The organism is Sphingomonas rustica (genome assembly GCF_039652585.1).
Taxonomy (GTDB): Bacteria; Pseudomonadota; Alphaproteobacteria; order Sphingomonadales; family Sphingomonadaceae; genus Sphingomonas; species Sphingomonas rustica.
The window spans coordinates 57446-112886 of sequence record NZ_JBDIZK010000012.1 but is presented as its reverse complement, the minus strand read 5'-3'; the positions used below and the strand labels follow the sequence as shown (position 1 = coordinate 112886).

Annotated in this window: 53 protein-coding genes (2 of these 53 cut by a window edge); 17 read left to right on the top strand and 36 right to left on the bottom strand. The window is 66.9% G+C overall.

Annotated features, from left to right (window positions below; genetic code table 11):
• The 6 genes from rplC to rpsL form a co-directional block, all read right to left on the bottom strand.
• Positions 1-673, bottom strand: the 5' portion of a protein-coding gene (gene rplC / locus TPR58_RS18485) for a 50S ribosomal protein L3 (RefSeq protein WP_346248219.1). It extends 86 nt beyond the left edge of the window; only the first 673 of its 759 coding nucleotides appear in the window; it begins with the start codon at positions 671-673; the stop codon falls past the left edge of the window.
• A 277-nt stretch (positions 674-950) separates the two neighbouring features.
• A complete protein-coding gene (gene rpsJ, locus TPR58_RS18480; RefSeq protein ID WP_010545719.1) occupies positions 951-1262 on the bottom strand; it encodes a 30S ribosomal protein S10 in 312 nt (103 codons plus the stop codon).
• A gap of 151 nt (positions 1263-1413) precedes the next feature.
• Positions 1414-2607, bottom strand: a complete 1194-nt coding sequence (gene tuf, locus TPR58_RS18475; protein ID WP_346248218.1) for an elongation factor Tu — start codon at positions 2605-2607, stop codon at positions 1414-1416.
• A 79-nt stretch (positions 2608-2686) separates the two neighbouring features.
• The gene (gene fusA, locus TPR58_RS18470) at positions 2687-4780 is read right to left on the bottom strand and encodes an elongation factor G (protein WP_346248217.1); all 2094 of its coding nucleotides are present in this window, start codon (positions 4778-4780) and stop codon (positions 2687-2689) included.
• 65 nt (positions 4781-4845) lie between these two features.
• A complete protein-coding gene (rpsG, locus tag TPR58_RS18465) occupies positions 4846-5316 on the bottom strand; it encodes a 30S ribosomal protein S7 (protein WP_346248216.1) in 471 nt (156 codons plus the stop codon).
• A gap of 31 nt (positions 5317-5347) precedes the next feature.
• Positions 5348-5719, bottom strand: coding sequence for a 30S ribosomal protein S12 (gene rpsL / locus TPR58_RS18460; protein WP_346248215.1), 372 nt, complete (start codon positions 5717-5719; stop codon positions 5348-5350).
• A 377-nt stretch (positions 5720-6096) separates the two neighbouring features.
• Here rpsL and TPR58_RS18455 point away from each other — a divergent pair, with 377 nt between their 5' ends.
• Positions 6097-6561, top strand: coding sequence for a bactofilin family protein (locus TPR58_RS18455; protein ID WP_346248214.1), 465 nt, complete (start codon positions 6097-6099; stop codon positions 6559-6561).
• A 54-nt stretch (positions 6562-6615) separates the two neighbouring features.
• Here the strand turns inward: TPR58_RS18455 and TPR58_RS18450 are convergent, their stop codons facing one another.
• Entirely contained in the window at positions 6616-7206 is a 591-nt protein-coding gene (locus TPR58_RS18450; RefSeq protein WP_346248213.1) for a DUF4142 domain-containing protein, read from the bottom strand.
• A gap of 141 nt (positions 7207-7347) precedes the next feature.
• Here TPR58_RS18450 and TPR58_RS18445 point away from each other — a divergent pair, with 141 nt between their 5' ends.
• Entirely contained in the window at positions 7348-7815 is a 468-nt protein-coding gene (locus TPR58_RS18445; protein WP_346248212.1) for a GFA family protein, read from the top strand.
• A gap of 65 nt (positions 7816-7880) precedes the next feature.
• Here TPR58_RS18445 and lpdA read toward each other — a convergent pair whose 3' ends face one another.
• The 5 genes from lpdA to TPR58_RS18420 are packed head-to-tail and all read right to left on the bottom strand — an operon-like array spanning position 7881 to position 11690.
• Positions 7881-9278 carry a dihydrolipoyl dehydrogenase gene (lpdA, locus tag TPR58_RS18440; RefSeq protein WP_346248211.1) on the bottom strand — a complete coding sequence of 466 codons (1398 nt, stop codon included), beginning with the start codon at positions 9276-9278 and terminating at the stop codon, positions 7881-7883.
• Positions 9271-9699 (bottom strand): hypothetical protein, encoded by a 429-nt coding sequence (locus TPR58_RS18435; RefSeq protein ID WP_346248210.1) that lies wholly within the window; start codon positions 9697-9699, stop codon positions 9271-9273. The genes lpdA and TPR58_RS18435 overlap by 8 nt, the downstream gene beginning before the upstream one ends.
• Positions 9696-10109 (bottom strand): acyl-CoA thioesterase, encoded by a 414-nt coding sequence (locus tag TPR58_RS18430; RefSeq protein ID WP_346248209.1) that lies wholly within the window; start codon positions 10107-10109, stop codon positions 9696-9698. Before TPR58_RS18430 ends, TPR58_RS18435 begins: the two co-directional genes overlap by 4 nt.
• Positions 10102-10359, bottom strand: a complete 258-nt coding sequence (locus TPR58_RS18425) for a hypothetical protein (protein ID WP_346248208.1) — start codon at positions 10357-10359, stop codon at positions 10102-10104. Before TPR58_RS18425 ends, TPR58_RS18430 begins: the two co-directional genes overlap by 8 nt.
• A gap of 17 nt (positions 10360-10376) precedes the next feature.
• Positions 10377-11690, bottom strand: a complete 1314-nt coding sequence (locus TPR58_RS18420; RefSeq protein ID WP_346248207.1) for a pyruvate dehydrogenase complex dihydrolipoamide acetyltransferase — start codon at positions 11688-11690, stop codon at positions 10377-10379.
• Positions 11691-11824: 134 nt separating this feature from the next.
• On the opposite strand from TPR58_RS18420, the gene TPR58_RS18415 reads away from it, so the two are divergent.
• Positions 11825-12280, top strand: a complete 456-nt coding sequence (locus TPR58_RS18415) for a universal stress protein (RefSeq protein WP_346248206.1) — start codon at positions 11825-11827, stop codon at positions 12278-12280.
• Positions 12281-12345: 65 nt separating this feature from the next.
• Here TPR58_RS18415 and TPR58_RS18410 read toward each other — a convergent pair whose 3' ends face one another.
• Genes TPR58_RS18410 through TPR58_RS18400 form a run of 3 tightly spaced genes read right to left on the bottom strand, consistent with a single transcriptional unit; the run spans position 12346 to position 14530 of the window.
• A complete protein-coding gene (locus TPR58_RS18410) occupies positions 12346-12621 on the bottom strand; it encodes a hypothetical protein (protein WP_346248205.1) in 276 nt (91 codons plus the stop codon).
• Positions 12618-14207, bottom strand: coding sequence for a PepSY-associated TM helix domain-containing protein (locus TPR58_RS18405; RefSeq protein WP_346248204.1), 1590 nt, complete (start codon positions 14205-14207; stop codon positions 12618-12620). The genes TPR58_RS18410 and TPR58_RS18405 overlap by 4 nt, the downstream gene beginning before the upstream one ends.
• Positions 14204-14530 carry a hypothetical protein gene (locus tag TPR58_RS18400; protein ID WP_346248203.1) on the bottom strand — a complete coding sequence of 109 codons (327 nt, stop codon included), beginning with the start codon at positions 14528-14530 and terminating at the stop codon, positions 14204-14206. The genes TPR58_RS18405 and TPR58_RS18400 overlap by 4 nt, the downstream gene beginning before the upstream one ends.
• Before the next feature lie 114 nt (positions 14531-14644).
• Here TPR58_RS18400 and TPR58_RS18395 point away from each other — a divergent pair, with 114 nt between their 5' ends.
• The gene (locus tag TPR58_RS18395) at positions 14645-16747 is read left to right on the top strand and encodes a TonB-dependent siderophore receptor (protein ID WP_346248202.1); all 2103 of its coding nucleotides are present in this window, start codon (positions 14645-14647) and stop codon (positions 16745-16747) included.
• 70 nt (positions 16748-16817) lie between these two features.
• Here the strand turns inward: TPR58_RS18395 and TPR58_RS18390 are convergent, their stop codons facing one another.
• Positions 16818-18263, bottom strand: coding sequence for a serine hydrolase domain-containing protein (locus TPR58_RS18390; protein WP_346248201.1), 1446 nt, complete (start codon positions 18261-18263; stop codon positions 16818-16820).
• Positions 18264-18751: 488 nt separating this feature from the next.
• Here TPR58_RS18390 and TPR58_RS18385 point away from each other — a divergent pair, with 488 nt between their 5' ends.
• The 3 genes from TPR58_RS18385 to TPR58_RS18375 all read left to right on the top strand — a co-directional run bounded on the left by TPR58_RS18385 (position 18752) and on the right by TPR58_RS18375 (position 22047).
• The gene (locus tag TPR58_RS18385; protein WP_346248200.1) at positions 18752-19996 is read left to right on the top strand and encodes a hypothetical protein; all 1245 of its coding nucleotides are present in this window, start codon (positions 18752-18754) and stop codon (positions 19994-19996) included.
• 302 nt (positions 19997-20298) lie between these two features.
• Entirely contained in the window at positions 20299-20637 is a 339-nt protein-coding gene (locus tag TPR58_RS18380; protein ID WP_346248199.1) for a hypothetical protein, read from the top strand.
• A gap of 126 nt (positions 20638-20763) precedes the next feature.
• Positions 20764-22047 (top strand): M28 family metallopeptidase, encoded by a 1284-nt coding sequence (locus TPR58_RS18375; RefSeq protein WP_346248302.1) that lies wholly within the window; start codon positions 20764-20766, stop codon positions 22045-22047.
• 24 nt (positions 22048-22071) lie between these two features.
• Here the strand turns inward: TPR58_RS18375 and TPR58_RS18370 are convergent, their stop codons facing one another.
• The 3 genes from TPR58_RS18370 to TPR58_RS18360 form a co-directional block, all read right to left on the bottom strand.
• Positions 22072-23136, bottom strand: a complete 1065-nt coding sequence (locus TPR58_RS18370) for an RcnB family protein (protein WP_346248198.1) — start codon at positions 23134-23136, stop codon at positions 22072-22074.
• Between the two features lie 113 nt (positions 23137-23249).
• A complete protein-coding gene (locus TPR58_RS18365; RefSeq protein ID WP_346248197.1) occupies positions 23250-24104 on the bottom strand; it encodes an HpcH/HpaI aldolase/citrate lyase family protein in 855 nt (284 codons plus the stop codon).
• A 239-nt stretch (positions 24105-24343) separates the two neighbouring features.
• Positions 24344-24748, bottom strand: a complete 405-nt coding sequence (locus TPR58_RS18360; RefSeq protein ID WP_346248196.1) for a GFA family protein — start codon at positions 24746-24748, stop codon at positions 24344-24346.
• An 89-nt stretch (positions 24749-24837) separates the two neighbouring features.
• Between TPR58_RS18360 and TPR58_RS18355 the strand changes: the two genes are divergently transcribed.
• Positions 24838-25557: a helix-turn-helix transcriptional regulator gene (locus tag TPR58_RS18355; protein ID WP_346248195.1), complete on the top strand. Its 720-nt coding sequence runs from the start codon at positions 24838-24840 to the stop codon at positions 25555-25557.
• 4 nt (positions 25558-25561) lie between these two features.
• On the opposite strand, the gene TPR58_RS18350 is transcribed toward TPR58_RS18355, so the two are convergent.
• From TPR58_RS18350 to TPR58_RS18340, 3 genes are all read right to left on the bottom strand, one after another.
• Positions 25562-26488, bottom strand: coding sequence for a DUF808 domain-containing protein (locus TPR58_RS18350; protein ID WP_346248194.1), 927 nt, complete (start codon positions 26486-26488; stop codon positions 25562-25564).
• Between the two features lie 82 nt (positions 26489-26570).
• Positions 26571-26978 carry a lysozyme inhibitor LprI family protein gene (locus tag TPR58_RS18345; protein ID WP_346248193.1) on the bottom strand — a complete coding sequence of 136 codons (408 nt, stop codon included), beginning with the start codon at positions 26976-26978 and terminating at the stop codon, positions 26571-26573.
• Between the two features lie 17 nt (positions 26979-26995).
• Positions 26996-27193: a hypothetical protein gene (locus TPR58_RS18340; RefSeq protein WP_346248192.1), complete on the bottom strand. Its 198-nt coding sequence runs from the start codon at positions 27191-27193 to the stop codon at positions 26996-26998.
• Between the two features lie 206 nt (positions 27194-27399).
• On the opposite strand from TPR58_RS18340, the gene TPR58_RS18335 reads away from it, so the two are divergent.
• Positions 27400-27993 (top strand): hypothetical protein, encoded by a 594-nt coding sequence (locus TPR58_RS18335; RefSeq protein WP_346248191.1) that lies wholly within the window; start codon positions 27400-27402, stop codon positions 27991-27993.
• On the opposite strand, the gene TPR58_RS18330 is transcribed toward TPR58_RS18335, so the two are convergent.
• From TPR58_RS18330 to TPR58_RS18315, 4 genes are all read right to left on the bottom strand, one after another.
• Positions 27990-28424 (bottom strand): MarR family transcriptional regulator, encoded by a 435-nt coding sequence (locus TPR58_RS18330; protein ID WP_346248190.1) that lies wholly within the window; start codon positions 28422-28424, stop codon positions 27990-27992. The genes TPR58_RS18335 and TPR58_RS18330 overlap by 4 nt on opposite strands.
• 21 nt (positions 28425-28445) lie before the next feature.
• Positions 28446-28877 (bottom strand): hypothetical protein, encoded by a 432-nt coding sequence (locus TPR58_RS18325; RefSeq protein ID WP_346248189.1) that lies wholly within the window; start codon positions 28875-28877, stop codon positions 28446-28448.
• A 47-nt stretch (positions 28878-28924) separates the two neighbouring features.
• Positions 28925-29293 (bottom strand): hypothetical protein, encoded by a 369-nt coding sequence (locus TPR58_RS18320; RefSeq protein ID WP_346248188.1) that lies wholly within the window; start codon positions 29291-29293, stop codon positions 28925-28927.
• 65 nt (positions 29294-29358) lie between these two features.
• Positions 29359-29823: a helix-turn-helix domain-containing protein gene (locus TPR58_RS18315; RefSeq protein WP_346248187.1), complete on the bottom strand. Its 465-nt coding sequence runs from the start codon at positions 29821-29823 to the stop codon at positions 29359-29361.
• 268 nt (positions 29824-30091) lie between these two features.
• Between TPR58_RS18315 and otsB the strand changes: the two genes are divergently transcribed.
• From otsB to TPR58_RS18300, 3 genes are read left to right on the top strand one after another with little or no spacing between them, the layout of a single operon-like run.
• Positions 30092-30838 carry a trehalose-phosphatase gene (otsB, locus tag TPR58_RS18310; protein WP_346248186.1) on the top strand — a complete coding sequence of 249 codons (747 nt, stop codon included), beginning with the start codon at positions 30092-30094 and terminating at the stop codon, positions 30836-30838.
• Positions 30835-32616: a glycoside hydrolase family 15 protein gene (locus TPR58_RS18305; protein WP_346248185.1), complete on the top strand. Its 1782-nt coding sequence runs from the start codon at positions 30835-30837 to the stop codon at positions 32614-32616. The genes otsB and TPR58_RS18305 overlap by 4 nt, the downstream gene beginning before the upstream one ends.
• Positions 32613-34004, top strand: a complete 1392-nt coding sequence (locus TPR58_RS18300) for an alpha,alpha-trehalose-phosphate synthase (UDP-forming) (protein WP_346248184.1) — start codon at positions 32613-32615, stop codon at positions 34002-34004. Before TPR58_RS18305 ends, TPR58_RS18300 begins: the two co-directional genes overlap by 4 nt.
• On the opposite strand, the gene TPR58_RS18295 is transcribed toward TPR58_RS18300, so the two are convergent.
• The 6 genes from TPR58_RS18295 to TPR58_RS18270 form a co-directional block, all read right to left on the bottom strand.
• Positions 33946-35286, bottom strand: a complete 1341-nt coding sequence (locus TPR58_RS18295; protein ID WP_346248183.1) for an FG-GAP repeat domain-containing protein — start codon at positions 35284-35286, stop codon at positions 33946-33948. The genes TPR58_RS18300 and TPR58_RS18295 overlap by 59 nt on opposite strands.
• A 28-nt stretch (positions 35287-35314) precedes the next feature.
• Complete coding sequence (locus tag TPR58_RS18290) at positions 35315-38350, bottom strand: TonB-dependent receptor (RefSeq protein ID WP_346248182.1); 3036 nt, start codon at positions 38348-38350, stop codon at positions 35315-35317.
• Positions 38351-38443: 93 nt separating this feature from the next.
• Positions 38444-39457, bottom strand: a complete 1014-nt coding sequence (locus TPR58_RS18285; protein WP_346248181.1) for a FecR family protein — start codon at positions 39455-39457, stop codon at positions 38444-38446.
• Positions 39435-40037, bottom strand: a complete 603-nt coding sequence (locus tag TPR58_RS18280; RefSeq protein WP_346248180.1) for an RNA polymerase sigma factor — start codon at positions 40035-40037, stop codon at positions 39435-39437. Before TPR58_RS18280 ends, TPR58_RS18285 begins: the two co-directional genes overlap by 23 nt.
• Before the next feature lie 99 nt (positions 40038-40136).
• Entirely contained in the window at positions 40137-40700 is a 564-nt protein-coding gene (locus TPR58_RS18275; RefSeq protein WP_346248179.1) for a hypothetical protein, read from the bottom strand.
• A 71-nt stretch (positions 40701-40771) separates the two neighbouring features.
• Complete coding sequence (locus tag TPR58_RS18270) at positions 40772-42259, bottom strand: DUF4403 family protein (RefSeq protein ID WP_346248178.1); 1488 nt, start codon at positions 42257-42259, stop codon at positions 40772-40774.
• A gap of 131 nt (positions 42260-42390) precedes the next feature.
• Here TPR58_RS18270 and TPR58_RS18265 point away from each other — a divergent pair, with 131 nt between their 5' ends.
• The 4 genes from TPR58_RS18265 (at position 42391) to TPR58_RS18250 (ending at position 45394) form a co-directional block, all read left to right on the top strand.
• The gene (locus tag TPR58_RS18265) at positions 42391-42579 is read left to right on the top strand and encodes a hypothetical protein (RefSeq protein WP_346248177.1); all 189 of its coding nucleotides are present in this window, start codon (positions 42391-42393) and stop codon (positions 42577-42579) included.
• A 136-nt stretch (positions 42580-42715) separates the two neighbouring features.
• Complete coding sequence (locus TPR58_RS18260; protein WP_346248176.1) at positions 42716-43309, top strand: SRPBCC family protein; 594 nt, start codon at positions 42716-42718, stop codon at positions 43307-43309.
• Positions 43309-44499 (top strand): zinc-dependent alcohol dehydrogenase, encoded by a 1191-nt coding sequence (locus TPR58_RS18255; protein ID WP_346248175.1) that lies wholly within the window; start codon positions 43309-43311, stop codon positions 44497-44499. Before TPR58_RS18260 ends, TPR58_RS18255 begins: the two co-directional genes overlap by 1 nt.
• A gap of 112 nt (positions 44500-44611) precedes the next feature.
• Positions 44612-45394 carry an SDR family NAD(P)-dependent oxidoreductase gene (locus TPR58_RS18250; RefSeq protein WP_346248174.1) on the top strand — a complete coding sequence of 261 codons (783 nt, stop codon included), beginning with the start codon at positions 44612-44614 and terminating at the stop codon, positions 45392-45394.
• A gap of 46 nt (positions 45395-45440) precedes the next feature.
• On the opposite strand, the gene TPR58_RS18245 is transcribed toward TPR58_RS18250, so the two are convergent.
• From TPR58_RS18245 to TPR58_RS18230, 4 genes are all read right to left on the bottom strand, one after another.
• Positions 45441-48203 (bottom strand): valine--tRNA ligase, encoded by a 2763-nt coding sequence (locus TPR58_RS18245; RefSeq protein WP_346248173.1) that lies wholly within the window; start codon positions 48201-48203, stop codon positions 45441-45443.
• 79 nt (positions 48204-48282) lie between these two features.
• Positions 48283-50343, bottom strand: coding sequence for an ATP-binding protein (locus TPR58_RS18240; RefSeq protein ID WP_346248172.1), 2061 nt, complete (start codon positions 50341-50343; stop codon positions 48283-48285).
• Positions 50344-50345: 2 nt separating this feature from the next.
• A complete protein-coding gene (locus TPR58_RS18235) occupies positions 50346-51824 on the bottom strand; it encodes an ATPase domain-containing protein (protein WP_346248171.1) in 1479 nt (492 codons plus the stop codon).
• 116 nt (positions 51825-51940) lie between these two features.
• On the bottom strand, positions 51941-52753 hold the full coding sequence (locus TPR58_RS18230; protein WP_346248170.1) for an alpha/beta fold hydrolase: 813 nt from the start codon (positions 52751-52753) through the stop codon (positions 51941-51943).
• A 170-nt stretch (positions 52754-52923) separates the two neighbouring features.
• On the opposite strand from TPR58_RS18230, the gene TPR58_RS18225 reads away from it, so the two are divergent.
• On the top strand, positions 52924-55441 hold the 5' portion of the coding sequence (locus TPR58_RS18225; RefSeq protein ID WP_346248169.1) for a [protein-PII] uridylyltransferase. Its footprint extends 233 nt past the window's final position; the window shows 2518 of its 2751 coding nt (coding positions 1-2518); the start codon lies at positions 52924-52926; its stop codon lies beyond the right edge, outside the window.

Sequence of the window (55441 nt, the reverse complement as noted above, 5' to 3'; positions counted from 1 at the left end):
CCTGCTTCAGGCCGGCGGGGAACGGCGCTTCGGCCGGGCGGTCGATCTTCACCGCGTCCTTGACGAACAGCCAGCCGCCCTTCGATCCGGGCACCGAGCCCTTGACGAAGATCAGGCCGCGCTCGACGTCGGTGCCGACGATCTCGAGATTCTGCTGGGTGCGATACTTGTCACCCATGTGACCGGCCATCTTCTTGTTCTTGAAGACCTTGCCCGGATCCTGGCGCTGACCGGTCGAACCGAGCGAGCGGTGCGAGACCGAGACGCCGTGCGTCGCGCGCAGACCGCCGAAGCCCCAACGCTTCATGCCGCCCTGGAAACCCTTGCCCTGGGTACGACCCTGGATGTCGACGAACTGACCGGCGACATAATGGTCGGCCGAGATCTCGGCACCCACGTCGAGCAGGCCGTCGTCGTTCACGCGGAATTCCGCGAGGATCGCCTTGGGCTCCACTTCCGCCTTGCCGAACTGGCCGCGCTGCGGCTTGGCGACATTCTTGACCTTGGCGGTGCCGGCGCCGAGCTGAAGCGCGACGTAGCCGTCACGATCCGCAGTGCGCTGACCGACGACCTGAAGGCCTTCGAGCGAGAGGACGGTGACCGGCACGTGGCGGCCATCATCCTTGAACAGTCGGGTCATCCCCAGTTTCTTAACGATCACGCCAGTGCGCATGACCAAGCACTCCTATACAGAGGCCCCCACGAGACAATTCCCGCAGGGGCGTGCTCCAGCCCGAAAATGATGCATGCCCCGTCCCGGGCTGGTGCCCCCGCCGAAGCGGGAACGTGACGGGGGACGCAGGCCCGGGCGAGGTTTGAGCCTGCCCGGCGGTATCCCTATCGTGTCGAGGTCTTACCCTCCGGTGCCTTGCAGTGGATCGTCTTCGATCCGGTCGAGGCACCTGCCCTCACCCATCCGGGGAGCGCGAATCTCTAGTGGAAGCGGCGCATTACGCCAGCTTGATCTCCACGTCAACGCCGGCGGCGAGGTCCAGCTTCATCAGCGCGTCGACCGTCTGCGGGGTCGGCTGAACGATGTCCAGCATGCGCTTGTAGGTGCGGGTCTCGAACTGCTCGCGCGACTTCTTGTCGATGTGCGGGCCGCGGTTGACGGTGAACTTGTCGATGTGGGTCGGCAAGGGGATCGGACCACGGATGAGCGCGCCGGTACGGCGGGCGGTGTCAGCGATGTCGCCGGCAGCCTGGTCGAGCACTCGGTGATCGAACGCTTTCAGGCGAATGCGGATATTCTGCGTTTCCATGGGTCCTGCCAATGCGAAAGAGCGGGCCTCGTTGTCACGAGACTCTTGCTGTTCAAATACTCAACGGAGGCGGGCCAATGCCCGATTCTCCAACAAAAAGCAACCGCCCGGCGATCCTTTCCAGGACCGCCGGGCGGCTGCGTTTTTCAGCTTACTTGTCGATCGTCGCGACGACGCCGGCGCCGACCGTACGGCCGCCCTCGCGGATCGTGAAGCGCTGGCCGACGTCCATGGCGATCGGTGCGATGAGCTTGATGCCCAGCGGCACGTTGTCGCCCGGCATGACCATCTCGGTGCCTTCCGGCAGCTCGATCGTGCCCGTCACGTCGGTCGTGCGGAAGTAGAATTGCGGACGATAGTTGGCGAAGAACGGCGTATGACGGCCACCCTCGTCCTTCGACAGCACGTACACTTCCGACTGGAAGTCGGTGTGCGGCTTGATCGAACCCGGCTTGGCCAGAACCTGGCCACGCTCGACTTCGTCACGGCCAACGCCGCGGATCAGCGCGCCGATGTTGTCGCCTGCCTGGCCCTGGTCGAGCAACTTGCGGAACATCTCGACGCCGGTGACGGTGGTCTTGCGGACAGTCGGCTGGATACCGACGATCTCGACTTCCTCGCCAACCTTGACGATGCCGGTCTCGACGCGGCCGGTCACGACGGTGCCGCGGCCCGAGATCGAGAACACGTCCTCGATCGGCATCATGAACGGCTTGTCCAGCGGACGCTCCGGCTGCGGGATCGACTCGTCGACGGCTGCCATCAGCGCCAGGATCGCTTCCTTGCCCAGCTTCGCGTCCGAACCCGACAGGGCGGCGGTCGCCGAACCACGGATGATCGGAATGTTGTCGCCGTCGAATTCACGCTTCGACAGCTCTTCGCGGATCTCCATCTCGACGAGCTCGAGGATTTCCTCGTCGTCGACCAGGTCGACCTTGTTCAGGAAGACGACCATGGTCGGCACGCCGACCTGGCGAGCGAGCAGGATGTGCTCCTTCGTCTGCGGCATCGGGCCGTCGGTGGCGGCGACCACCAGGATCGCGCCGTCCATCTGGGCTGCGCCGGTGATCATGTTCTTCACATAATCGGCGTGGCCCGGGCAATCGACGTGCGCATAGTGGCGGTTCTGCGTCTCGTACTCGACGTGTGCGGTCGAGATCGTGATGCCGCGCTCGCGCTCTTCCGGAGCCTTGTCGATGTTCTCGAAGTCGACCTTCTCCGACAGGCCTTCCTCGGCCAGGATCTTGGTGATCGCTGCGGTCAGCGAGGTCTTGCCGTGATCGACGTGGCCGATGGTGCCGATGTTGAGGTGCGGCTTGTTCCGCTCAAACTTTGCCTTCGCCATTGTTTTCCTACCTTCTAAGTCATTTCCGCGCCGCTGAAGGGACTCGCTGGAACGCGGCCCCATAGCGGCTGATTTCGAGTTACGCCAGCTTCGCCTTCACTTCGTCGGCCACATTCTGCGGCACTTCGTCGTAATGGCTGAACTGCATGCTGTACTGCGCGCGGCCCTGGGTGAACGAGCGGAGCTGGTTCACATAGCCGAACATGTTGGCCAGCGGGACCATCGCCTCGACCGTCTGCGCGTTGCCGCGGCTGTCGGTGCCCTGGATCTGGCCGCGACGGCTGTTCATGTCGCCGATGACGTCGCCGAGATAATCCTCGGGGGTGACGACCTCGACCTTCATGATCGGCTCGAGCAGTTTGATGCCCGCCTTCTGGGCCGCTTCGCGCATCGCGCCACGGGCACAGATTTCGAACGCCAGCGCCGACGAGTCGACGTCGTGGTACTTGCCGTCGATCAGGTGCACCTCGAAGTCGATGATCGGGAAGCCGATCAGCGATCCGGTCTGCGCCGTCTCACGGAAGCCCTTCTCGACCGACGGGATATATTCGCGCGGAATGTTGCCGCCCTTGATCTCGTCGAAGAACTGGTAGCCCGAACCGCGCTCGCCCGGCTTCACCTGCACCTTGACCTCGCCGAACTGGCCCGAGCCACCCGACTGCTTCTTGTGCGTGTAGGTCAGCTCGACCGGCTTTGCGAGATATTCGCGATACGCCACCTGCGGCGCGCCGACATTCGCCTCGACCTTGAACTCGCGCTTCATGCGATCGACCAGGATCTCGAGATGGAGCTCGCCCATGCCCTTGATGATGGTCTGGCCCGACTCATGGTCGGTCGAGACGCGGAACGAGGGGTCCTCGGCTGCCAGGCGGTTCAGGGCGATGCCCATCTTCTCCTGGTCGGCCTTGGTCTTCGGCTCCACCGACAGCTCGATCACGGGCTCGGGGAATTCCATGCGCTCGAGGATGATCGGGTGCGCGATGTCGCACAGCGTATCGCCGGTCGTGGTCTCCTTGAGACCCGCGATCGCGACGATGTCGCCGGCGAATGCCTCGTTGATGTCCTCACGCGAGTTCGCGTGCATCAACAGCATGCGGCCGATCTTCTCCTTCTTGTCCTTCACCGAGTTCAGGTACTGGCCCTTTTCGAGCTTGCCCGAATAGATGCGCGCGAAGGTGAGCGAGCCGACGAACGGATCGTTCATGATCTTGAACGCGAGCAGCGACATCGGAGCATCGTCGGCGGGCGGACGCGTGTCCGGGGTCTCGCCGTCGAGCTTCACGCCCTGCACGTCGGGGATGTCGAGCGGGCTCGGCAGGAAATCGACGACGGCGTCGAGCAGGGGCTGCACGCCCTTGTTCTTGAACGCCGAGCCGCACAGCACCGGCACGAACGAGAAGTTCAGCGTGCCCTTGCGGATCAGCGCCTTCAGCGTCTTCGAATCAGGCTCGTTGCCCTCGAGATACGCTTCCATGACCGCATCGTCCTGCTCGACGGCCATCTCGATCAGTTCGCTGCGCGCGGTGGCGGCTGCGTCCTTCAGGTCGTCGGGGATCTCGCGATATTCGAACTTCGCGCCCAGCGACTCGTCGAGCCAGATGATCGCGCGGTTCTCAACCAGGTCAACCAGGCCCTTGAAGCCGCCCTCGATGCCGATCGGAAGATACAGCACCGCCGGACGCGCGCCCAGGCGGTCCTTGATCATGTCGACGCAACGCTCGAAGCTGGCACCGGTACGGTCCAGCTTGTTGACGAAGCACATGCGCGGAACCTTGTACTTCTCGGCCTGGCGCCAGACGGTCTCCGACTGCGGCTCCACGCCGGCGACGCCGTCGAAGCACGCGACCGCACCGTCGAGCACGCGCAGCGAACGCTCGACTTCGATCGTGAAGTCGACGTGGCCCGGCGTGTCGATGATGTTGATCAGGTGCTCTTCACCCTTGCCCTCTTCGGCGCGCCACTTGCAGGTGGTCGCCGCGGACGTGATCGTGATCCCGCGCTCCTGCTCCTGCTCCATCCAGTCCATCGTCGCCGTGCCTTCATGCACTTCGCCGATCTTGTAGGACTTGCCGGTGTAGTAGAGGATGCGCTCGGTCGTCGTCGTCTTGCCGGCGTCGATGTGCGCCATGATGCCGATATTGCGATAACGGTCGAGCGGATGGCTGCGGGCCATGATCGTGGTTCCTTAAGAATTTGGGGAGCCGCTTTGGACGGCTCCCCGATATATAGGTGGCGTTTTTACCAGCGGTAGTGGCTGAAGGCGCGGTTCGCCTCGGCCATGCGATGGGTGTCTTCGCGCTTCTTCACCGCGTTGCCGCGGTTGTTCGACGCGTCGAGCAGCTCGCCCGACAGGCGGGCGGCCATGGTGTTCTCGCTGCGATTGCGGGCCGAGGTAATCAGCCAGCGGATCGCCAGCGCCTGGGCACGCTCCGGACGCACTTCCACCGGAACCTGATAGGTCGCACCGCCGACGCGGCGGCTGCGGACCTCGATGCCCGGCTTGATGTTGTTCAGCGCGTCATGGAACACGCCGATCGGCTCGCGCTTCGCGCGCTGCTCGACGGTGTCGAGCGCCGTATAGACGATGCCCTCGGCCACGGACTTCTTGCCGTCCAGCATGACCGAATTCATGAACTTCGAAAGCACCACATCCCCGAACTTGGGATCGGGCAGGATTTCCCGCTTCTCGGGACGACGACGACGAGCCATTGGCTTCTTCCTTCCTTAGTACCGAGACAGCTTACTTGGGACGCTTCGCGCCGTACTTCGAACGGCTTTGCTTGCGATCCTTGACGCCCTGCGTGTCGAGCACGCCGCGCAGCACGTGATAGCGCACACCGGGAAGGTCGCGCACACGGCCGCCACGGATCAGGACCACGGAGTGCTCCTGAAGGTTGTGGCCTTCACCGGGGATGTAGCTGATGACTTCGCGGCTGTTGGTCAGGCGAACCTTTGCAACCTTGCGAAGTGCCGAGTTCGGCTTCTTCGGAGTCGTCGTATAGACGCGGGTGCAGACACCACGCTTCTGCGGATTCTGTTCCATCGCAGGGACCTTCGACTTGGTCTTCTGCGGTTCGCGGCCCTTGCGGACCAACTGGTTAATCGTCGGCATGAAGCCCTTCACCTTTCAGACGGTTACTTTGCTGGAGCCCAGAAACATAAAGAATACGAAAAGGCCCCGATGGTCTCTCGACCCCCCGGGCCATTGCGTCTCCAGCAACGTTCAGCTCAAAGCGTCCCGACAGGCCAAGCCGGAATCGGCCGCTTCTCGGGACGCGGCGCCTATAACCGTGGGCGCCGCATGGGTCAATGCCGCTCGCCGGGAAGCCGCTCCCCGCGCCGGCCCAGCCACCGCTCACCGCAATTTTGCCGGCTTTCGCACGGCAATCCCCCCATTTCGGCACAAAAGCGCCGCGGGTCCGCGCTGCGATTCGACCCCCGTCGTGATAGAAGCGCCCCCGAAACGATTCGGGCAGGAAGGGGGCTTCGATGTTCAGTGCGAAACGGGTGGGCGGTGACGATCGCGGCAGGGCGCGGGCGGTGCGCCCCGCGGATACGACCAAGCGCGGGATGTTTTCCGTCATCGGCGCGGACGTGATCGTGGCGGGCAACCTGAACGCCAGTTCCGACTTGCATATCGAAGGTCATGTCGATGGCGACGTGATCTGCAACGCGGTCATCCAAGGCGCCGAAAGCCGGATCACCGGCAGCATCACCGCCGAGACCGCCCGGCTGGCCGGAAGCGTCGAGGGATCGGTGCGCGTTCGGCACCTCACCGTCGAGACCGGTGCCCGCATCGCGGGGGATATCGAATATGAGACGATCGCGATCGAACAGGGCGGTCAGGTCGACGGCCGCCTGACGCACCTCGGCGGGGTCGCGGCATCCCAGCCGGCGATCCTCACGGTCGCACCGCCGGCCGCGACGAGCATCGTCACCAGCCAGGCGGCCTGACCGGCCCTTATGGATCGGGGGACGCGCGCAGTCCGGCGCGCGTCCCGCGATCGCTTACATGGCCTGCAAGCGCTCGAGGTGCGACTTGACCACCGACTGGGTGCTCGAGGCGAAGTCCTTCAGCGTCGCCGAGTCGCCGGTCTCGCCATAGGCCTGCATCGCCGCCAGCGCCTTCTGGTGCGCCGCAGTCTGCTGATCGCGATACAGGCGGTCGAACTCGGCGCCGGTCGCACCGCGCAGCGCTTCCAGGTTCGCCGTCTGCTCGGCATCGAGCTTGGCAACCGGCGTCAGCGCGGGGCTGGCCTTGCCGGCGGCGGTCTTCAGCGCCTCGGTGGACCGAGTGTGATGGTCGACCATCATCTTCCCGAAGTCCTTCAGCGCCTGGGTGCTCGACTTTTGCTGTGCCAGCTTGCCCGATTCGATCTCGAACATGTCGCTGGCAGCGGCGGTGTCGGCAAATTGCTGCGGCGTCATCGCCGGCGTGGCGATCGTCGTGTTCATCGTGCCGTTTTCAGTCGTGCTGCTGATCTCGGTCACGGCAGCGCCGTTGTTGGTGACGCTGGTATCGGCGTCGGTATTGCCGTTGCACGCCGCGAGCAGCGCGAACGCTGGCAGCGTCAGGGTGAATAAGGTGGTGCGATTCATGGCCGTCTCCTTCGGCGGCCTCCAACGTCACCGACCCTCGCGCGTTCCGTCCCGGTGGTGCCGGGTCGGGACAGTCGGTGGACGACACCGCGTCACGAAGGTACCCCCGCGGAAATGCCCGCAGATAGAAGGAGACATGCCATGACTGGATGGACGCTGCCGATGGAGGGCGGATGCCGCTGCGGCCAGGTCCGCTTCCGGATCAGCGCAGCGCCGATGCTGACGATGGCCTGCCATTGCACCGGTTGCCAGCACATGTCGGCCAGCGCCTTCTCGACCAGCATGGCGGTGCCGACCGACGGGTTCGAGATCATCGCGGGTGAGCCGGTGATCGGGGGCCTGCACGGCGACCGGTCACGCCATCATCACTGCGACTGGTGCAAGAGCTGGGTCTTCACCCGGATCGTGCCCGAGCCGGGCTTCATCAATGTCCGCGCAACCCTGCTCGATGATCCGAGCGGGTACGCACCATTCATCGAAACCTATCGCAGCGAAGCGCTCCCCTGGGCAGCGACCTCGGCAGTCCACAGCTTCGAGACGTTTCCGGAAATGCCGGACTATGCCGGTCTGATCCGCGATTTCGCCGACTGGTCCGCGACGCGCGACTGACGGTACAGACCGGCCCGGACTGAGCGCCGCCCCCTCCCCGATCCTTCGGGAAGGGGGCCGGCCGATCACATGTGCAGCACCCGGCCGAACGCGGCGAGCACGCCCTCGTGCATCGTCTCGCTGATCGTCGGGTGCGGGAACACCGTTTCCATCAGCTCCGCCTCGGTCAGTTCGCCGGTCTTGGCGATGGTATAGCCCTGGATCATCTCGGTCACTTCGGCACCGATCATGTGCGCGCCCAGCAGCTCGCCGGTCTTCGCGTCGAATACCGTCTTCACGAAGCCCTCGGGCTCACCCAGCGCGATCGCCTTGCCGTTGCCGATGAACGGGAAAGTGCCCGCCTTGACCTCGTAACCCGCTTCCTTCGCCTTTTCCTCGGTCAGGCCGACGCTGGCGATCTGCGGGTGGCAATAGGTGCAGCCCGGGATGTTCCGCGGATCCATCGCATGCGGATGCTTGCCGGCGATCGCCTCGACCGCGATCACGCCCTCATGGCTCGCCTTGTGCGCCAGCCAGGGCGGCGCCGTCACGTCGCCGATCGCGTACAGTCCATCGACGTTCGTGCTGCAGGCGCCGTCGGTGACGATATGGCCGCGCTCGGTCTTCACTCCCAGCGTTTCCAGCCCGATGCTCTCGGTGTTCGGCACAATGCCGATCGCGACGATGACATGGCTGAACGCCTCGGTCGTCACCTTGCCGTCCTTGGCCTTGATCGACGCCTTCACGCCGTCCGCGCCGACGTCCAGCTTCTCGACGCCGGTCGAGGTCAGGATCGTCATCCCCTGCTTCTTGAACGCCTTTTCGAGATGCGCGGATACATCCTTGTCCTCGACCGGCACGATCCGGTCGAGCATCTCGACGATCGTCACGTCGACGCCCATGTCGTTGTAGAAGCTGGCGAACTCGACACCGATCGCACCCGATCCGATCACCAGCAGCCGGGTCGGCATCTCGCTTGGCGTCATCGCATGGCGATAGGTCCAGATGCGCTTGCCGTCGGCCTTGGCGAAGGGCAGGTCGCGGGCGCGCGCGCCGGTGGCGACGATGATGTTCTTCGCGGTCAGTTCGGTCGTCTTGCCGTCCTGCGCGGTGACGGTCAGCTTGCCCTTCCCCGTCAGCGCGCCGGTGCCCATGTGCACCGCGATCTTGTTCTTCTTCATCAGGTGCGTGACGCCCTGGTTCAGCTGCTTGGCCACGCCGCGCGAGCGCTTCACCACTGCGTCCAGGTCGGCGCTGATCTGGTCCGCGACCAGGCCGTAGTCCTTGGCATGCTGCATATAGTGGTAGATCTCGGCCGAGCGCAGCAGCGCCTTGGTCGGGATACAGCCCCAGTTGAGGCAGATGCCGCCGAGCAGTTCGCGCTCGACGATCGCGGTCTTGAGGCCCAGCTGGGCCGCGCGGATCGCCGCGACATAGCCGCCCGGCCCGGAGCCGAGCACGATCAGGTCATAGGATTCAGCCATTGTTCGCCATTCCGAGAGAGGTGAGGAACCAGCCCGCCAGGACCCAGACCAGGCCCCAGCCGGCACCGATAAGGATGCTCGCGCCGAGCTGATGCGCGATTTCGCCGCCGCTGCGGGTCGCAAGACCCCGGCGCTGGGTATAGAGGGTGCCGATCAGCAGCGCGGTCGCCCCGATCAGCAGCGCCCGGCCGATCTCCATCGGTCCGAATACCTCGCCATCCGCCCAATGCCCCTCGAAGGGCAGGAAGACCAGCAAGGTCAGCAGGGCGAAGGCCGGATAGACGGGCACCAGCAGCAGCGCGTCTCCGCCGGACAGGCGGTGCCGCGTGGCAAATGCCATCGCCACCCATGGCGTCAGCAGCACCAGCGCCACCATCAGCGCCTGCAGCAGCGAAAAGCCCAACGGCGGGTATCCGGTCACGCCGGGCTTCCCTCGATCGGCGCCACCGGGCGCGACCTGCGGTGCTCGTCGATCGCCACGAAGGTGAAGCGGGCTTCGGTAACCTTGTGCATCATTTCCTCGTGACGGTGGCGGCGCCAGGCTTCGACCTCGATCGTCATCGAGGTGCGACCGGTGCGCACCAGCTCGGCATAGACCGATACCTCGTCGCCGACCGCGACCGGAAGGTGGAACTGCATCGCCTCGACCGCAATGGTCACCGCGCGGCCATGCGAATGGCGCGACGCGATCGATCCCGCGGCAAGATCCATCTGGCTCATCAGCCAGCCGCCGAAGATGTCGCCATAGGGGTTGGCATCCGCTGGCATCGCGATGACGCGGATGGTCGGCGCCCGCTCGGGCGGCGTCTGTACGGGGTTCGGGTCAGTCATCGGATTGCGCCTCTTCGCGCCGGGCGGTGGCCGCCCCGCCCTGCCCGGCGCTGGCGAGCGTGCGGCGATCCGCCTGCCACGCGCGCCAGGTCGGCCGCGCACCCATCGCGACGACCGCGACCATCGCCGCATAGGTCACCAGCCAGATGTCGCGATTGGCCAGCGGATAGGACCAGCTCGCGACCTGGCCGATGACCGCCGCGGCCACCAGCCCGATCATGACATGCATCACTTCGATGAAGACGCGCATGGCCGTCCCTCGATCGTTCAGGCGATCATGCCCATCGGCGATTCGATCAGCCCCTTGAGGATCTTCATCATCTCGGCGCCGTCGGCGCCGTCGATCGCGCGGTGATCGAAGCTGCCGGTGACGGTCATGACCGTCGCCACGCCCAGCGCGTCATCGACGATGTACGGGCGCTTCTCGCCCGAACCGACCGCCAGGATCATGCCCTGCGGCGGATTGATGACCGCATCGAACTGCTTGATCCCGAACATGCCCATGTTCGACAGGCTGGCGGTGCCGCCCTGATATTCCTCGGGCTTCAGCTTGCCGTCGCGGGCGCGCTCGGCGAGGTCCTTCATCTCGGCCGAGATGGCGGAGACGCTCTTGTTCGCCGCGTCACGCACGATCGGCGTGATCAGGCCGGTCGGCGTCGACACCGCCACCGACACGTCGGCGCGGCTATACTTGATCAGCTTCTCGCCGGTGTAGGTGACGTTGCACTTCGGCGCCTGGACCAGCGCGACGCCCAGCGCCTTGATCAGCAGGTCGTTGACCGACAGCTTCACGCCGCGGCCTTCCAGCGCCTTGTTCAGTTCGCCGCGCAGCTTCAGGAGCGCGTCGAGGCGTACGTCCACCGTCAGATAGATGTGCGGCACCGTCTGCTTCGATTCGGTCAGGCGGCGCGCGATCGTCTTGCGGATGTTGCTGAGCTTTTCCTCCTCATGGGGAATGCTCTCGTCATACCAGACCGGCTTGTGCTCGGCGGGCGCGGCGGCAGGTGCCGGAGCGGCCGAGGGTGCCGGAGCCGAAGCGGCGGGCGCGGCGGCTGACGCAGCGGCGCCGGGCTTGGCGCCCTCGACATCCGCCTTGACGATTCGGCCGTGCGGGCCCGATCCGGTCACGCCGGCCAGGTCGACGCCCTTGTCGGCGGCGATGCGGCGCGCCAGCGGGCTTGCCTTCACCCGGTCACCGGAGGCCTGCTGCGCCTGGGCGGGGGCCGGCGCGGGAGTCGGCGTCGGTGCGGCCTCGGCCTTGGCCGGCTCGCTCTTTGCTTCCGTCGGCGCGGGCGCGGCAGCGGGGGCCGGCGACGCGGCGGCGTCGGACGCATCCTCGCCCTCTCCTGCCAGAACGGCGATCACGGTGCCGACCTTCACATTGTCGGTACCCTCGGCGACCAGGATCCTGGCGATCACGCCCTCATCGACGGCTTCGAATTCCATCGTCGCCTTGTCGGTCTCGATCTCGGCCATCAGGTCGCCGGACTTGACCGTGTCGCCTTCCTTGACGAGCCACTTGGCGAGCGTGCCCTCTTCCATCGTGGGCGAGAGCGCAGGCATCTTGATTTCGATGGGCATGGAAGATTCCGTCTTCTGTGTTCCCGGGGAGGGGATGTCCGCGCCCTCTTCGCGTCCGACCCGCCCCGGGTCAAGCCGCTTGCAAGGATCGCGATCACAAGGCACCTACGGATCGGGGGAGAGGACTTGGCACGATGCGCACCTATCTGGTCGTCATAGATGAAAGTCCGGAGGCGGAGATCGCCATGCGCTTCGCCGCGCGCCGCGCGGTCAAGACCGGCGGCACGGTCGAGATCCTGGCCATCACCCAGCAGACCGAATTCGTCCAGTGGGGCGGCGTGATGGCTGCGATCGAGGAAGAGACCCAGATGCGCGCCGAGGCGCTGGTCGCGCGCGCCGCGGGCACGCTGCTGGCCGAGTCGGGTATCAAGCCGGCGATCACCGTCCGCCAGGGCGACGGCGCCAGGATCGCGCGCGAGATGATCGCCGCCAATCCGGAGATCGCCGCGCTGGTGCTGGGCGCCGCCGCCAGCGGCCCGCCGGGCCCGATGGTGTCGCACTTCACCGGTGCCGACGCCGGCGGGATGAGCGTCCCGGTGATGATCATCCCCGGTTCGCTGACACCCGAGGCGATCGACCGGCTGAGCTGAAGCCGGCACGCGCTGGCGCCGGGCGGCAACAGGGATTTTCCGGCCCGCCAGACCCTACCGACGACCTATTCAGCCTTGAGCTTCGTGGAAAAATAGGCGGCGACCGACCATCCCAGCAGCGCCGATCCCCCAAGCCACATGATGAAGGCGGCCGAATCGCCCAGCAGCGCGCAGGCCAGTCCCGGCAGGCAGGCCGCGATCACCAGCAGCCACCGCTGCCCCGACGCGCTGACGTCCTTCGCCCCTGCGGCACGCCGCCGTTTCGGATCGCCGATGCCCAGCAGGACGATCGGCACCGCCGACAGCGCAAGCGCCGCCAGCGCCAGAAGGATCATGCTCATTCGGCCGGGCTCAACATCGGCTCGGAAGCGCGCGCGGGCCGGGGCGCGCGCGTCCAGCAGTCGCGGATCAGCCACAGACCGGCAACGGCGAAGGCGAGGTCGAGCGCGGCGATGACCGGCTGGCCGGCACCAACGGCCTCGGCCCAGCCGGGGCCGCCGGCGACGAACAGGCGCAGCAGCGGCAGCAGCAGCATGATGCCGCCCGTCGCCGCCTTGAGTATCGTGGTCAGCTGGTCGTTGCTGCGCGCAAGAATCCCGGCGAGGATCGCTGCGGCGGAAGCGATCAGGAATGCGGCGGTCGTCCAGTAGACCGACGTGCCGAGCGGCATCGTCACCAGGAACGCGGCGGCGGAAGCGACGAGCCCGAGCGGCAGGCCGAATCCGACGACCGTCAGCGTCCGTTCCAGCCAGAACAGCGCACGCGACTCCTCACGCCGCCGCACCACCCACAGCCGCATCCCGGTATAGGTCACGTAGCACATGGCGAAACCCAGCCCGAACCAGATCGCCTTGGACAGCATGCCTGCGAAATTGCCGAAGTGGAGCGGTCCCATGATCCCGACCAGCGTGCCGCCCGCGGACGGCAGCGCGCCGACATTGGGCTTGGCGCGAACGAATTCGGCGGTCGCCCCCTTGTAGAGCAGCGCCACCGGCTCGAGGTCGCCCTCCCGGGGATTGTGATAGCTGGTGACATCGGCATCCGCGCGGCCGAACTTCTCGATCGCGATGAACGTCGGCACTTCCCCGGTGCGGCGGATCGCGTCGGTGGTGATCCGGTCGAGATTGCCCATCGCGGCCGGGCGCGGATCGGGCGTGCCGGGATTGCCGTACACCGCCTCGGTCAGCGCCTCGACATCGCCCCCGAACGCCGCCATCGCCACCACGGGCACGCCGATCGTGCCGTAGAAGGAGAAGAAGCTGCCGGTGAAGGCGAGCACGAAGGCGAAGGGCAGGCTCCATGTGCCCGCCACGCTGTGCTTGTCGCGGTTGACCAGCACCGGGCTGGCGCGGCGGCGCAGGGTGAAGATGTCCTTGAACAGATGCCGGTGGATCAGCAGGCCCGAAATCGCCGCGACCAGCATCGCCAGGCCGAGAATGCCGGTCAGCAACAGGCCCCAGGGGTTGGGCACGTGCAGCCGGACATGGGTGTCGACCAGGAAGGCGCTGAGCGCATCGTCGTTGCGCGGGCCGAAGATCTCGTCGACATTTCCGGTGACACTGGCGAGCACGCGACCGCCATTGTCGACCTGGTAATAGATGCCGCTCTCGGTCGGCACGCCCTTCGCGTCGAGCTCGTGGCGGTGGAAGAACACGCCCAGCCCGTGATCGCCGATCTCGAAGAGGTTCACTGCCTCGTGATATTGTTTCGGCGTCTGCGCGGTCAGGCGGCGGATCGTCGCGTCGATCGGCTGTTCGAACGACGAGCGCGTGGCGAGATGGCCCGCCGACCAGGCGCCGATCTCGTGCGCGAAGACCGCGGCGGCCCCGGTCAGCACCACGGCATAGAGCAGCAGGCCGAGCAGGATGCCCGACCAGCCATGCACCGCGACCATCGCCTTGGTCTCGTTCTTCTCCAGATGGATCATCGCGCAACCCCGGTTTCGGGCGGCCCGGCCATGAAGCGCGAGGCAACCATGCCGCCATGGACGAGAAACAGCGCCGCGGCCACGATCGCGACCCGCGCCAGCCTGCGGTCAAGGCAGGCGTGAAAGAACAGCATCGCCCAGATCAACGGGGCGAAGACGAGCGGAAACGCCAGATTGTCGATCCCCGCCGCGCCCCCCGGCAGCCACAGCGGCATGCCGGCGAGCAGCGTCAGCGTCACGACGATGGCGCCGGGACCGGCCAGCAGGATTCGCGCCCACCGATGGCGCGGCTGGGCCGGGTGCGGATAGTGCCGAGGAGACATGGCAACCGGATAAAAGCGCCGGCCGCCCTTGGCAAGAAAAATGCTATTGATAATCTGTCGCAATTATATAGGAGCGCCGCACATCGAAAATCGGATGAGGCGAAGGGCGGATTCATGGGGAAGTTGATCATTGCGACCGGCCTGGCGACCATTTTGGCGAGCCAGGCTGCGTGGGCGCAGGAAGAGGAACCGGTCTCCTCCGAAAACGAGATCGTGGTCACCGGCGCCAATGCCGGCACCAAGACCGAGACCCCGCTGATCGAGCTGCCCCAGCCGCTGACCGTCATCCCGTCCGAGCAGTATCTGTCGCAGGGCGCGATCAACATCAGCGACACGGTCAAATATGCCGCAGGCGTGCTGGCCAACCCCTATGGCCGCGACACGCGGGTCGACGGCTTCAACGTCCGCGGCATCAGCGCGCTTCAGTTCCGCGACGGCATGCGCGACATCTTCTCCTATTATGCCAGCATCACGTCCGACCCCTATAATTTCTCGCGGGTCGAGATCGTGCGCGGCCCGGCATCGGTGCTGTTCGGTCAGGGATCGATCGGCGGCCTCGTCAACCTCGTCTCCAAGACCCCGGAGTTCCGCACCGGTGGCGAAGTGAACCTCGTCTATGGCAGCTATGACCGCAAGGAAGCGCTGGGCGACATCAATATCGCGCTGAGCGACACGCTGGCGGTCCGAGCGGTCGGCCGCGTGCGCGACGCCGACACCTATGTCGATCATGTGCCGGACGACCGGGTCATGTTCGCGCCGTCGATCCGCTGGCAGCCGACGCCGGACACCGACCTGATCCTGACCGGCCTGTACCAGAAGGACAATACCGGCTCGACCTCGCAATTCCTGCCGATCGTCGGGACCTTCCTGCCCAACCCGGGCAATCCCGGCGCGCAGCTCGACCCCTATACCTTTGTCGGCAAGGCGGGCTGGGACCGGTATAATGGCCGGTCGCTTCAGGGCGGCGGGTCGCTGGTCCACCGCTTCTCGGACAATATCCGGGTCAGCCTGAAGGCGCGCTACATCGACAGCGACCTCGAATATTTCACGCATTATGCCGACAGCTATACCAACCCGACCAATCCGTTCGCCGTCTATGGCACCGACGGCCGGACGATCGGCCTGTATGCCGACGCCAGCGACGCGCGGATGAACGTCTTCTCGACCGACAACAATGTCGAGTTGAGCTTCAACACCGGCGCGGCGATCGAGCACAAGCTGCTGGTCGGACTCGACTATAGCTGGAACAAGGTCGGCAAGCGCTATGCGGCGACCACGCTCGAAACGGTCGACCTGTACGACATCGATTACGCGTCGCTGAAGAGCTACGATCCCAGCGGTCCGTTCGCCTATGATTCGCAGAAGCAGCTGGGCGTCTATGTCCAGGACCAGATCCGTTTCTTCGATCGCATCTCGGTGATCCTCGGCGCCCGCCGCGACCATGTGACCAATTCGTCGGGACAGACCGACAATGCCACCACCTTCCGCGCCGGCATCATCGGCGAGCTGGGCGCGGGCTTCTCGCCCTTCTTCAGCTACACCGAAAGCTTCCTGCCGATCGCCGGCCGGCTGACCGGCCCCGGCGGCGTGCCGACCGACCCGTTCAAACCGCAGATGGGGACGCAGTACGAGGCCGGCGTGAAGTGGCAGCCGAGTCCGCGGACGCTGGTGACCGTGACCGGGTTCCACATCAAGGAAAGCAACCGCGTCCTCTATCTCGCCAACAACGTCACGACCCAGTCGGGCGAACTGACCACCAAGGGCATCGAGTTCGAGGCCAGTCAGGTCCTGCCCGGCGATTTCGAGCTGCTGGTCAATTACGGCTATAGCGAGCTCGACTCCGAGGTGAACACCAGCCTCGACTATATGCCGCGCCACACCGCATCGATCTGGTCGACCAAGACCTTCGGCAACCTGGGCGGGCCGCAGTTGCGGCTGGGCGCGGGCGTCGTCTATAGCGGCGAGAGCAAATCGACCGGGCCGATCGACCCGTACGGCCTCAACCCGGCGATCGTCCCGGGCACGCTCTACACGATCGTCACGCCCGAGCGGACCACCGTCGACGCGCTGGCGGAGATCAGCTGGAACCAGTGGCGCCTTGCGATCAACGCTACCAACCTGCTCGACGACCGGGCCTTCGCGTCCTGCCTCGCCCGCGGCGATTGCTTCATGGCCGCCCCGCGCAACGTGATGGCGACTTTGGGCTTCCGCTTCTGATGCGATGCCGGGTCCGTGCGGTCACGACCGCATGGACCCGGATCGGACGGAAGCACCGTCCGTCGCGCCGCTATACCCGGTCGAAGATCAACACGTCGTCCCCTGCGATCGCCAGCAGATGGCCGGCAGTCCCATCCCCCACACGCGCCACTTTCAGGATCAGGGTCGCGGCCGGGACATAGCCGTCCGGCATCACGAAGCTGGAGGTGCTCACCGCCGCGAGTTTCCTGGTTCGTCCTTTCGACCGGACCGAAAACCCCTCACCGGTGCGCAGGAGTTCCAGCGTATCGGCGCTGAACCCGGTGTCCAGAAATCCCGTCACGAACGGATCCTGCCCCTCGCGCCGACGATAGGTTCCGGCATAGCCGTCCCGCATGGCGGCGGCGGGAATTGCGGGCAGCGCGACCGACCAGTCCCCGGGCCAGCGACAGGCATCCGACACCGCATTGCGTATCTCGTCGCCCAGAACGTCGCCCCGCGCGCCATTGGTCAGCACCACCAGGCCGTCGCCTGTCGCAAGATTGCCCTCGACATAGGCCTTGTAGCTGTCATTGGCGCCGGCGTGGTGAAAGATCCGCGCCGCCCCCTCCCCGGCGAGGCGCACACCCAGGCCGTTGAAACCGGGCGCGACCACCGTCATCATCTCGGTCGCCAGTTCCTGCGGCAGGAACCCGCCCGGCCTGCGATAGCTGTCGCCCAGCGCGAGGATCAGGCGCGACAGGTCGCGCATCGTGGTCCAGAGCCCCGAAGGGGCGAGTTCGGGAAAGCTCTGCCACCCGCGCGGCAGGGCGACCGGCCGGCCGCGATCGTCATGGGCATGGGCGATATCGGCGCTGTCTTCGGCGGGTGACGCCGCGAACCGGCTGCGCGTCATGCCCAGCGGATCGAACAGCAGTCGCCGCGCCACCGCATCGAAGTACTCGCCGCTGGCATCCTCGATGACCGCCTGGACGATCATGTAGCCGCCACCGGAATAGCGCGACCGGCTCCCAGCCCGATCGATCCGCGCAATCGACGGGTTCTTCGCCGGTCCCTCCCCGTTCAGCGTCTGGAGAATGTCGGGAAGCGGGGCGCCCGGCAAATAGTCGGCGAAACCGTGGATGTTTATACCGCCCGTGTGGGACAACAGCATGCGCAACGTCACCGCGCCCGCGTCACCCTGCGGGCCGGCAGGAACGCGCCACCGCCTCAGCCAGTGGTTCACGTCGCGATCGAGATCGAGAACCCCCTGCGCCACCAGCTTCAGGCAGAGCGCAGCACTGGCAAGCTTGCTCACCGACCCCACCGAAAACAGCGTGTCCGCAGTGACCGGCGCCGCCCGTCCCGCAATGCGGGTGCCGACCCCGTGCATTGCCGCCACCTTGCCCGCACGCATCACCGCCATCGCGACGCCGGGCACGCCGTAATGCGCCATGCGCTCGCCGAGCGACCAGCGCTCGGTGCCCGTATGAACGGTGGGACGCAGGCGAAGATCGGATGCCGGAGCTGCCTTTGCCAGTCCCGGGGATGACAGCATGGCCAGCGGAATGCCGGCCCCGCCGGCCAACAGAAATCGTCTATCGATATTTAGCATGGACACTCGCCAAATCAGTGGCAGCGCCCGCCGATCCTGTGTTCGGGACGGGTCCGGTGCCCTGACCCATCCGACGTCGATCAGGTCAGCTTAACCGGACGGGAGGCGAGGTCAATTGCCACGTGGAGCATAAGTGTCACCGGACCTTCTTCCGCAGTCCGAAACCCGAACCTCCGACGGTACAACCCCGCCCCGGACCGCCGTCGCCCGCCAGATGGCACGTTCCGGACCTATCGCAAATCCCTCACGGCACCAGCCCTGTCGCGTCATGTCTCCCTTCGCCGCCGAGTGTGCGTCGCGCCGCGTCTCGCGAAACCCCGGATACGACGCGATTCGAAATGGCGTTGACGTTTGTGACGTCAGCGACAAGGTTCACGACTGTCATAACAAGATTGACCAGGGGCGCAGCGGAAATGTCTTCGAAACTCTTGATGGCGCTCCTGATCGCCGGCGCATCGATCGTGCCTGCAATGGCACAAACCGCATCGAAGCCTTCGTCATTCGCCGCCCGGCTGGAACAGGCGCGAACCAGCCTGCGTGTCGATGCGGGCGGATTGTCCGGACCGGGCGCCGAGATCCTGTCGCTGGCGATCGCCAAGGCCCGCTATGTGCTGATCGGCGAAGACCATATGTCTCGCGAGATCCCGCTATTCACCAGCGGCATTTGCCGCCTGATGGCGCCCGGTGGACTGGATGCGTTCGCCGTCGAAATCGGGCCCGAAGCCGCGCGCGTGGTGAACGGCGATCTGCGCAGGCCGGACCGGGTCGCACGGATTTCCAGCTTCCTGCAGGCACATCCCGATGCATTCGCGTTCCAGAATGGCCAGGACGAGAGCGACATGGCAGCCGGATGCGCCGCGCTTGCCGGGCCGAATTTCCAGTTATGGGGCCTCGATCAGGAGTTCTTTGGCGCGTCCGGCCACCTGCTGGAGCGCATGATCGAAGCCCGGCCCGGCCCCAGTGCCAGAGCGGCGATCGGCAAGCTCGCGGCGTTGGATCGCACTGCGACGGCGGAGGCGCTCGGAACCGGATCGCCGGGCGACTTGCTCGTCTTCAAGATCACGGATCAGCAGATGGCGGAGGCCAGGACGGCGATCCGCCGCGATGGCGGTCCGCGGGTGAATGCCCTTTTCGACAGCCTCGCGGAAACCCGTGCCATCTATCTCAGCCAGAACAGCGACGGATTTGCGTCCAACGGCCAGCGTGCCCAGCTGATGAAGCAGACGCTCCTCCACTATCTCGATGCGAGGCGGAAGCCGGCGCGCATGCTCTTCAAGTTCGGCGACGTGCACATGGCGAAGGGCGTCAACGGGCTGGGGCAGCGCGATCTCGGCAACTTCGTCGCGGAGCGCGCCGACGGTGAAGGCGCGGCTTCGCTTCACATCGCCGTCTATGGTGCGAAAGGGGTCCACGCCTTCTATGGCGGCGTCGGTCGGCAGGTTCGCCATGAGCCCTTCATCATGTCCGACGACGCGGATTATGCCTGGCTCAAGACCGCAGTGCCGCCGGGCTTCGGCAGCGGAGCACGAAACGACTGGATGCTGCTCGATCTGCGCAGGTTGCGAGGCCGGCTGCCTGCCAGTGTGGATGCGCAATGGCGAGACCTGGTCGACAGCTATGATCTGCTGGTGGTCGCTCCGGAACTCACGCCGTCGACATTGCTTGGCACCAAATAGCGTAACCAGGCAGGTCCAGGCCAGCGGCGAGGCAGTCGGCAAGCAGCCGATAAGGCAATGGTTCCGCACAACGCGTCGATCGAAAGAGGCTCAGGGCAGCTGATCAACCCTGTGGCAGCGGGATCGACGAGGGTCATCAGGCTCGGCACGCGCCTTCAGGTCGGACAGGGTCGAGCGCGGTCGGCCGTTGCGCCGCTCCCGCAGCAGCAAGGCGCCGCTCGGTTCCGCCCGTCGCCGGCGAATGACCCCGCATTGCCGCCGTGCAGCAACGCTGTACAATGGCTCCTCCGATGGAGGCGATCATGCCGACGACTATACGGGTCCGCACGCTTCAGGCACTGTTCGGCCTGGCCTATACGGCGCTGGCGCTGATCGCGATCGGCAAATCGCCGGGCTTCGCGACCACGCTATCGGCGATCGTCCTGGCATGCCTCGCCTACATGTCCAGCCGGACGGTCCCGGATCGACTCGTGACACTGGAAGAGGCAGTGAAACTCTCGCCGGTCGCGCTTGCCGTCATCGCGTTCGGCGTCGTTGCCGACAGCCTGACCAGCCTCCATGCTGTGGGATGGGCGGCCACCGTCATGTCCTATTGTGCCGGCAACCGCATGAGAGCGGCGGGCGTGGGACCCCTGGTGTAGGACCCGTCAAATGCCGGGATACGAATCCGGAACTCGCCGGCCTTGCGATCCTTTTCCCATTCGCCGCATCTCCGGGCGATCGCTCGGCGATTGACCCGCGCGCCTATGGTCGTCACGTTCCGCGCCATGCGCATTCTCACCCTGCTCCCCCTCGCCCTGCTCGCCACCCCTGCGCTGGCGCAGGAAAAGCCGTCCCCGGCCCGGCTGAAGGCCGATGTCGCCAGGCTGGTCAGCTTCGGCACCCGCCACACCCTCTCCGATCCCGATCATCCGACGCGCGGGATCGGCGCGGCGCGGCGCTGGGCGATGGCGGAGCTCAGCCGGATCGGGGATGCGTGCGACTGTATCGAGGTCGCCAATATCGCGCGCGGCTTCACCGGTCCGCGCGCACCGAACGGGGTCAATGTCGTCGACGTGCTGGGCTTCCAGAAGGGTCGCGATCCCAAGCGGGTGGTGATCGTGATGGGCCATATCGACAGCCGCGTGACCGATGTGATGGACATCACCTCCGATGCGCCGGGCGCCAATGACGATGCCTCGGGCGTCGCGCTGGTGCTGGAAAGCGCGCGGATCCTGTCGAAGGAAAAGTTCGATGCGACCATCGTCTATGCGGTCCTGTCGGGCGAGGAACAGGGCCTGTGGGGCGGCCAGCTTCTAGCCGAGACCGCGAAGGAAAAGGGCTGGACCGTCGTCGCGGTGCTCAACAACGACATCGTCGGCAACACGGTCGGCCAGGACGGCAGCCGGGTCGCCGACCGCGTCCGCGTCTTTTCCGAAGGCATCCGCGCGTCGGAGCCGCTCGATGCGCAACTTGCCCGCCGCGCCGATGGCGGTGAGGATGACGGCCCGTCGCGGGCACTGGCGAAGGCCATCGACGGCGTCGCCGGCACGATCCCCGGCGGGCTCGATGTGTTTCTCGATCGCAGGCCCGACCGGTTCGGACGCGGCGGCGACCACACCCCCTTCCTCAATCTCGGCTATCCCGCGGTGCGATTCTCGGTCGGGGTCGAGAATTACGACGCCCAGCACCAGGACCTGCGCACCGACAACGGGCGCGTCTATGGCGATACGATCGACCGGATGGACTTTCCCTATCTGGCGAAGGTGACGGCGATCAACGTCGCCACGATCCGTCGCCTCGCCGGCGCCCCCGATGCGCCTGCGAAGGTGACGCTGGTCGGCGCATTGTCGACCGACACGACAGTCAAATGGCCGGCAGTCCCCGGTGCGACGAAGTACCGCGTCCACTGGCGCCGCAACGACGCGCAGGACTGGACCGGCCATGTCGACGTGACCGGCACCGAGACGGTCCTGAAGGGCGTGATCGTCGACGACAACTTCGTCGGCGTTTCCGCGCTGTCGACCGACGGCGAGGAAAGCCTGGTTACCTTCGGCGGGCGCGAACGCTGAGGCCGCCACGATGCGTGTGCCGCGTCAGCGGCACACGCACTGGCAGCTGCACTGGCGCGCGACCGGCCTGGGCTTCGCCCGATACTTGCGGACCGGACGACGAACCGCACGGCGCGGCGCCGCATAGGTGCGCGTCGAGACCGATTCCTCGATCACTTCCTCGACGACGGTGGTGGTCGTCACCATCGGCGCGGGCTGGATGACGACCGTCGTGGTGGTACCGCCCCCGGCATAATAGCCCCCGCCATAATAGCTGTTGCTGCCATAGCCTGCCGAATATCCGCCGCCATAGGCGGGATAGGACCGGACCTGAACCGGCGGCGGCCCTGCCGGTGCCTGCGGCGGATAGCCGCCCGGATAGCCATAGGTTGCACCATAGGTGGGCGCGGCATCGGGATAGCCGCTCGCCTCGCCATAACGGCCGGCGTCATAGGTCACGTCGTCGGAATAGGCGTAGCTGCTGTCCGCACCCCAGGAATCATCCTGGTCGTAATAGCCGTCATAATCGCCCTGGTCGTTCCACGCGATGCCGTCGGCCCAGTCGATCACGCGGCCGCTTCGGTCGACCATCACCGCATCGTCATAATAGCGGACCCAGGAATAGCCGTTGCCCGGCGCACGCAGCCCGTAGCTGTAATAGTCGGGGATGCCGAAGTTCGAGCTCATCCAGTATCCCGGCAGCGACCAGCCGCGCGACGGACGGCGATAGCTGTTCCATCCCCCCGGCGCGCGCGACCCGCCCCACCAGCGGCCGCCGACGACGCCACCCCAGCGATGGCCGCGATTGGCCTGACGATGATCCGGGCGGAAATCCGGACGCTGCGCCTGGCGCGGCGGGTTCGGCCGCGTGCGCGGCGGCGACTGGCGCCAGTCGCGGCGCAGGGCCGAGGCCGGGACATCGACTCGCGGCGGCTGCTGCATCTGCGGCAGGGGCCGAGGTTGCGGCTGCGGACGTGCCACCATCCCGCGCGGCGCCGGGATGCCGGCGCCTTGCTGATAGACGGTCGGGCCCGGCGTGCGGATCTGGGCCGCCGCCGGCATTGTCGCCAGGGCTGACACGGTCAGGACCGCCATGGATAGATTTCGCATTGCCGAACTCCTTCGCCCCGATCAGCCCCCGGGCTCTCATGGTTGACGAAGGATTACCGTTCCTGCCCGGCCCCCGCTACAATGGGAGAAGGTTAACGCTGTCTCGATGCGGGTCAGTTTAGCGTGTTCGCCAGGTCCCCGGCACGCGCCAGCAGCGCCTCGGCCTGTTTCAGATGCGGCCGGTCGATCATCCGCCCGTCCAGCTTCAGCGCGCCTGCACCGGGCGCCGCCGCAAAGGCATCGACGATCGAACGGGCATGCGCGATTTCCGCGTCGCTGGGGGTAAATCCCGCATTGATCGTGGGTACCTGGGCAGGGTGGATCGCCATCATGCCGGTGAATCCGTCACGTCGTCCGCGTGCGACATAGGCTGCCAGCCCATCCACATCCGAGATGTCGGGATAGACGGTCTCGATCGCCGCGACACCTCCGGCATGGGCGCCGAACAGGACCAGCGAACGCGCCATCGCATAGGGGGCGGTATAGCTGCCGTCCGCCTCGCGGGAACTGGCGGCACCGATCGCGGCCGGAAGATCCTCCGCGCCCCAGGTCAGCCCCGCCAGCCGTTCGCCCATCTGGCGGTAGCTGCCCAGTTCGAAGATCGCCGCCGGCGTCTCCGTCGCGATCGGCAGGATCGGCGGGCAAGAATCGCCTGCCAGGTCGACCAGCCGGCGGACCGACGCCGCCCCTTCCGCCTTGGGCAGCACCAGACCATCGGGCCGGAACGGAAGCACCGCGGCCAAGTCCGCCTCCGCCAGATCGCTGTCGAGCGGATTGATCCGGACGAAGCAGGGCAGCAGCCGGCCACCCTCCAGCCACCGCGCGACCGCGACGCGGGCCTCCTGCTTCTTTTCGGGCGATACCGAATCCTCCAGGTCGAGGATCAGCGCATCCGCGCCGCTCGCCGCCGCTTTCGCAAAACGGTCCGGGCGGTCCCCGGGGACGAACAGCAGCGATCTGAGCTTCACAGGCAGGCACTCTCGCGGGGATGGACGATCCGTCGTCCTTGGCACCGACAGGCCGATCGTGGCAATGATTTGCGGCCGCGCGCAAGCTTGAACGAAAAAGGACCGGACGATCACGAAGAACGTCCGGCCCAGAAAACCCGCAAGGTTCGACCCTCGGGTTCGTGGCTGTATTACGCGTACTGCATCCAGCTGAAATCCACGCACTTGTACGGAGCTGCCCCGAAACGGGACTCCCCCGCCTAGAGGATCGCCTTCTCGGCCGGCTCGTTTAACCAGTTGTCGTGACGGCCGTCCGCATAACGCACCGGCGCCGATTCAAGCATTTGCAGCGGCACATCGTCGAGGCACATGACCGCCACCGAGACGAACGCCCCGCCGATCTCGGGCACGTCGCCATCGCCGAACGGCGCGCAACCACAGGTGGCGCAGAAGCGGTGATGCCCGCTCTTCGTCGCGAACTGATAGTCGCTCAACGCCTCCCCCCCGCTCAACAGGCGGAACTGGTCGGGCTTCAGCAGCACGTTCCAAGCACGGCGCTTGGTGCAGATCGAACAGTTGCACTTGCCCGTCCCCGCATCGAAATCGACATCGGCCTCGAACGTCACCGCGCCGCAATGACAGCTGCCCCGATAGGTGTTCAACATCGTCGTTCCTCCTCGATTATATCGCGAGGCCGTCCTACTGACAGGCTGCTGACAGCATGGTGTCAGCAGCCTGTCAGTAGGGTTCGGGGATGAGGAAAGCGGATCGCCTGTTCCAGATCGTCCAGATCCTGCGACGCTCGTCGCGCCCGGTGACCGCAGATGCGATCGCCGAGGAGCTGGAGACCTCCAGGCGATCGGTCTATCGCGACATCGCCGCCCTGGTCGGCCAGCGCGTGCCGATCCGCGGCGAGGCGGGCATCGGCTATGTCCTCGAACAGGGGTTCGACCTGCCCCCGCTGATGCTGACGGCGGACGAGGTGGACGCGGTCGCGCTCGGCGCGCAGTGGGTGGCGGGCAATGCCGACCCGACGCTGGCGCGTGCCGCGCGCGATGTGCTTGCCAAGATCCTGACCGTCCTCCCCGACGAACTGCAGCCCTTCCTGCTCGACCCTGCCGCCCGGGCCGTGCCCAGCTGGGACCGGCCGCGCGACGGAATCGACGCGGGTCAGCTGCGCGCCTGGATCCGCGCGGCGCGGACGATCGAGATCGACTATGCCGATGAGGCAGGCCGGGTTTCGCACCGCACGGTCTGGCCGCTGCTGATCGGCTATCGCGACGCCTCGCGCGTGCTGATCGGGTGGTGCGAGCTGCGCGGCGACTTCCGCACCTTCCGCCTCGATCGCATCGCCTCGGCCCGTTTTCTCGACACGCCGATCCCCGGCCAGCCGTCGCGGCTGCGCGCCCGGTGGCTCAGGCAGATCCAGGCCAGCGCCGAACGCTGGCGCAACGATGCGGACGGCCCCGGCTAGGCGATCAATGCGGGCGGATACGGTGGAGCGTCAGCGCGATCACCGCGCCCACCGCCAGGCCCAGCAGGCCGGATGCGATCGCACCGGTCAGCCAGCCGAACACGCCGCCGATCGGGCCGGTCGCGTGCGATACGACTTCGGACGCGTGATGAACCGCATGCGCGGGCGCGCCGAAGCCCAGCACTTCCAGTCCGTGGATCAGGATGCCGCCGCCGACCCACAGCATCGCCGCGGTGCCGACAATAGACAGGAAGGTCATCAGCTTCGGCATCGCCTTCACCAGCCCGCGGCCGATGCCGCGCGTCGCCGCGCTTTTGCGCTGCGCCATGTGCAGCCCGATATCGTCCATCTTCACGATCAGCGCGACCACGCCATAGACGCCGATGGTGATCCCGATGCCCACGATGGCCAGCACCACGCCCTGCGTGTAGATCGGCGAGGTCGCGACGTCGGCCAGCGCGATCGCCATGATCTCCGCCGAGAGGATCAGGTCGGTGCGGATCGCGCCGCTGATCTTTTCCTTCTCGATCGCGGCGGGGTCCTGAACCTCCTGCGTCTCGGTCACCTCGGCATGTTCGCCGAACGCCTCGAGCAGTTTCTCCGCACCTTCGAAACACAGGAATGCGCCGCCCAGCATCAGCAGCGGCGTGATCGCCCAGGGCGCGAACGCGCTCAGCAGCAGCGCGGCGGGCAGCAGGATCAACAGCTTGTTGCGCAGCGATCCCAGCGCGATCTTCCAGATGATCGGCAATTCGCGCTCGGGCGCCAGGCCGACCACATAGCGCGGGGTGACCGCGGTATCGTCGACCACGACGCCGATCGCCTTGCTGCCCGCCTTGCCCGCAGCTGCACCGACATCGTCGAGCGAGGCGGCCGCAAGCTTGGTGATCCCGGCGATATCGTCGAGAAGCGCAACTAGTCCGGAGGGCATTGGAGAGGATCCTGGAATCAAGGGTGGCGCCCTGATGCCCGAAGAGCGGGGCCGCGCCAATCGAAAGCGTGCCTCGCCTCGACTAGCGCCGCCAGGCTCCGAGCGCCCGGGTCCGGGCGCGGGTCACCTCGACCCAGCACTGCGCCACGACGACGGGCCGCATGCTGCCGCCGTCATAGCGGCGCCCCTTCGCCACGCAGCCGCTGTCGCGGGTGCGCAGCCAGCGTCGCTGCTCCGTCAGCAGGCGCGAGCGCGCCGATGCCGAACTGCGCGAGCGTGCCGCGGAATAGGCGGCGCTCATCGCGCGATCGGCAACGCGCAGCTCATGCGCCGCGCAATGCTGCATCTCATAGGTCGAGTCGCACCGCGCCGGCTTCGGGCCGCTGAAGGCGGGATTGGTCATGAAGGCGCCGGCGCTCTGCGCCCGCGCCACGCCGGTTCCGCCAAGCACCATCAGCGCGCTGACGCCCGCGATCGCCAGGTTCCGCAAGGGCGGCCTCCCGCCGATCAGGCTGCGATGCCGCGCGCGACGTCGGAAAACAGCAGCCGCGCGACCACGCGTTCCTGCTCGTCCTCGACATCGATATGCCCCTTCATCGCCGCCGGGTTCGGCCCGCCGCGCACCAGCATGTGCGCGATCAGGCGGTTGCCGCGGATCATGGCGGCGACCAGATCGGAGTCCTCCAGGCCGAGGATCCGGGGCATTTTGCAGGGGCCATGGACCCGAAGGCGATAGCGGGACATTCGATATCAATCCTGGAGCCGAAGCAATTGATCTCGCCTCGGAAAAGCTGAACCCGCAAAGCGCTTCCCCGGTTCCTCGACCCACCGCATCCGGCGATGAGAATCGCGGTTTGGAACAACATTCCCTGCTCGTCAGTCGTCCCTGCCGAGACGCAAGAGGAAGCCCGATGACGCCGACACCCCATCCCCGCCAGTTGCTGTCCGCAGCGACGCTCGCCGCATTGCTGCTCGCGGGCTGCTCGGCATCACCGCCCGCCGCCAGCAATAACGCGACCGAGGTCCGGCAGCTCGAGCCCGCCGAGGCTCCGGCAGAGCCCCTCCCGACTCCGTCCGTTCCGGTCGCGGACAACGCTACTGCCGACGCCCCGACCGTCGGCGGCGACGGGTCACAGATCGTCCTCGCCCCGCTGTCGCATGCCGATATCGAGAGCGCCGCGCTCGCCGGCGAACTCGCCTGCAGCTTCTCCGCGACGGGCAGCGACTCGCCGCTGTTGCTCGCACGGGGCGACGTCGCTTCGACGGAGCGGGCGCAGGGCGTGGTGAAGGTGCTCGATTCGGTCGAGCCGGTCAGCGCGCCGGGCGGCTTCGATGCGATGAGCAAGGGCACCCGCTTCGCCGGCAAGGGCAAGACCATTACCCTGCGCGTCACCGGCCCCGCGACCGATCGCGGCGAATCTCCCGCCCGGCCGGCGACGCTGACCTATGACCGTGCCGACGGCGCCCAGCGCAGCTTCTCGGGCCTGTGGGTCTGCGGCCCCTAGGTCGAGCGTTCGAGCCAGGCGCGGACCTGCGCCATCGCCCGATCGCTGATCTCGACGAAGACCCGCCGCGCATCGGCATCGTCGCGGCGGCGCGAGACCAGCCCGCGCGTCTCCATGATCGCGATGTAGCGCAGCGCCGTCGTGTTGGGCACATGCGCGGCGATGCAGGCGCTGCTGACGCTGACCGGCACCCCGCGCATCCGCGCCGAGTAGAGGTCAAGCAGCATGTCCCACACCGGCTCGCCGAAGAGGTCGCTGTCCTCGCCGAAACAGGCGTCGCGGATGCGGCGCTCGCGATAGGCCGCGGCGGCCAGATCAACCTGGCGCGCGCTTTCGAGGTTGAGGACGCGGGCTCGGGTCTCGGCAAGGGTCGCTTCGAGCGTCGCGATTTCCGCCAGCGCACGACGCGCGGCGACACCGTCACTTGGCATGACCGGCCTCCTTCGTAACGGTCAGCTCCAGGCGGGATCCGCGCCGTAGAGCCGGATCCTGGACCGGTGCCGCCAGGCGCCGATCGCCAGCAACACCGGATTGGGATAGCTCCAGCCGGCGATCGCCACCGAATAGGACCAGGGAATCAGGTTGGGCGACAGCATCAGCAGATGCGTGACGATGGTGTTGACCAGGATCGCGGCCATCCACATCGGCCAGAAGCGCTGCGCGCGCACCGCGAGCACCAGCACCGCCGAAAGCATGGCGAGGTCGACCATCATGACCCCCCATTCGATCGTCTTGAACCGGACGGGTCCGGCCGCCGGCGCGAAATGCGACGCGACGATCGCTAGCGCCAGGATCAGCACGCCGATCCGCTCCGGCGCGCCGCCGCGCGCCAGAGCGTAGCCGGAACAGCCCAGCAGCAATGCAAGATAGATGATCACGTTCATCGACTGCACCCGCACCAGCGAAAGCCATGGCTGTCAATCGTCCGTACTCACGCGGCGTCGGCATGCGGCACCAGCGACAGCGGCGTCGGCATCGACTGCAGGCCATGGGTTTCATCGCGGCCCGGCGTCTCGAAGATATCGCCCTGTCCCAGCACCTGATGGCGGATCGCGGCGGCGCGAAGCGCGCCGTGCGCATTCTGGATATCCTTCATGGCGGCGAACACCTTCGCAGTGGCGTCGCCCACGAAATCGACGGCGCACTGGCCCTCGAGCGGATGAAAGGTACCGTCGGCTCGTGCGGTGAGGACGGCAGTCCCGACGCCGAGCACCTTGAGCGCCGCTTCGTTCATCGCGGTCTCGGCAGGCTTGAGCGAGCGGGCAATGCGCACCGCGGCAATCGTCTTTGCAGAAGTCATGAGTCCCCCTTGGCGCAGCGCATGGGCGCTGCGGTCCGATCATGATGCGTGATGAGAAGTCGGGATCAGCCGGTGATGTAGAACAGAGCGGCGAGCCCGTTGAAGAAATTGGCGATCACGATGAGCATCAGGGCGGCGATCGCGAAGGTCCATCCGATGCGCTGGGCAGATGTCAGGTCATTATATTGTCTCCCCTGCCGGAGGAACGGAACCCGGAAGCGGGGTTGCCGGTCGGTCCGGATCGGAGGAGATATGGCCGTTATCGGCGGCGGTTCGGCAATGGCCTGCGGCTGAGTACTCAATTGCTGATAGGGGATTTGCCCCCCCTCTTCGGCCTCGAGCCGGCGCGCCGCATCGCGCCGGTCGCTGGCGCCCAGCGTGCGGATCGCCCGGCGCAGGTGCAGGTCCACCGTGTGATGCGAGATTCCCAGCTCGGCACCGATCTCCTTCGACGAACGCCCACGCGAAACGAGGCGAAGACAGTCGCGCTCGCGTTCGGTCAGCCTGGCCGGGGGCGTCGCATCGTTCATGTGGCTTCTCTAGCCGCTGAAGCGGCACTTCCTCAACCGAATCGGAGCGAAATGACCGATTTGCACCAGGCTGGAACAGTTCGACCGCCCTGTACGAGTCGCGCGATCCGCCGCCGTTCCTCACCATCCGGATACGATGCGGTCACACGCCACAGGTGATGCTGCGATGCAACAAAACCTTGTGCCGGAATGGAACCATCGGTGCGCGTTACGCGTCCCCTAGGGGAAGAACGATCGTCGATACGGTCTCTTGCAGGGGAAATTGCACATGCAAGCAGCCGAGGCGGAAGCGCTGATCGCGCCGCCCGTGGACATATTGGAAGACGCCAGCCTGTTCCTGGATTTCGACGGGACGCTGGTCGAAATCGCCGCGCGGCCCGACGGAGTCGCGGTGGATGCGCGGCTGACCGCGCTGATGCGACGCCTGCGCGAACGTGTCCACGGAAGGCTGGCGATCCTCAGCGGCCGGGCGGCGGCGGACATCCGGACGCTGTTCGGAACGCCGGAGTTCATCGTCTCCGGCAGCCACGGCATGGAATTCCACTATCCCGACGGCGATGCGGTGCTGGCTCCGCGCCCCGAGTCACTGTCCAGCGCGCTGGCCGACATGCGCGACCTTGCCGAATGCTGGCCGGGCGTGCTGGTCGAGGACAAGCCGCTGGGCGCGGCGCTCCACTATCGCGGCAACCCGCAGGCCGAGCAGGCCTGCATCGCGCTGGCCCAGACGCTGGCGGCGCGGCACGGATTGTATCTGCAGACCGGCAAGATGATGATCGAGGTGCGCGCCGGCGGCGGCGACAAGGGCGATGCGCTGCGCCGCCTGATGGAGAGCCCGGAAATGCGCGGCACCACCCCGATCTTCCTCGGCGACGACGATACCGACGAACCCGGCTTCATCGCCGCCGCGATGCTGGGCGGGGCCGGGGTGCTGATCGGGCCCGAGCGTCCCACCGCGGCACGCTATCGCCTGGCGTCCGTATCCGACACCCTCGACTGGCTGGAGACGGCATCATGAGCGATCTGGACTTGTGGGTGATCGGCAATTGCCAGGTCAGTGCGCTGGTCGATCGCGCGGGCCGCTTCGTCTGGGGCTGTGCGCCGCGCGTCGACGGTGATCCGCTGTTCTCGTCGCTGCTGGGCGGCGAAACGCCCGAGACCGGCTATTGGTCGGTCGAGCTGGAAGACTGCGTGTCGGTCGAACAGCGTTACGAACGCAACACGCCGATCCTGGTCAGTCGTCACACCGATTCGGCGGGCAATGCGATCGAGGTCGTCGATTTCTGCCCCTATTTCCGCCGGATGGCGCGACCCTATCGTCCGGTCGCCTTCGCCCGGATCGTCCGGCCCGTGGCCGGTCGCCCGCGCATCCGCGTCCGGCTGAAGCCGACCTGCGGCTGGGGCGGCACCTGCGGCCAGCGGATCGGCGGCACCAACCATATCCGCTACCAGACCGACGCGATGACGCTGCGCCTGACCACCACCGCGCCGGTCGGCATGGTCCATGAGGAGCGTGCCTTCCGCCTGGAGGGTACGCTGCACTTCTTCCTGGGCCCCGATGAGAGTTTCGCTGGCGACATCGCCGCCACGATCGATTCGATGCTGGCCAACACCGCCGCCGAATGGCGCGAATGGGTCCGCGGCCTGGCGATCCCGCTGGAATGGCAGGAAGTCGTCATCCGCTCGGCGATCAGCCTGAAACTGTGTCAGCACGAGGAAACCGGCGCGATCGTCGCGGCGCTGACGACCTCGGTGCCCGAGCATGCCGATTCGCAGCGCAACTGGGACTATCGCTACTGCTGGATCCGCGATGCCTATTACACGGTCCAGGCGCTCAACCGGCTCGGCGCGCTCGATGTGCTCGAGGGCTATCTCGTCTATCTGCGCAACATCGTCGACAGCGCCAAGGGCGGCCATATCCAGCCACTATACGGCGTGCTGGGCGAGGCGGTGCTGACCGAGCGGATCGAGGAGACTCTGTCCGGCTATCGCGGCATGGGCCCGGTCCGTGTGGGCAACCAGGCCTATGAGCAGATCCAGCACGACGCCTATGGCCAGATCGTCCTGTCCAACACCCAGGCATTCTTCGATCAGCGGCTGTTCCGCATGTCTGGCGTCGAGGATTTCGAGGCGCTTGAAAAGGTCGGCGAGCGTGCCTGGGAGAATTACGACCAGCCCGATGCCGGCCTGTGGGAGTTGCGAACCCGCCAGTCCGTACATACCTATTCCTCGGCAATGTGCTGGGCAGCCTGTGACCGGTTGGCCAACGCGGCGGCGGCGATCGGCCTGACCGAACGCAGCGCGCTGTGGCAGGAGCGTGCCGACAGGATCCGCGCCCATATCGAGGAAGCCGCATGGCGCCCCGATACGAAGCGGCTGTCGGCGACCTTCGCGGGCGACGATCTGGACGCCAGCGTGCTCCAGCTGCTCGACCTGCGCTTCCTGGCGCCGGACGATCCCCGGTTTCTCGACACGCTCGCAGCGGTCGAGGCGGGGCTGCGCCGCGGATCGCATATGCTTCGCTATGCGATCGAGGATGATTTCGGCCTGCCGAAGACCGCGTTCAACGTGTGCACCTTCTGGCTGATCGAGGCGCTGCACTATACCGGACGCAGCGAGGAAGCCCGCGCATTGTTCGAAGAAATGCTGCTGCGCAGGACCGCGGCAGGGCTGCTTTCCGAGGACATCGATCCCGAGAGTGGCGAACTGTGGGGGAATTACCCCCAGACCTACTCGCTGGTCGGCATGATCAACTGTGCCGCGTTGCTGAGCAAACCCTGGAGTTCGATCCGTTGAGCAGGCTCATCGTCATTTCCAATCGCGTCAGTACCGGCGGCGGTGCGCAGGGTGGCCTTGCCGTTGCCCTCAGCGCCGCGCTGCGTGCCAATGGCGGTATCTGGTTCGGCTGGTCGGGGGAACGCACCGAACAGTTCACCGGCCATATCAACTTCCAGCGCCTGGACGGCGTCACCACCGCGACGGTGGATCTGGAAGACCAGGATATCGACGAATATTATAACGGCTATGCGAACCGCACCCTGTGGCCGCTGTTCCACTATCGGATCGACCTGGCCGAATATGAGCGCAGTTTCGCCGGCGGCTATCAGCGGGTCAACGAGCGGTTCGCCGACACCGTGCGCCCGCTGATCGAGAATGACGACCTGATCTGGGTCCAGGATTATCACATGTTCCCGCTGGGCGCCGAACTGCGATCGCGCGGCGTGGCGAACCGGATCGGCTTCTTCCTCCACATCCCCTGGCCGCCGCGGCGGCTGCTGGCGACCCTGCCCGAGGCGCCGGCGCTCGTCCGCTCGCTGCTCGCCTATGACGTGATCGGCTTTCACACCCAGGAATGGCTCCAGTCCTTCTGCGACTATGCGCGCGAGGAACTGGGCGGGATCGTCGGCGACGACGGCACGCTGACGCTGGGCGATCGCAAGGTCCAGCTGATCGCCTGCCCGATCGGGATCGATGCGGACTTCATGAAGCTGGCCGAGACCAAGGCGGCGCGCGAGGCGTTCAACCGGGTGCGCGACAGCGCCGTCGGCCGCGCGCTGATCGTCGGCGTCGACCGGCTCGACTATTCCAAGGGGCTGGAAGAGCGGTTCCTGGGCTATGAGCGGTTCCTGATCGAGAATCCGGACGAGCGCGAGGAAGTCGTGCTGCTGCAGATCGCACCGCCGTCGCGCGGATCGGTCGAAAGCTATCAGCGGATCCGCAGCTCGCTGGAATCGCTGGCCGGGCGGATCAACGGCGCGCATGCCGCGCTCGACTGGGTGCCGATCCGCTACGTCAATCACGGCTATCCGCGCGACGTGCTGGCGGGCGTCTACCGCGCCAGCCGGATCGGGCTGGTCACGCCGCTGCGCGACGGCATGAACCTGGTCGCCAAGGAATATGTCGCCGCGCAGGACCCCGAGGATCCGGGCGTGCTGATCCTGTCGCGCTTCGCCGGCGCCGCCGAGCAGATGGGCGAGGCGCTGCTGGTCAATCCGTACAGCGCCGAGGAGCTCTCCGACGCGATCCGCCAGGCGCTGGCGATGCCGCTGGCGGAGCGCAAGCGTCGCTGGGAAACCCTGGCCAGGGGCGTGCGCGAACAGGATGTGATGTGGTGGCTGCGCCGCTTCACCGACGCGCTGATGGAAGTGACCCCGCAGCCTGTGGCGAACTGCCGGGCAGGCTGACGATCCCCACCTCGCTGCTGTTGTAGAAGATCACGGCGGCGGCACCGGGCAGCAGCGCGATGCCGCGCGGCCCCTTGCCGGGAAACTCCATCGTCCGGCGATCGGCGAAGGCAGCGTTGAAGCCGCGCCGGCCGGTACCGCGCCAGAAGACGAGCTTGCCCGATTCGCGCGCCGCCGCGGCAAGGTCGAGGATCCCGTCGCCATCGATATCGCCGAGCACCACGTCGCGAATCTCGTCGGCGGTCACCTCGCCGCGCTTCGCGGTCTGCGGGCTGAACGAGCCGTCATAGGTGAAGCGCGTGGGATCGTTGCGCAGGACGACGACATTGTCGCTGGTGCTGCGATTGCCGACGACGATATCCGGACGACCGTCGCCATCGAGGTCGCCCGCCTTCAAATGATAGGGGATCCGACCGAAGGACGATGCGCGGCGCCACGGCGCGAAGCCGCCGCTGCCGTCGCCCTTCCACACCTCGACCAGATTGGATTCGTACATCGAGAAGGCGAGATCGGGCGTTCCGTCGCCGTCGAAATCGCCGACCGCGATATCGCGCGGCCCGCCCATCATCTGGTCATAGGGCGCCGCCTGCTGCGGATAGCGCAGCGTGCGGAACTTCCGCCCGCCTTCGTTCAGCAGCACGTAGAAGACGTTGGACTGATAGGAGACCGCGACGATGTCGGGCCGCCCGTCGCCATTGACGTCCGCGATCACGGCAGAGGTCAGGCCGGGGGTCGGATAGCGCGGCTCGCCCCGGGGATCGAGGCCATATTCGTTGACCAGATCGGTATCGGGGAAGCCGATGAAGCGGGTCGGCTCGAACAGCGCCTCGCGGTCCTTCGCGCCATAGAGGATCGCCAGGTCGCGGCCGTCGTTCGACTGATAGTCGGGAACGACCAGGTCGGGCCTGCCATCGCCGTCGAGGTCGCCGATCGCCGAATGATAGGGGCCGAACCCCACCGGGAAGTCGCGCCGAACCCACGCCCCGGTCGCCCCGGGGTTGAGATAGACGGTCAGTTGGTCGTTGGCCGGCCGGGCGAGCGTCGGCGACAACAGCTCGCCGCGACAGGGAATGATCAGGTCGGGCAGGCCGTCGCCGTTCACGTCGCCCGACGCGATCTGATAGGGTCCGGTGCACACCGGCAGGATCAGCGCATGCTGCGCCGCCGCCGCCACATCCCACCGGGACCATGCGCCGTCCCCCGCCGCCGGATCGGCAGCGACGGGTTCTCCCGGCGCGACCAGTGCGGCGAGGATGAGGGCGATCATGGTTCCGATGGGCATGGCGGGGGTCCTTTCGGTTCGGCCGGGATCAGAAGCGGAAGCGCACGCCGCCGCGGAACGAACGGCCGATCACGTCATAATAGGTCTGCGAGATGCCGATCTGGGCGCTGCCGATCCCCGTGCCGGCCGGGGCATAGGGCGCAGGCGCCTTGTTCGCGACATTGTCGACCGCGACGTAGAAGCGCACCGCATCGGTGGCCGCGTAACTGGCCGACAGGTCGACATAGAAGGCACCGTCGACCCGGTTGTTGTCGATCGTCCGGTTGAGGCTGGTCGAGGCCGGGCAGCTGGTGGTGCATTCGATGAAGGCGTTCGAGATCACGCCGTCGCTGAAGCCGCGGCCGGTGACCGAGAAGGACAACGGGCCCTTGTCCAGCGCGATCTCGCCCAGATAGCGCCATTTGGGAACGCCGGTATTCTCGCCCAGGTTCGAGGTCGGCGGGTTGATGCCGTTGTCGGTGCTGCTTTCGAGATAGCGCGTCGCCAGCACCCGGAAGGACAGCCGCCCGTCGCCCAGCCCGACCGTGTCGAGCGGAACCCGGTAGCTCGCCTCGAAGTCCAGCCCGCGCGCGGTCTGCCGCGCAAGGTTGATCGGGCGCAGGAACACCTCGGTCATGAAACCGGCGGCATCGCGATCGATCAGCGCGCACAGCGCCTGGTTGCCCTGATAGCACTGGTTGACGATCGTGCTGGCGCCCAGCGTCGCGATCGCGCCCTTCACCTCGATATCGAAATAGTCGACCGAGGCGGACAGGCCGGGCACGAAGCGCGGCTGGAACACCGCACCCAGGTTCAGCGTGTCGGCACGTTCGGGGCTGATCACCGGATTGCCGACCGTGGTCTGGAAGACGGTGTAGGACTGGTTGTTCTTCGCCGGATCGACCAGTGTCGTGGTGTTGGTCTGGCCCGCCTGGAACAGCTCGGCCAGATTGCCGGCGCGGATATCGCGCGACCGGGTCGCGCGCAGGCGCAGGTCGGGCACCGGTTCCCAGGTCGCGCCGACCTTCCACGTCGTGACATAGCCCGAACTGCTGTAGTCGGTCGCGCGGACCGCGGCGTTCAGGTCCAGCGCATGCGCCCATGCCTGGTCCGCGGCCAGCGGCACGACGACTTCGAGGAACGCCTCGTTGACGGTGTAGGAGCCGTGGATCGGCTTGTAGTTGCCGGCCCAGTAGCTGTTCACCAGCGACAGCGGATCGCTCTTGCCCTGCTGCGCCTCGCGGCGATGCTCGAGCCCGAACGCGACCGATACCGGCCCCGCCCAGGTGCCGAACGGTTCGCCGCGCACCGTTGCCGAGAAGACGTCCTGCGTGATCGTCGCGTTGAGGTAGGAATGGCCCATCACGTAATCGAGCGCGGCCGGCGAGGCGACGCCGGTACCGAGGATGTTGAGCGGGACGCAGCCATTGCCGGGATTGGTCAACGTCGACCGGCAGACGATCGCGCCGCTGGACGTGCGTACCGCGTCGATCGCGCGATCGTAATTCGCCTTGATCGGCAAGGTGGTGCCGTTGAAGAAATCGCTGACATTGCGGTTGGCGCGGACGATCCAGTTCCAGTCGGTACCGAACGCGCCGCTCTTGCCCTCCGCGCCGATCACATAGCGGTACAGGTCGTGGCGGGTTTCGGTGACGATGCCGCCGATCGCCTCGTTCCAGCTGCCGACGTTGAGCGAGGTTTCGCCCAGGGCGGTCATCCGGTCGGCGACCGAACCGGGCAGGAAGGCGTTGTCGCGCTGGATGATCAGCCCGCCGAAGTTGAACATCGGCGTGCCGGTGGTGCGCGTCTTCGCCTGGACATAGGAGAATTCGCCGAACAGCTCGACACCGTCAAACGCCTCGTAGCTCAACCGCGAGAACAGGCTCTTGTGCGAGACTTCGGGATCCAGGTCCTGCGGGCCGTTGCCGAAATCGGTGTAGCGCCAGTCGCCGCCCACCATGAAGGGGTCGTTGACGGTCGAGCCGTAGTTGAGCTGCGCGGGCGTGCCGCCCTGGCCGAAATAGAGACCGCGCAACGGGCCGCGCGTCACGATCGCGCCGGGGGCGACGGTGGTGTAGCCGACGCCGTCGCGCACCAGATATTCGGGCTGGCCGTTGGTGGCGGTATAGGCCGGGTTGAACAATGTCTTGCGGCCGCGATACCAGTCGCGCGGCATCCCATCGATGCCCTCGCTGTACCAGTTCTCGCCGCTGATCAGGAAATGGCCGCGGCCGTCTGCGAAGCCGGTGCCGGCGCTGAGCGAGACGCGATAGTTGCGATCGTCGCCATAGGTGGTGATGCCGCCCTGGACCTCGCCCTTCACCCCGGTGAAATCCTTGTCGAGCACGAAGTTGACCACACCGGCCACCGCGTCCGAGCCCCATGCGGCGGAGGCGCCGCCGGTGACGATGTCGACGCGCTTGACCAGCGCGCTGGGGATCGAGTTCGCATCGACCAGCCCGTTCAGCGATGCCGCCGGCAGGCGCTGGCTGTCGAACAGCACCAGCGTGCGCGTCGCGCCCAGGTTGCGCAGGTTCAGCGTGCTGATGCCCATGAAGCCGCCGCTGATGTTGCTGGCGGTGTTGCGCGGATTGTTGCTGCCCGCCAGCGCGGGCAGGCGGTTGATCTGCTCCGCCAGATTGATCTGCGCCGAGCGGGCGATCTCTTCGCTGCCCAGCACGGTCAGCGGCGTCGGCGCCTGATACCCGTCGCGCACGACACGCGATCCGGTGACGACCAGTTCCTCCCCGGCGGGGCCTTCGTCGCTCGCGACCGCGTCCGCGGCGATCACCGCGGTACGACCGTCGAACGAGCGCACCACCAGGCCGGTGCCGCTCAGCAGCGCATCGAGCGCCTCGCGCGTGTCGAGGCTTCCCTTGACCGCGTTGGTGGTGCGTCCGCCGGCGTCGCGGCCGGCGACGATCACCTGGATTCCTGCCTGGCGCGCCAGTTCGCGCACGCCGGCGGCGGCGGGCTGTGCCGCCACGTCGAAGCTGCGCGTCTGCGCCAAGGCCGTCGATGGCATGGCGAAGGCTCCGGCGACGGCCATGATGGCCACGCCGGTACGAAGAGATGCGGAAATCATGAAACAACCCCTGCTCGATGGTCCTGAAACGAAAGACCGGGATCGGATCGATTTTCCTTCAGTCCAAAATGAAATTAATTTTCGAAGAAATTTCTATTTCAGTTTTATTTCAGATCCGTCGCTCGCGACTTCGACCTGGGCCCCGGATACTGCCGCAGCGGCGCGAGCGAAGCGTTCGGGATCGTTCGCCCGGAACAGCCCGACGATGCGAACCTTCCCGATGGCGGGAGTCGCGATCACGATCCGGGTGCGGTTGACCCGGTTGAACCGGGCCGCCGCCGCGGCGATCGTCACGTCGTCGAGCGAGATCTGCGCCAGCTCGGGCGGCGGCGGTGTCGGGGCCGGCGAACGGGGTGGCAGGCCGCGCGGTGGCGCGGGCGCGGCGGGTTCGAGCGTCACCGAACCGCCGGCGCGCAACAGTACCGCCTGGTCGCGCTCGTCGCCGCTCCACACCAGCACGCTGCCTTCGTCGACGCGGACCGACCCGCCGGTCGCGCCGGTGCGGCGCACCGAATAGACCGTTCCGGTCGCCTGGGCATAGACGTCGCCCGAGCGCACGACGAAGGGCCGGTTGCGGTCCTTGGCGACCTCGAATCGCGCCTCGCCCGCAATCAGCACCACCTTGCGGATGCCGTCGTTCATCTCGAACGCGATGCGCCCGCCCCGGCCCAGCCGCGCAACCGATCCGTCGCGCAGCGTCACCACGCGACCTTCCGCGAACTGCTGAGGTACAGCGCCGGGATTGAGGCCGGGAATGCCCAGGCCGACCGCCACGACCAGCGAAGCGGCGAGCGCCGCGCCACCGATCGCCCCCCAGCGGCCCGGCCGCCAGCGCGCGCGCGGCACCGACGCGAGCGGCAGCGGGGAACGATCGTCATCGACGACCGGGATCGCCGGCTCCGATGCGACGTCGGGTGCCGTCAGCGCATCGTCCATTGCATAGAGTGCGGCGCGCGCGCGCAGATAGGCACCGCGATGGCGACGGTCCGCCGCCAGCCACGCGTCGAGCGCGCCGGCCTGCGCCGGCGACAGGTCGCCGTCGACCGCGCATGCCGCCCAGCGGGCTGCCTGCTCCTCGACATCGTCAGTGGCTACGGGGATCGCCAATCCGCACTACCTCTCGCACCGCACTATCCGCACCGGGATCGTCCCCGGTCCCGGCATCCGCATCCTCGCCCGCCATGATGCCGAGCACCCGGCGGATTCCACGGACCATGTTGTTCTCGACCACATTCTCGCTGACCCCCAGCCGCTGGGCCGTCTCGCGCTGCGACAGGCCCTCGACCCGTCGCAGCTCGATCACCCGTCGGCAGGTATCCGACAGCGACGCAAGCGCGCCGCGGACACGGCCCAGTTCCTGCGCACTCTCGACGATCCGTTCGGCACAGGGACCCTCATCCATGACGTCGAACCAGTCGTTTTCCGTCATCGAGACGATGTTTTTCGCGGTGGTGCGCCGCACGGCATCGATCGCGGCGGCGTGGGCGGTGCGGCGGAAATAGGCCAGCGGGCTCTCGATATGGTCGATCGAGGCCAGTCCGGCGAGCCGGCAATAGGCCTCCTGCACCACATCGTCGACGTCGATCGCGCCGCGCCAGTGCCGCGTCAGCCAGGCGCGCACGCGTGCCTCGTGCGGCAGGATCTCCCTGGCCACCCAGCGCGCGACGATGTCCTGTTCCTTGCGCATGTCGCGTCGGAAGCCGTGGTCCCTGCCGTTCCGGCGCGCCATCGGGCCGCAACCCGGTCCCTTGAGCGCAGCGATGTGACAGGGTGATGAAAGCGGCTGCTAGAGGAGGTAGACCACCAGATAGCGCAGCACGAGCGCGATCATCGCGAGCCGCGCGGTGCGTTCCGAACGGGCGAGCATCGCGGCGATCATCAGCACCGCCAGCACGACGGTAAGTCCCAGCGCCAGCGGATGACCGAGCGCCACCGCCAGCTTGGGCACGCTGGCATACCAGGCGAGCTGACAGATCAGCAGGCCGAACATCACGCCCAGCACGATCCGGCGCACGCGGAAGAAATGCGCGTCGAGATCGGGCAGGTCGGCCGGCTGGCGCGGGAAGACCAGATGCGCCGCGAGATAATAGGCGCTGGCGAACAGCGTGACCGCCATCAGCGACAGGCCCGAAATGCCGACCACGCCGCGCGAGACCCATGCCGCCATCCAGAAGGAGAGCAGGTCGAGCAGCACGAAGATGCCGAGCAGCGGCGTCAGCCAGCCAATCCGCAGCGTGGACGCCGGCCGCACCCGCGCCTCGATCGTGCGCGCCAGCCCGCCCAGCACCTCGACGATCGACAGGCCGAGCAGCAGCCCGAACAAGGCGAAGATGAATTCGAAGTCCGACATGGCGCCCCCCTGCCCGTGCGAATTCCATAGCGGCGCGGCGAAGTCGAGGGGTGTCGTGGCACCGGCCGCCGCTAACGCGACGGTCGGTAGGTCACGCTGGCACGGCCGTCGACCCGCACGGGCAGGTACAGGCCCTGGCCATGGGCGGTGATCCGGCCGGTCTCGACCTTGCCGATCGTCGCGCGGATCACGAAGTCGCCGGTGCGCTTTTCGCCGATCGCGCGGCGGATCTTGCCGAGCAGTTCGTTCAGGTCCCGCGTGAAATTCTGGGTCAGCGAAGACGCGATCTCGCCCGAAAAGGCCGCGCTGCTGCCGAGTTGAATCAGCAGGTCGCCGCCGATCCCGTCGGTATCGCCGGTCACGCTGAGATCGGCGAAGCGCACCTCGGCCGAACCGGGCGCATTGACCGGACGTGCGGTCAACCAGATCAACCCGCTGGTCTCGCCCCCGCCCAGCCGGTTCGATTTCGCCGCCAGGGTCACGCCGACCGCGATCCGGCCGCCAGTGGTGCCATAGACCACGACCTTGTCGAACCTCGCAGTGACCGCCCCCACGCCGGGGAGGTCGAACGGACGGCGCGACCGCTTGACCAGCGCGCGCATCACGACCGGTTCGAGCTGGGCATAATCGGCGACGACGGGGATGTTGAACTTGAGGCTCTCGGCCGGATTGGAGCGCTCCAGCGCCGGCAACGGCCCCGGTTTTGGATCGGCGGGACGCTGCCCGACGAACGTCTCGGTCAGCGCGTCGAGGCCGAGGTTGAGCCGCAGGCGCTGCCCCTGGATCTCATAGCCGCCGAAATGCAGCTTCTGGGGGGTGATCCGCATCCAGACCGGCGGCTTTTCGCGATTGAGCTCGATCGAAGTGAAGCCCTGGCGCCACAGCCGCTCGACCTGGCTGCGCAACTCCATCTTCGCCAGCTCGCGCGGCAACGTGCGTTCCAGATCGCGAATCACCGGCTGGAGCTTCTCGTCGGCCTCGTCCGTGAAGGTGATGCGCTGTCCGAGGAAATCGATGCCTGGCGTCTCGGTCCAGCTATAGTTGAGCTTCACGGTGCCGCGCGGATTCCAGTTGCCGTCGATGTCGAGCCGGATGCGCGCATGCGCCATCGCCGATGCGGTCGCCGTTTCGCCCTTCAGGATGCCGCCCACGTCGCGCGCGGCGATCCGCGCCTGGATCGGCATGTCGGCGATGATGTCCTGCCCTTCCCCGCGAAGCCGGATGGCGCCACGGGTGACGGCGCCGACGATCGTGCAGCTGATCGGCGGCGTGACCTTCAGCTTCGCGCCGAAGACCTTGACCTGCTTGGGCTTCACGCAGCGATCGAAATGCTGGTTGATCGTCCACAGCTGGCGCGGAATCGCCTGGTCGATCGCGCCGCGCAGCGCGGCGGTATCGACCTCGATCGGCACCGCGAGGGTCGAGGACTGGGTGGGCGTCGGCACTGCATCGGTCGCGCGCGGTGGCGCATCGACCGTCTTCTTCGAACATCCCGCCGCCAGCGCGACGAGGGTCAGGGCAAGGACGGGTCGGAGAGCCGACGATCGGTTCGGGGTCACGCACAACTCCGCTGGAGATGCCGTATCAATACCGAAACGGTCGCGCAGGTTCCGTTATCGCGTCACCACGTCCCCCGACACGGTCGAGGAACGGGGCACAGGCCACGGCGTTGCGGACGCAGAGGTGACCCATGACCGACGATCGCAAGACCGAGACCCAGTCCCGCCCGAACCTCTCGACCGAACCGGGCGAGAAGGACCGCACGCCCGAGGGGCCGACCACGACGCAGGAGCGTCCCAACCTGTCGACCGAACAGCAGAAGGAAGGTGATGCGCGCAGCCCCAGCGACACGCTGGACCGCGGTCGGACGAACGACTGAGCGTCAGTCACAAGATATTGATAACTCATGTTAATCTTGCCGACAGACCGGTCTGATCGTGCGATGAAGCGTTAGAACCCGACAGGAACGTCGGCGGCTCCATTGGGTTGGAGACACCACACTCACGGAGGCCGGAATGAGCGACTCGCTTGATCAGGTGCGTCGCGACGACGCGCCACTGACGACATCTACCCACCATTCAGAAGCGGTGGAGGCCGAGACCGGAAACCGTATCGCCGCGCGCGGCGATACGTTGATCGGTAGGACCGTTACGATCAACCGGCCGCGGGCCGAGCTGTTCGCCTATTGGCGCGACTTCGCCAACCTCGCGACGATCATGGAGAATGTCGAGCGGATCGACGTGCTCGACGACAAGCGCTCGCACTGGGTCGTCAAGGCCCCCGGCGGCAAGACCGTCGAGTGGGACAGCGTGGTCACCGACGAAACCGACGGCAAGTGCATCGCCTGGGCATCCGAGCCGGGTGCCGACGTGCCCAACAGCGGCCGGATCGAGTTTCGCGATGCCGGCGAGCGCGGGACGGTGGTGACCGCGACCATCCTGTACGATCCGCCGGCCGGCGTGATCGGCAAGCTGATCGCGAAGATGTTCCAGCGCGAGCCTGCGATCCAGGCCCGGCGCGACCTTCGCCGCTTCAAGCAGCTGATGGAAACGGGCGAGATCGCCACGGCCGCGCGCACCCGCGCCGAGCTGGAAGAGGAGAAGAACTGATGCGCGCACTCGTCTGGCACGGCCGCAAGGATGTTCGCGTCGACACGGTCGACGATCCCGAGATCCTCAATCCTCGCGATGCGATCATCCGCATCACCTCGACCGCGATCTGCGGGTCGGACCTGCATCTGTACGACGGCTATATCCCGACGATGAAGAGCGGCGACATCCTAGGCCATGAATTCATGGGCGAGGTGGTCGAGACCGGGCCCGGGTCGACGCTCAAGAAGGGCCAGCGCGTGGTGGTGCCGTTCACCATCTCGTGCGGAAGCTGCTTCCACTGCGGCAAGCATCAATATTCGGCATGCGACAACGGCCTGCCCGCCGACAATCAGGATATCGCCCAGACGCTGTACGGCCAGCCGATGGCGGGGCTGTTCGGATACAGCCACATGACCGGCGGCTATGCCGGCGGTCAGGCCGAATATGTCCGCGTGCCGTTCAGCGATGTCGGCCCGATCGTGATCCCCGACGGGATCGAGGACGACAAGGTGCTGTTCCTGTCCGACATCCTGCCGACCGGATGGATGGCGGCCGAGAATGCCCAGATCGAGCCGGGCGACACCGTGGCGGTATGGGGCTGCGGCCCGGTCGGGCTGTTCGCGGTCCAGTCCGCCTTCCTGCAGGGCGCCGAACGCGTGATCGCGATCGATCATTATCCCCGCCGTCTGGAGCTTGCCGCGAAGTTCGGCGCCGAGACGATCAATTACGAGGATAGCGACGTCTATGACGCGCTGATGCAGATGACCGGCGGCATCGGCCCCGACGCCTGTATCGACGCGGTCGGGCTGGAGGCGCACGGCGTGTTCTTCGACAATGTCGTCGACCAGATCAAGGCGGCGACCTTCCTGGGTACCGACCGAACGCACGTCATCCGCCAGGCGATCCTCGCATGTCGCAAGGGCGGGCGCGTCTCGATGCCCGGCGTCTATGGCGGTTTCGTCGACAAGTTCCCGCTGGGCGCCTTCATGGAGAAGGGGCTAACGCTCAAGACCGGCCAGACACATGTGCAACATTACATGCCGGCGCTGCTGAACGCGATCATGGAGGAGAAGATCGATACGACCTTCATGATCAGCCACCGCCTGCCGCTGGAACAGGCTGCCGAAGGCTATCGCATGTTCCACGACAATCAGAACGACGTGACCAAGGTCGTGCTCAAGCCCGACTGGGCCGAAGCCGCCGAGTAACCCGCTCCGCCGTTCGCCCTGCCCCGCGCGAACGGCCGACCGAAGGTGAGCGGCGCGGTTCCTCCCTCTTTCCGCGCCGCTCACCTTCCACCCCGATCAGGACAGGACAATCATGGCTGACAAATTCGCGATCATCACCGGTGCCTCGACCGGCATCGGATTGGAACTTGCCCGGCTCGCCGCGGCCGATGGCTACGACCTGCTGGTTGCCGCCGATACGCCTCTGGTCGACGCGACGGCCAGCCTCCAGGGACTGGGCGTTCGGGTGGAGTCGATCGAGGGTGACCTGTCGACGATCGAGGGCGTCGATCGCCTGCTCGCGGCCACCGGCGGGCGGCGCATCGACCTGCTGTGCGCCAATGCCGGCCATGGCCTGGGCGGCGCATTCCTGGACCAGTCGGTCGCGGACTGGCGTCATGTGATCGACACCAACGTCACCGGGACGATCTATCTGCTCCAGAAGGTGCTGAAGACGATGGTCACGCAGGGCGAGGGCAAGGTGCTCGTCACGGGATCGATCGCCGGCTGGATGCCCGGCAGTTTCCAGGCGGTCTATAACGGCGCCAAGGCGTTCGTGGACAATTTCACCGCGGCGATCCGCAACGAGCTGAAGGATCACGACGGCATCACCATCACCACGCTCGAGCCGGGTCCGGTCGAGACCGAATTCTTCCACCGCGCCGGCATGGACGACACCAAGGTCGGCCAGTCCGAAAGCAAGTCCGATCCCGCCGACGTCGCCAGGGATGGCTGGGACGCGCTGATGAAGGGCAAGGACACGATCATCTCGGGCTGGAGCAACAAGCTCCAGGTCGCGGCCGCGGGCGTGCTGCCCCAGTCGGTGCCGGCACAGATGCATCGCAACATCGCCGAGCCCGGAAGCGGCGACGCCTGACCTGACGGGCGTCGCCCGGCCTGTGGCCGGCGCGACGCCCATTGGATCAGCCCAGCCGCGCCAGCGCGGCGGACAGGCGTTCGGCCTCGGCCGATTTCTCGGCGTGGTCGGCGCGGGCCTTTTCGACCGCCTCGGGCTTGGCGCGCTCGACAAAGGACGGGTTGTTCAGCCGCCCGGCCAGCCCGTCGCGCTCCTTCTCCGCCGCCGCGATCGCCTTGGTCAGGCGAGCGCGTTCGGCTTCGAGGTCGACGACCTCGCCGAGCGGCAGAACGAAGGTCGCCTCGTCCACCACGATCTGCATTGCGCCGCCTGTCGGCACCTCGCCCTTGGCTTGGTCGACCCTCGCGAGGCGCGCCAGCGCTGCTTCCTGACGGCCGAGGCGCGCGGTAGTTTCCGCCGACGCATCGCGCGCGAAGATCGGCAGGCGCGCGCCCGGCGGCACGTTCAGTTCGGTCCGCGCGGCGCGCACCTCGCTCACCAGCCGGATCAGCCAGTCGATCTCCTGCGCCGCCGACGGATCGAGCGCACGTGCATCCGCCATCGGCCATTTTGCCACGATCAGCTCGTAATCACGCGGGCCCATCTTGGACCAGAGTTCCTCGGTGATGAACGGCATGAACGGGTGGAGCATGACCAGGATCTGGTCGAGCACCCAGCCGGCGACCGCACGCGTCTCGTCCGCCGCCGCTCCGGTGGCCGCGGTGCCACCCTCGCCCTGCAGCACCGGCTTGGTCAGTTCGAGATACCAGTCGCAGAAGCGGCTCCACACGAACTGGTAGATGGTGTTCGCCGCCTCGTCGAAGCGCAGGTCGGCCAGCGCCAGGTCCAGCGCCTGCACCGTCGCCACCGTCTCCGCGACGATCCAGCGATTGACCGCCAGCTCGGCCGCCGGCGGCTCGATCGTGCTGCTGGCGGCGATGCCGTTCGCCTGGCAGAAGCGCGCGGCGTTCCACAGCTTCGTCGCGAAGTTGCGATACCCCTCGACCCGCGAATCCTTGACGATTTCACCGTTGCTGTCGACCGCGGTGCTCATGCGGATATCGCGGCCCTGCGTTTCCGCTGCCGCCATGAAAAAGCGAAGTGCGTCGGCGCCGTATTTGTCGATGAGCGGCAGCGGATTGACCACATTGCCCTTCGACTTGGACATCTTCGAGCCGTCCGCGGCGCGCACCAGCCCGTGCAGGTACAGCTTGCGGAACGGCACATCGCCCATGAACTCCAGGCCCTGCATCATCATGCGCGCATCCCAGAAGAACAGGATGTCGAAGCCCGAGATCAGCACGTCGTTGGGATAGCGCCCGCCCAGCGTGGGATCGGTCGCGTCGGGCCAGCCCATCGTCGCGAACGGCCACAGCGCCGACGAGAACCAGGTGTCGAGCACGTCATTGTCCTGCTCGAGCGCAACGCCCTCGCCGGCCTGCGCCTGCGCCTCGGCCTCGGTTTCGGCGACATAGATGCTGCCGTCCTCGGCGAACCAGGCCGGGATGCGGTGCCCCCACCACAGCTGGCGGCTGACGCACCAGGGCTGGATGTTCTCCATCCAGTTATAATAGGTCTTTTCCCAGCTTTTCGGCACGATCTGGGTCCTGCCCGAACGCACCGCCTCGATCGCCGGCTTGGCCAGGGTGGCGGCGTCGACATACCATTGATCGGTGAGCCACGGCTCAATCACCACGTTCGACCGGTCGCCGAACGGGGTCTGCACGGTGCGCGGCTCGGCGTCGTGCTCGGCGCCGTCCTTGTCGACATGCGCGACCAGGAAGCCCGCTTCCCTCATCCGCAGCACCACGCGCTCGCGCGCGCCGTCGATCCCGTCGCGGCGGAAGCGGTGCAGGCCGAGATATTCGTCGGGCACCAGGCCGTCGGCAGTCTGGACCACGTTCGCCTTGCCGTCGAACATGTTGAGCATGTCGCGCGCCTCGATGCCCGCGCGCCGGCCGACCTCGAAGTCGTTGAAGTCATGGCCCGGCGTGATCTTCACCGCGCCCGATCCCAGTTCGGGATCGGCATGCTCGTCGCCGACGATGCGCAGGCGGCGCCCGGTGATCGGCTGGTCGATGAACGTGCCGATCACCGACGCATAGCGCGGGTCGGCGGGGTTCACCGCAACCGCCATGTCGGCCAGCATCGTCTCGGGCCGGGTGGTCGCCACGACGATATGGTCGCTGCCGTCGGGCAGGGTCACGCCGTCGGCCAGCGGGTATCGGAAGTGCCAGAAGCCGCCGCGGACTTCCTGCGTCTCGACCTCCAGGTCGCTGATCGCGGTGCCCAGGCCCGGATCCCAGTTCACCAGCCGCTTGTCGCGGTACAGCAGGCCGCGCTGGTGCAGATCGACGAACACCTTGAGCACGGCCTTCGAAAAGCCCTCGTCCATGGTGAAGCGTTCGTTCGCCCAGTCCATCGAGCAGCCGAGGCGGCGCAGCTGGCCGGTGATCTCGCCGCCGCTTTCTTCCTTCCACTGCCACACCTTCGCGACGAATTCCTCGCGGGTGAAGTCGGTGCGCTTCTGCTGCTGCGCGTTCAGCTGGCGCTCGACCACCATCTGCGTCGCGATGCCGGCATGGTCGGTGCCGACCACCCAGCGCGCATCCTTGCCCTTCAGCCGGGCATGGCGGACCAGGATGTCCTGCAGCGTATTGTCCAGCGCGTGGCCGATATGCAGGCTGCCCGTCACGTTGGGCGGCGGGTTCACCAGCGTCCAGGGATCGGCACCCGGCCGCTCGGGTGCGAAGAGGCCGTTCTTCTCCCAATGGCCATACCAGCGGGATTCGATTTCGGCGGGGTCGAAGGTCTTGGGAAGTTCGCTCATGGTGCCGCGCGCTTAGCGCGAACGCCGAGGATTCCAAAGCCCCGAACGACGCGAGCCGGCCCCGCCGGGGACGGCGCCGTCAGGCGGGATCGGCGACCGGCGCTCCCGCGAGCAGTTCGTCGATCTTGCGCGCCAGCGCGTCGACCGCGAACGGCTTGGTCACCATGCTCATGTTCGTGCCGAGAAACCCTGCGCGGATCGCGGCATTCTCGGCATAGCCGGTGATGAACAGGATCGGCAGGTCGGGCCGGTGCTGGCGCGCGATCTCGGCAAGCTGTCGCCCGTTCATGCCGGGCAGCCCGACATCGGAGATCATCAGGTCGAGCGAGGCGTCGGACGACAGGATGTCGATCGCCGCCCCCGCCTCCGGCACCTCGACCGCGTGATAGCCGAGCTCGTCGAGCAGGTCGCGCACCAGCAGCCGGACCGAGGCGTCATCCTCGACCAGCAGCACGTTCTGGCCGCGACCAGCGGGCACCGCGGGTGCCGGCTGACGTTCCTCGGCGGTCGCGCCTTCCGCGGCGGGGAGGAAGATCTTGACCGTCGTGCCGGCGCCTTCGCGGCTGTGGATGCGGACCTGCCCGCCCGATTGCTGGGCGAAGCCATAGACCATCGACAGGCCGAGACCGGTGCCCTGACCGATCGGCTTGGTCGTGAAGAACGGCTCATAGACCTTGTCGAGCACATCGGGCGCCATGCCGACCCCGGTGTCGGATACCGCGACCACGACATAGCGACCGGGCGCCACTTCCGGGTGATGGTCCGAATAGGTGCGGTCGAGATCGACCGTGCCGGTCTCGATCGTCAGCGCGCCGCCATTGGGCATCGCGTCGCGTGCGTTGATGCACAGGTTGAGGATCGCGTTTTCGAGCTGGTTGGCGTCAGCGACCGCATAGGGGATCGGCCCGTCATGCGCGACATGGATCGCGATCTGTTCGCCCAGCGTGGAGCGCAGCAGGTCGCCGAGCGAGGCGATCAGGTCGAGCAGGTTGATGCTCTTCGCATCCAGCGACTGGCGGCGTGAAAAGGCGAGCAGCCGTGCGGTCAGCGCCGCGGCACGCTGCGCCGACGTGCTCGCGGCCTCGATGAACCGGTCGACATCGTCCAGCCGGCCGGCGGCGATCCGGCGTTTCACGATGTCCAGCCCGCCGATCACGCCGGTCAGCATGTTGTTGAAGTCGTGCGCGATCCCGCCGGTCAGCTGCCCCAGCGACTCCATCTTCTGGCTCTGGCGCAGCGCCGCCTCGGCCTGGGCGCGGCTGGCGCTCTCCGCCTCCAGTTCCCGGGTCCGTGCGACGACCCGCTGTTCCAGGATTTCGGCGGCGTGTTTTCGCTCGGTGATGTCGGCGACGAACACGTGAAAGCCGTCGACGCTGCCCGCCTCGTCGAACCGCGGGATATAGCGCACATCGGCGTCGCGCCGCGACCCGTCGGGCCAGGGCCAGGAGAGCTCGAACCGACTCTCGACCCCGCCCAGCGCGCGGTCGACATAAGGCCGACGAAGGTCATAGCCCGGCGCTCCGGCCAGGTCCGCCATATGCCGGCCGATCACCTCCTCGACGGCGACGCCCAGCCATTCGCCATAGGCGCGGTTGGCGAAGCGGTAGATGCGATCGCGATCGACGAACCCGATCAGCACTGGCAGCGAATCGGCGATCACCCGCAACTCGCGCTCGCTTCCCTGAAGCGCCTCGCGCGTCGCATAGAGCTCGGCCAGCCGGTCGCGCATCTCGAACTGCTTCTGGCGCAGGCGCAATGCCGTCGCGATGGCGCTGACCAGCGATTCGGACCCCAGCGGCCGTTCCAGCACGATGACGTTCATCGCCGCGTCCGGCAGGCGGCGGCGAACCCCGTCTGCCCCGGTACGCTTGCTCGCCAGCACGACGAACGGCACGTCGGACCAGCTCCGCTGCGCGTCCAGCACCCGCGCCAGCGGCCCGAGATCGCCGGCCAGCGCCTCGTCGGTCAGCAGGATCGCGCCGACCCCGTCGTCATAGGCCCGGGCGGCCTCCGCCAGCGTGTCGTGACAGTGCGGATCATAGCGGCGTTCGCTCAGCAACCGGGCAAGGCTCTGGGCATCGCGGCCATAGGGGGCGACGATCAGGACGCGATGTCCGTCCCACAGACCCCGTTCGACCAAGGTCAGCGATCTTCCATCAGCGGGTGTGCGGAACCGATATATTCGGGGGTGCCGGTCAGCACGCCCTTGAACTCGCGCAGCGGATCGCCGACGCGGATCCCCTGGCTGTCGACGCGAAGCTCGCGAATCGTGTCCTCATGCGCGCCGCTGCGGTTCTTCAGCACCGAGATCGCCTTGCGCAGCCGCCCTTCGGATTCGAAGAAGCGCAGCAGCACCAGCGCGTCGGCGATGTAGGAGATTTCAAGCGTCCCGCTCATCGTCCCCACCAGCCCGTGCTGGGGGTTGATCAGCAGCGTCATCACGCCCTTCAGGTTCAGATAGGCGAGCAGTTCGTGCATCTGGAGCAGCAGATGCTGCTCCTGCGGCATCGCGGCCATATAGCCGTTGAGGCTGTCGATCGTCAGCAAGCGGCAGCCGCGCTGTTCCACCTGCGCGCGGACCAGGGCGGCGAACTCACCCGGCGACATCTCCGCCGGGTCGGCCTGGCGGATGACCAGCAGCCCGCTGTCGACGTGCTTCTGCAGGTCCAGGCCCATCGCCTGGGCGCGGATCATCAGCGTGCCGATCCGCTCGTCGAACTGATAGATGGTCGACGGCTCGCCCCGTTCGCAAGCGGCATAGAGATATTGCAGGGCGATGGTCGTCTTGCCGGTGCCGGCCGGGCCGGTGATCAGCGTACAGGTGCCGCGCAGCGGCCCGCCGCCCAGCAGGGCGTCAAGCGCGTCCACACCGCTCGAGACCGGGTCGCCGACGAACGACCCGTCATGATCTGCCGCGATCAGCCGGGGGAACACTGCCAGTCCGCCCTTGCGGATGGCAAGGTCGTGATAGCCCGCGATGAAATCCACGCCGCGCAGCTTCTGGACCTGAAGCCTGCGCCGCGAACTGCCGAAATCGAGCGTCAGCCGTTCCAGCGTGATCACGCCGTGACACAGGCTGTGGAGATGGGTGTCGCGCTCGCCGCCATTGCTGGTCAGGTCGTCGACCAGCAGCACGGTGGCGTTGCGCCCGACGAAGAACTGCTTCAGCGCCAGCACCTGCCGGCGATAGCGCAGCGGGTCCTGCGCCAGCAGGCGCATCTCGGACAGGCTGTCGAACACGACCCGTGTGGGCTTCACCCGCTCGACGACGTCCTCGATCAGCTTGATCGTGTCGCCCAGCTCGACTTCCCAGCTGTGCAGCACGGTCTGCTCGCGCCCCGGCCCCAGCACCTCTTCGGCCGAGGCGAGTTCGAAGAGTTCCACTCCCGCCAGCGACCAGTCGTGCGACGTCGCGACCGCGCGAAGCTCCTCGCTGGTTTCGGACAGGGTGATGTAGAGCGTCGGTTCGCCCTTGCTGGCGCCGTCGAGCAGGAATTGCAGCGCCAGCGTGGTCTTGCCCGAACCGGGCGCCCCCTCGAGCAGATAGAGCCGATTTCGCGGCAGGCCTCCCGACAGGATGAGGTCCAGACCCGGATTACCGGTAGAAATGCGATCGGTCATGGGGAACCTGTACTGGGAAGATGCCACTCTATAGCGCAGTTGCGGCGACACGCTCATATTTCTCTCGGGATCGAAGTTCTGGCGCGCCTTTTCGACAATCCCCTGTTTTCCGGGACCTAGAGACCGGCTTCGCGCAGGAAATCGACGACCGCCGCCACGACGAGGTCGGGCCGGTCCCGATGCGGGACATGGCCGCACGCCGCGATCAGCAGCAGCCTCGACTGCCCCGCGACGCCGGCCGCGATACGGCGCGGATGCGCGTCCGACCCGAATTCGTCGCGGTCGCCATGGATTGCCAGCACCGGGCAGCGGACCCGCGCCAGCGTCGCATCGAGCGACCAGCCCGAGCGCTCGGGCGCCAGCCAGGTTTCGATCCAGGCATCGAGGATCCAGCGCGTCCGGTCGCCATGATGGCGCGCGATCCGCGCCGCCTGGTCGGGGTCGGCGAACTGCGTCCTTGCCGCGCGGACGCCTGCCAGCGTGCGATCCTCGACAAAGGCCTGGGCCGATTCGCTGATCACCGCACGGCACCGCTTCGGAAAGGCGGCAGCGCTCTCGATCGCCATCGCCCCGCCGACGCTGTGGCCGAACGCGACGAAATCGCCGATGCCGAGCCGGTCGAGCAGCGCCGGCACCGCGATCCGCGCCTCGGCCGCCACGAAATCCTGGCCGAGGGGCGCGCGCGCGGGATCGGAACCGCCGAAGCCCAGCCGATCGTAGGAGACGACCGGCAGCATGGCGGCACGCGCCAGCGCCTCGGGAAAGCCGCGCCACAAGGCGGTGCTGCCCAGCGAATCGTGGAACAGCAGGATCGTCGGCGCGCCCGCCCCTGCCCCGGCCGGCAACCAGCGGCGCGCGAACAGGCCGCCGCCTTGCACGGCGATGCGATGGTCGGTCGTGGCGATCTCTTCGGGCGGCGCATCCGTCATGGTCGCGCCGCCTTGGCGGAGAATGCCGATCCGCGAAAGTGCGACCGCGCCCGTCGGGCCCAGGCCCGCCTCCCCCGCCCCGGCACCGGAACCGGCGATAGCGCCGCTTTACGGTCGTATCGCTCGATCGCGGCTGGCGCGGGCCGGCGCGCTCGCTTATCTCGTTCGTCATGTCCTCGCGCTTCGATACCGTGCCCAACCGGCGTGCCATCATCGATCGTCGATCGCTTGCCGACGAGCTGTCGATCGTCGAGGCGAAGGACGAGGCGGCGCTGCGCCAGGCAGGCACCGCCATCCTGAAGCGGGCGCTGCTGGCCGGCCGGGCGGAGATCGAGCGGCGGCTGCTCGAACATCCCTCGCGCGGGCTGGAATGCGCGGCATCGGGCGCCTTCCTGATCGACCAGCTGCTGCGCCTGCTCTGGGACTTCGCGGTCGAGCGGCTTCATCCCAATCCCAATCCCACCGCGGCGGAACGGATGACGCTGATCGCGGTCGGCGGCTATGGCCGCGGCGAGATGGCGCCGCATTCCGACCTGGACATCGGCTTCCTCACCCCGTGGAAGGTCACCGGCTGGTCCGAGCGCGTCATCGAATCGATGCTCTACTCGCTGTGGGACATGCAGCTGAAGGTCGGCCATTCGTCGCGCTCCCTCGACGAGATGGTGCGCCAGGCCAAGGGCGACGTCACCGTCTGCACCGCGCTGCTCGAGGCGCGCTACGTCTGGGGCGACATCGACCTGTATGATCAGGCCGCGGCCCGCTTCAAGAACGAGGTCCAGGCCGATACGGCGCGCACCTTCATCGCCCAGAAGCTGGCCGAACGCGACCTGCGGCACAAGAAGATGGGCGACAGCCGCTATGTCGTCGAACCCAATGTGAAGGAGGGCAAGGGCGGGCTGCGCGACCTGCATGCGCTCTTCTGGATCGGCAAATATGCCTATAATGTCCGCGAGCCGGCCGAGCTGGTCGGCGCCGGGCTGCTGACGCGCGAGGAATTCCGCCAGTTCCACCGTGCCGAGAATTTCCTGTGGGCGGTGCGCTGCCACCTCCACGCGCTGGCGCGGCGGCCCGAGGACCGGCTGACCTTCGACCTGCAGCGCGAGATCGCCGAGCGGATGCGCTTCGCCGACCGGCCCGGCAAGTCCAGGGTCGAGCGGTTCATGCACCTCTATTTCCTCCAGGCGAAGACCGTGGGCGACCTGTCGGGGGTGTTCCTGGCGCATCTCGACGAGAAATTCGCCGCGCGCGGCCGGCGCTTCGGGCTCACCACGCTGTTCCGCTCGCCGCGCAGGCTGAAGGGGTTTTCGCTCGATCGCGGACGGATCTCGATCCCGCGCGAAACCTTCTTCGCCGAGGATCCGGTCCGGCTGATCGAACTGTTCCAGCTGGCCGACCTGCACGGGCTGGAAATCCATCCCGTCGCGATGCGCACCGCCGCGCGCGATGCCAAGCTGGCCGACGATGTCCGCCGCGATCCGCGCGCCAACGCGCTGTTCCTCGAGGTGCTGGCCTCACCGCGCGATCCCGAGACGGTGCTGCGCTGGATGAACGAGGCGGGGGTGTTCGGCCGGTTCGTTCCCGACTTCGGCCGCGTCGTCGCGCAGATGCAGTTCGACATGTACCATCACTATACGGTCGACGAGCATTCGATCCGCGCGATCGGCCTGCTGGCCCGGATCGAGAAGGGCGAGCTGAAGGAGGACCATCCGCTCGCCACCGGCATCATCGCCCAGGTCGTGTCGCGCCGGGTGCTCTATGTCGCGGTGCTGCTGCACGACATCGCCAAGGGGCGCGGCGGCGATCATTCGGTGCTCGGCGCGGAGGTGGCGATGCGCCTGTGCCCGCGGCTGGGGCTCAGCGCGGCGGAGACCGAGACGGTTGCCTGGCTGGTGCGGCACCATCTGCTGATGTCGGCAACCGCGTTCAAGCGCGACCTCAGCGACTTCAAGACGATCCTCGACTTCGCCGAGACGGTGCAGAGCCCGGAGCGGCTGCGGCTGCTCTTGATCCTGACGATCGTCGATATCCGCGCGGTCGGCCCGGGCGTGTGGAACAGCTGGAAGCGCCAGTTGCTCGGCAACCTGTTCGAGGCGGCGGAGGAAGTGCTCCGGCTGGGCCACAAGCAGAAGGGGCGCAGCGAGCGCGTCGCGGTCAAGCAGGCGGACCTGGCCGAAATTCTCGGCTGGGCGCCGGAGCGGCTGGATGCGCTGAACAAGCGGCTGACCGAACCCTATTGGATCGCCGAGCCGCTAGACGTGCTCGAGCGCAACGCCCGGCTGGTCGATGCCGCGGGCGACTCGCAGCTTTCGATCGAGGCGCAGGTCTATCCCGAGCGCGGCGCGACCCTGGTCACCGTCTATGCCTCGGACCATCCGGGCCTGTTCTATCGCATCGCGGGCGCGATCCATGTCGCCGGCGGCAACATCATCGACGCGCGGATCCACACGACGCGCGACGGCATGGCGCTCGACAATTTCCTGGTCCAGGATCCGCTCGGGCGGCCGTTCGACGACGAGGGACAGTTGCAGCGGATCAAGGATGCGATCGCCGATGCGCTGGCGAACCGGTCGCGCCTGTCGGACCGGCTGAAGTCACGCCCGCTGCCCCGCCTGCGCGCCGATGCCTTCACGATCGTGCCGAACGTGCTGATCGACAACAAGGCGTCGAACCGGTTCACCGTGGTCGAGG

Excerpts from the sequence above, each read along its gene's own strand:
- rpsJ (WP_010545719.1), bottom strand. The coding sequence starts at position 1,262 with ATGGAAACGCAGAATATCCGCATTCGCCTGAAAGCGTTCGATCACCGA.
- tuf (WP_346248218.1), bottom strand. The coding sequence starts at position 2,607 with ATGGCGAAGGCAAAGTTTGAGCGGAACAAGCCGCACCTCAACATCGGC.
- fusA (WP_346248217.1), bottom strand. The coding sequence starts at position 4,780 with ATGGCCCGCAGCCATCCGCTCGACCGTTATCGCAATATCGGCATCATG.
- rpsG (WP_346248216.1), bottom strand. The coding sequence starts at position 5,316 with ATGGCTCGTCGTCGTCGTCCCGAGAAGCGGGAAATCCTGCCCGATCCC.
- rpsL (WP_346248215.1), bottom strand. The coding sequence starts at position 5,719 with ATGCCGACGATTAACCAGTTGGTCCGCAAGGGCCGCGAACCGCAGAAG.
- TPR58_RS18455 (WP_346248214.1), top strand. The coding sequence starts at position 6,097 with ATGTTCAGTGCGAAACGGGTGGGCGGTGACGATCGCGGCAGGGCGCGG.
- TPR58_RS18450 (WP_346248213.1), bottom strand. The coding sequence starts at position 7,206 with ATGAATCGCACCACCTTATTCACCCTGACGCTGCCAGCGTTCGCGCTG.
- TPR58_RS18445 (WP_346248212.1), top strand. The coding sequence starts at position 7,348 with ATGACTGGATGGACGCTGCCGATGGAGGGCGGATGCCGCTGCGGCCAG.
- lpdA (WP_346248211.1), bottom strand. The coding sequence starts at position 9,278 with ATGGCTGAATCCTATGACCTGATCGTGCTCGGCTCCGGGCCGGGCGGC.
- TPR58_RS18430 (WP_346248209.1), bottom strand. The coding sequence starts at position 10,109 with ATGACTGACCCGAACCCCGTACAGACGCCGCCCGAGCGGGCGCCGACC.
- TPR58_RS18425 (WP_346248208.1), bottom strand. The coding sequence starts at position 10,359 with ATGCGCGTCTTCATCGAAGTGATGCATGTCATGATCGGGCTGGTGGCC.
- TPR58_RS18420 (WP_346248207.1), bottom strand. The coding sequence starts at position 11,690 with ATGCCCATCGAAATCAAGATGCCTGCGCTCTCGCCCACGATGGAAGAG.
- TPR58_RS18415 (WP_346248206.1), top strand. The coding sequence starts at position 11,825 with ATGCGCACCTATCTGGTCGTCATAGATGAAAGTCCGGAGGCGGAGATC.
- TPR58_RS18410 (WP_346248205.1), bottom strand. The coding sequence starts at position 12,621 with ATGAGCATGATCCTTCTGGCGCTGGCGGCGCTTGCGCTGTCGGCGGTG.
- TPR58_RS18405 (WP_346248204.1), bottom strand. The coding sequence starts at position 14,207 with ATGATCCATCTGGAGAAGAACGAGACCAAGGCGATGGTCGCGGTGCAT.
- TPR58_RS18400 (WP_346248203.1), bottom strand. The coding sequence starts at position 14,530 with ATGTCTCCTCGGCACTATCCGCACCCGGCCCAGCCGCGCCATCGGTGG.
- TPR58_RS18395 (WP_346248202.1), top strand. The coding sequence starts at position 14,645 with ATGGGGAAGTTGATCATTGCGACCGGCCTGGCGACCATTTTGGCGAGC.
- TPR58_RS18390 (WP_346248201.1), bottom strand. The coding sequence starts at position 18,263 with ATGCTGTCATCCCCGGGACTGGCAAAGGCAGCTCCGGCATCCGATCTT.
- TPR58_RS18385 (WP_346248200.1), top strand. The coding sequence starts at position 18,752 with ATGGCGCTCCTGATCGCCGGCGCATCGATCGTGCCTGCAATGGCACAA.
- TPR58_RS18380 (WP_346248199.1), top strand. The coding sequence starts at position 20,299 with ATGCCGACGACTATACGGGTCCGCACGCTTCAGGCACTGTTCGGCCTG.
- TPR58_RS18375 (WP_346248302.1), top strand. The coding sequence starts at position 20,764 with ATGCGCATTCTCACCCTGCTCCCCCTCGCCCTGCTCGCCACCCCTGCG.
- TPR58_RS18370 (WP_346248198.1), bottom strand. The coding sequence starts at position 23,136 with ATGCGAAATCTATCCATGGCGGTCCTGACCGTGTCAGCCCTGGCGACA.
- TPR58_RS18360 (WP_346248196.1), bottom strand. The coding sequence starts at position 24,748 with ATGTTGAACACCTATCGGGGCAGCTGTCATTGCGGCGCGGTGACGTTC.
- TPR58_RS18355 (WP_346248195.1), top strand. The coding sequence starts at position 24,838 with ATGAGGAAAGCGGATCGCCTGTTCCAGATCGTCCAGATCCTGCGACGC.
- TPR58_RS18350 (WP_346248194.1), bottom strand. The coding sequence starts at position 26,488 with ATGCCCTCCGGACTAGTTGCGCTTCTCGACGATATCGCCGGGATCACC.
- TPR58_RS18340 (WP_346248192.1), bottom strand. The coding sequence starts at position 27,193 with ATGCCCCGGATCCTCGGCCTGGAGGACTCCGATCTGGTCGCCGCCATG.
- TPR58_RS18335 (WP_346248191.1), top strand. The coding sequence starts at position 27,400 with ATGACGCCGACACCCCATCCCCGCCAGTTGCTGTCCGCAGCGACGCTC.
- TPR58_RS18330 (WP_346248190.1), bottom strand. The coding sequence starts at position 28,424 with ATGCCAAGTGACGGTGTCGCCGCGCGTCGTGCGCTGGCGGAAATCGCG.
- TPR58_RS18325 (WP_346248189.1), bottom strand. The coding sequence starts at position 28,877 with ATGAACGTGATCATCTATCTTGCATTGCTGCTGGGCTGTTCCGGCTAC.
- TPR58_RS18320 (WP_346248188.1), bottom strand. The coding sequence starts at position 29,293 with ATGACTTCTGCAAAGACGATTGCCGCGGTGCGCATTGCCCGCTCGCTC.
- TPR58_RS18315 (WP_346248187.1), bottom strand. The coding sequence starts at position 29,823 with ATGAACGATGCGACGCCCCCGGCCAGGCTGACCGAACGCGAGCGCGAC.
- otsB (WP_346248186.1), top strand. The coding sequence starts at position 30,092 with ATGCAAGCAGCCGAGGCGGAAGCGCTGATCGCGCCGCCCGTGGACATA.
- TPR58_RS18305 (WP_346248185.1), top strand. The coding sequence starts at position 30,835 with ATGAGCGATCTGGACTTGTGGGTGATCGGCAATTGCCAGGTCAGTGCG.
- TPR58_RS18295 (WP_346248183.1), bottom strand. The coding sequence starts at position 35,286 with ATGCCCATCGGAACCATGATCGCCCTCATCCTCGCCGCACTGGTCGCG.
- TPR58_RS18290 (WP_346248182.1), bottom strand. The coding sequence starts at position 38,350 with ATGATTTCCGCATCTCTTCGTACCGGCGTGGCCATCATGGCCGTCGCC.
- TPR58_RS18280 (WP_346248180.1), bottom strand. The coding sequence starts at position 40,037 with ATGCGCAAGGAACAGGACATCGTCGCGCGCTGGGTGGCCAGGGAGATC.
- TPR58_RS18275 (WP_346248179.1), bottom strand. The coding sequence starts at position 40,700 with ATGTCGGACTTCGAATTCATCTTCGCCTTGTTCGGGCTGCTGCTCGGC.
- TPR58_RS18265 (WP_346248177.1), top strand. The coding sequence starts at position 42,391 with ATGACCGACGATCGCAAGACCGAGACCCAGTCCCGCCCGAACCTCTCG.
- TPR58_RS18260 (WP_346248176.1), top strand. The coding sequence starts at position 42,716 with ATGAGCGACTCGCTTGATCAGGTGCGTCGCGACGACGCGCCACTGACG.
- TPR58_RS18255 (WP_346248175.1), top strand. The coding sequence starts at position 43,309 with ATGCGCGCACTCGTCTGGCACGGCCGCAAGGATGTTCGCGTCGACACG.
- TPR58_RS18250 (WP_346248174.1), top strand. The coding sequence starts at position 44,612 with ATGGCTGACAAATTCGCGATCATCACCGGTGCCTCGACCGGCATCGGA.
- TPR58_RS18245 (WP_346248173.1), bottom strand. The coding sequence starts at position 48,203 with ATGAGCGAACTTCCCAAGACCTTCGACCCCGCCGAAATCGAATCCCGC.
- TPR58_RS18235 (WP_346248171.1), bottom strand. The coding sequence starts at position 51,824 with ATGACCGATCGCATTTCTACCGGTAATCCGGGTCTGGACCTCATCCTG.
- TPR58_RS18230 (WP_346248170.1), bottom strand. The coding sequence starts at position 52,753 with ATGACGGATGCGCCGCCCGAAGAGATCGCCACGACCGACCATCGCATC.